The organism is Comamonas testosteroni ATCC 11996, from assembly GCF_000241525.1.
GTDB classification, from domain to species: Bacteria; Pseudomonadota; Gammaproteobacteria; order Burkholderiales; family Burkholderiaceae_C; genus Comamonas; species Comamonas testosteroni.
This window is the reverse complement of record NZ_AHIL01000037.1, coordinates 55,473-110,628: the sequence shown is the minus strand read 5'-3', so window position 1 is coordinate 110,628 and position 55,156 is coordinate 55,473. Positions and strand designations below refer to the sequence as shown.

Sequence of the window (55,156 nt, the reverse complement as noted above, 5' to 3'; positions counted from 1 at the left end):
TGGAACATGAGTATTCCGAAAGCTCCTCGCTGGCGGTCATGTTGCTGGACCTGCCCGCCGCCCACTACCGCGTCTACTCCGGCGTGGCACCGCTGGCGCAAAGCGGCGCAGAAGCCGGATTCGAGGCGCATTCGGCCCTGGTGCACTCCAGCATCGATCAGCCCGATCTCGCTGAGCTGCTGCTGGAGCTGTCCGAGCGCATCAGCACTGGAAATCTGTTCGGTGCGCTCAGCAGCGAGCAGGGCGTGCAGTTTGCCTGCCGCGCCGAAGACCTGCCCCGCTTGCGTGCCCAGGCCAGTGTCGGCATCTTTCATGCCGGCTTTTCGGGGGTGGCCTTCGATGCCGACGTGGCCTGTATCTCCAGGCTGGCCCAGGGCTGTGCGCCCTTGGGCGCGGGACTTGCGATTACCGAGGCCAGGGGGCCGGTGGTGCTGGAGCTGGAAGGCGAGCCCGCCTTGCCCCGACTGCTGCAGATGCTGGATGTGGAAGCCAGCCCCAGCGCCGGCGGCGGCTGGCAGGCTGCGCTGTCCCAGCTGCGCAAGACCCAGGCGGCGATCGCACCGCTGGGCCGGGGTCTGGAGCGCGGCGCGCTGACCGACGAGGCCCAGGTGCTGCATATCGTGGGGCTGGACCCGGTGCGTCAGGGCATTGCGCTGTCATCGCCCGTAGAGGCCGAGCACACGGTGATCTTCTGTCAGCGCCAGAGCAGCGCGGCCCGTCATGAGCTGATGCAGATGGGCGCGGCCCTCAAGGATGCGCTGCAGCCCGACTTTGCCGATGCCGGCCCCGAAACCATGGCAGAAGCTGCCCAGCCCCAGCATATACGCGGTGCCATCTATGTGAGCAGCAAGGGCCGGGGCAGCGAGCTGTTTGGCGGCGCCGATGCCGAGCTCAAGCTGCTGCGCCATGCGCTGGGGCCGGTGCCTCTGATCGGCCTGGTGGCCGAGGCACAGCTGATGGATGCGCATGTGCATCAGCTGGCCGGCGTGTTGACCGTGTTCACCGGCAAATAGCCTGAAATTTGATAGCTGTTAGCGCTTGATTTAAAAGGATTTCAGCATCAATTGATGCTGAAATCATTGGCTGGAAAGCGCATGCAGCTATCAAAAATATGAACGGCCCCGAAACTGGCGCAGCCCAACAAAGACATGGCAAGCAAGCGTCGCCGCGCAGCGAAGTTGTCGTCCCCCTCCCGTAGCGCGCAGCGTGTAGAGAAAGGAGGAGAGGCGGCGGGGCCGCCCCGGCAAAGCCGCTCAGGGGGTGGAATACAGTTCCACGCCCAGATTCAGCATCAGGCGATTGGCCCAGCCAAACAGTGCGGCCGAGTGCAGCATGTCCAGAATTTCCAGATCGGTCAGACCTGCATCACGCAACGGTTGCAACTGCTGCGGGCCAAAGCTGCCCGGCGCACGCGTCAGTGTCAGCGAAGCCTGGATGATGGCGCGCTCGCGGGCATTGGTGCCGGCAGTGTCGGGCTCGTCAAACAGCTGGGCCATCACATCGTTGCGCTTGGCCAGCTGCTCGAAGCGCTGAGCGTGCACCGAAGCGCAGTACACGCAGCCATTGGAGCGAGAGACGGCAGTGGCTGCCACTTCACGCTCGGCGCGGGACAGGCCGCCGGGCGCATACATGATGGCGTTGAAGGCCTGGGAGCGCTCCAGCAGCACCTGGGGCTGGCGGGCCAGCAGCAGGTAGAAGTCCATGCTCTTGGCCTTGGGGTGGCTGACTTCCAGCACATGCTGCTGCTCGGGCGTGGCGGTGTCGGGGTCCAGCACCTGCAGCCAGGCCTTCCAGTCCAGGGTCTCGCTGGTGAAGCCGTTGCGGCGCAGTGGCTCACCGGGCGGCGGCAGGTTGGCGGGGTGGACAAAGGGCGCTGCATCGGCAGGCTGGGTGGCAGGCGCTTCGGTGACGCCGCCCAGCTCGCCCATGGCCTTCACACCCGCCAGCAGGCGGGCCTGGTAGGCCACAAAGCCGATCAGCTGGGCCAGCAGCACGGTGTCGTTGAGTGACAGGCCGGCGGCCGGAATGGCCAGCAGCGCGGCCTGATCGCTCTGGGCCGGGTTCAGGGCCAGCGTGCGCACAAAGTGCAGCATGGCATCGAGGCGCGCATTGCCGGTCTGGGTGCCGGGCTGATCGAGGATGGCGCGCAGCTCGGGCGTGATGGCGTCGCCCAGGGCCTCGGCGCGGCTGCGGTATTCGGCTTGCAGCACGCTCACGCCGCTGACGCGGGTCTGCTCGGTAGCCAGCACCAGGCGCTCGGCCTGGGTCAGATCGCTGTCCAGCTGATTGCCCAGCAGCAGGTCTTCGCAGGCCTGGGTGGCCAGAGCGACCTTTTCGCGCTCGTGGCGGGTGGTGAATGTGGGGCTGCCTTGCTCGAGGCCGGCCAGTCGGTCTATGGTGTCTGTCATGCGAAGTCTCGTGATTTAGGGTTGCAGCTGCCGGATGCGCGCAGCGCTGTCGGCTGCGGTCCATTCCGTGCCGTCCAGTTCGGGTTCGGCATAGGCCTTGAGCTTGTCGAAGTGCTGCTCGATATCGTTCAGATAGAACAGCGAGGCCAGACCTTGCGCCAGTTTGCGCGCTCCGTCGCTGATGGCGGGAATATCGCCCGACACCGTGCCGTGCGAGAGTGCTGCGGGGTAGCAGAAGCAGTGAATCCGATCGAGACCGGGTAGCTCGCCCTGGAACTCGAACAGCGGCCCCAGATCGGGCGATGCCGACAGCTCGGCATCCTCATCGCCGGACTCGGGCGTGAAGCGGCTGTTCCACAGCTTCACATGCGGCGCGATGTCGGCAAACTCGGGACGCAGGCTCCAGTCAATGGCAAAGCCCGTGGAGACGATGAGAAAGTCCAGCACGAACACGCCGGCCGAGGTCTGCACCTGCAGCTTGTCGCCCGCTTTCTCCACAGCCTGCACCGCGCAGCCCAGGTTGAAGAAGGCATTGTCATGGCGCGAGACGCGCAGCGTGCTGCCGTGTGGCGGCGGCACCTGCTGGGCGTTGATGTAGTGGCGGATACGCCATTTCCACGCATCGGGCAGCAGATACTGGCCGTGGGTCAGACCGGGCACGCCCGAGCCCTTGGACTTGTTGATCAGCGGCAGCTGCTGGCGGCGGATCAGCATGTCTACGCTGGCCGCGCCGTTTTCGAGAGCCGTCGCGGCGCTGTCCATGGCCGAGGCGCCGGCGCCGACCACGCCCACATGCTTGCCGGCCAGCGTGGCGTAGTCCATGGCGTCGGAGGAATGGGCCCAGAATTTCCTGTCCACGCCCCGCATGAAGGCGGGAACCGTTGCGCCGCCCAGGCCGTCGCGGCCCGTGGCCAGCACCAGGCGGCGGGTCTGCCAGGTCGCGATCACGCCATTGGCCTTGACGTCGACTTCCACCACGCCATCGGCCTGCGGGCGCACGGCAACGACTTCATGGCCGTTGCGCACATCGGCGTTGGTCACGCGGCGGTACCAGCGCAGATAGTCCATCCACTGCAGGCGCGGGATCTTGTCCAGCGCCGTCCAGGCATCCAGACCGAACTGGGCGATGAACCAGGCGCGAAAGGACAGAGCTGCAACCCCCATGGCAGGGCCGGTCAGCTCCTTGGGCGAGCGCAAGGTTTCCATGCGCGCAGTGGTGGCCCAGGGGCCTTCGAAGTCCAGTGCGGACCTGTCCAGCAGCACGGGCTTGATGCCGACCTGCTGCAGCGCCATGCTGAGCGCGAGACCGGCCTGGCCGGCGCCGATGACGAGCACGTCATGCACCGGCAGCCCCTTGCGCGTGGAGGGGGGAATCCAGGCCTTGGCAGGCCAGCCCAGAGTGACGAAGTCGTCACGCAGGCGTTCTTCCAGCGTTGCCAGCCCCGATGTGGCGGCTGTCGTAGAAGGTGAAATTGACATAGCTAAAACCCAAAAGCGCCTGAGGCTTGAGCCGCAGACGCATCAAACAAACACCGATAACTTAACACTGCTTGAACTCGAAGCAGGACCAAGTGAGAGACATCGAGGAAGGGCCGCCCCGCACCGAGGGTGTCGTTCCTCTCCCTTGGCGCGCAGCGCGTAGAGAGAGGGGGAAGCGGCAGGGCCGCTCAGGGGGTGTTAGTCAATACTTATCTTGGCATCCTTGACCACCTTGGCCCATTTGATGCGATCTTCATGCACGGTCTTCTTGAACTGCTCGGGTGTCTCTTCGCGGATGGTGTTGCCCTGGGAGACAAAGCGCTCGCGCACCTCGGGCTGCTTGAGCACGTCGTTGACCGCCAGGTTGAGCTTCTTGATGATGACCGGGTCCGTGCCCTTGGGCGCGAAGATGCCGAACCAGATGGAGCTGTTGAAGCCCTTGGTGCCCGGCAGGCCGCTGGCGGCAATGGTGGGCACTTCCTTGACGGCTTCCACGGGCTTGGCCGTGGTCACGCCCAGCAGGCGCACCTTGCCGGCCTTGTAGTGGCTCAGCACGGTCTGCACCTGGTTCATGATGCAGCAGGTCTCGCCGCGCAGCACCGAGGTGATGGCTTCGGGGCCGCCCTTGTAGGGCACATGCACCATGTCCAGGCCCAGACGCGAGTTGAACTCGGCGAACGCCATATGGGTGCCTGCGCCATTGCCGGTGGAGGCGTAGTTGTACTTGCCGGGATGGGCCTTGACCTCGTCGACGAACTCCTTGAGGTTCTTGACGTTGATCACATTGGGATTGATGGTCAGCACATTGGCCACGTCCACCAGCGGTGCCACGGGCACAAAGTCGGCCTCCACGTCGAACGGCAGCTTCTTGTACAGCGCGGCATTGCTGCCATGGGTGGCGGCGGTGCCGAAGTAGATGGTGTAGCCATCGGGCTTGGCGCGGGCTACAAACTCGCTGCCGATATTGCCGGCGGCGCCGCTCTTGTAGTCAATGATCACGGGCTGGCCCAGGATCTTGCCCAGCGGCTCCTGCGCCACGCGGCCGATCACATCCACACCCGAGCCGGCGTTGAAGCCCATGATCATGGTGATGGGCTGATGCGGATAGCTGGCGGCACCGGGATCGGCGGCCTGGCTGGCCAGAGGAAACAGGGCGGCGGCCGCCGTTGTGGCAACAAGACCGGAGATGAAACGGGGCAGCAAACGCATGATGGGACTTGTCCAGAAGAACCTTGAATGCTGTGAATTGTGTCCGTAATTTAATGATTTGCTTCTATATGCTTATGCAGCATTAAGCTTGTGGGGTTAATGCAAAAAAGCCCAGATCTCTTGCGAGACATGGGCTGAAATCCGCTGGAAAGTGATGACTCGGAGGGCCAGCGGAGGGAGCGATCAAGGCTTAAAGCGTCAATAGGCGCTTAGCGGCGATAGGGGTTGTGGGGGTTGCGGTCATGGCGGTTGGGCACGCCGTCACCATCCCTGTCCCAGCGGCTGGCGCGGTAGTCCCAGCGGTTGCCGTGCTGCACCCAGGCGGGCTGGCGGTACACATAGCCGGGGCGGTTCTGCACCCAGTGGCCGGCGCGCCAGACATGGCGGTGGCCGCGCGGCTCCCAGTAACCAGGAGCCCAGACATAGCCACGACGCGGAGCGGGCACGGCTTCATAGCGGACGGGGGGCGGTGCGTTGAACTGTACGTTCACATAGGCGCCCTGGCTGGCACCCGCCCAGTAAGCGTTTTGGGCCTGTGCACTACCGACAAAGCCCAGCAGGGCGAGTGCGCCTGCGGCAGCGACGGTTTGGATGGTGTTGCGGATTGTCAGCATATACGCCTCCTTCATGGGTAGCGGGCTGTCTGTGGGTCCAGGCATCCCTTGGGCTCCATGTTGGATGGCCAGCGTCAACCGTGGGTTGCCGCTGTGCGAAGTCTTGCAATCTTGTGTGTCTGTTTGGTGAAGAATGTATGAAACAGGCGGCTGATGCAGATGCAGCAAGCGCATTTAGCTACATATTTGGGAGTGGCCGTCTACCGGCGCAAGGCCGCAAAGGCGGGCAGCTCCCATTTGCGCATGCCCAGCACCAGGGTGTAGCCCTCGATCTTGTTGGGCCCCAGTCGCTGGTCCTGCAGATGCTGCTGCGAAAAGTCCTGACCGATGCGCTGGATGCGCTCCACGAAGCTGGGGGCCAGGCTGGGGGCGATGGAGCCATGCACCAGCAGCATGGTCTCGTCCTCGCCGGCAAAAGTGCCGCCGAAGTAGTCCAGCACGGCGTTCTCGCGGAAGAAGTCCATCACCGGGCCGTTGGTCTGCCAGCGGAAGGTCTTGGCCAGGCGCAGCTTGTAGCGGTTGCCGGGACGCAGCTCGATGATGCCGATGCGGTCCAGCTGTGCCAGATAGCCGATGCCCTCGGGCTCGCTGATGCGGTAGGTGGCGACGATCTGCTCCAGCGTCCACTGGCTGAGCACGCAGATGGCCGTGAGCAGCAGCTTGCGGTCGGCAACCACGGCAATCTCCTGCTCGCGCGTGATCTGCTGCAGCAGCGGCCGGCTATCGGCCACATTGCGCGCCAGATCGGCAAAGTCCAGGTGCAGGGCGCGGCAGATTTCGTCAATGCGCGACAGCGGCATGTCGCCCTTGGCCAGCATGCGCTTGACGCTGGATTCGGCCATGCCTATGGACTGGGCCAGGTCGGCATAGGTCATCTGCGCGGCCTTGAGTTCTTTCTTGATGGCGGTGACGAGATCGGCGGTCGTGCTCATGGTATCGGTTGGTAGTACTGGCAGTGCAGCGATATGGCGCAAGTTTAGAAGATTGATGCCGCTGCTTCGGCGGATTTCCATACTGCGCGGCATTCACACAAGGAAGCGCCATGCAACTGCATACCTCATCGATCACGACCGTGGAAATGACGAGCCCCGAGACCTCGGGCACGCTGGAGCAGCGCTTTGCCTTGTTCGGGGGTATGGCCTTGCTGTTCACGCTGGCGCTGCTGATGCCCGGCATGGCCCAGCCCGAGCACTATCACGCCTTTGCCAACCAGCGCGGCTGGCTGGGTGTGCCGAATGCCGCCGATGTGTTGAGCAATCTGGGGTTTGTGCTGGCGGGATTGGCGGGCTGGGTCGCGCTGGGGCGTGCCGACTATCAAAAGCTCAACGGCACGGCGCGTGCCCTGTGCGCTCTGTTCTTCACGGGCCTGCTGTGCTCGAGCGCGGGGTCTGCGTACTATCACTGGGCACCGCAGGATTCGAGTCTGGTCTGGGACCGGCTGGGCATGAGCCTGGCTTTCGCCGGCTTGCTGGGCCTGGCGGTGCAGACGCGCATTGACGACATCAGCGCCCGCATCACTGCCGGGGTATTGCTGGTGGCGGCGCCCGTCAGCGTGGCGGTCTGGGCGCAGACCAGCAATGTGCTGCCCTGGGTGCTGGTGCAGGGGGGCGGCATGTTGACTCTCCTGTGGCTGGCCTTTGTGGCGCCGCGTCGTCATGCGCTGCCCGTGGAGCTGGGCTGGGTGATCGGTCTGTACTTCGTGGCCAAGCTGCTGGAGCTGTCGGACGGCGATGTGTTCGATGTGACCGCGTACGCAATCTCCGGCCACAGCCTCAAGCACTTGGTGGCCGCCGCAGCCGCGTGGCCTGTGCTGCGTGCCTTGCTGCAGTGGCGCGAGTCGTAATATTCATAGCGGCTGGCGCATGTTCAACAAGCGTCAGCCGCATAAAACCTACAAAAAAATCCGGGCAAGTTGGCACAATGCCAGCAGCGCCACAGGGAGAGATCCATGAATTCCACGCCGACCGTGCATACGGCCGCCGCTGCACAGCAGCATGCCCACCCCAACCAGTTTGCCCTGCTGGGCCAGCGCCGCTTTGCGCCGTTTTTCTGGACGCAGTTTGCCGGTGCAGGCAATGACAATCTCTTCAAGTTCGCCTTCACGGTGATGGTCACCTATCAGCTCAGCGTCTCGTGGCTGCCGCCTTCCATGGCGGGCCTGGTGATCGGTGCGCTGTTCACCCTGCCTTATCTGCTGTTTTCGGCCACTTCGGGCCAACTGACCGACAAATGGGACAAGACTCGCATGTTCCGCCTGGTCAAGAACCTCGAGATCGCCATCATGCTGATCGCGGCCTGGGGTTTCATTCAGGCCAATGTGCCAGTGCTGCTGCTGTGCGTGTTCCTCATGGGGCTGCACTCCACGCTGTTCGGCCCCGTCAAGTTCGCCTATCTGCCACAGGTGCTCAATGACCGCGAACTCACGGGCGGCAACGGCATGGTGGAGATGGGCACTTTTGTCGCCATCCTGCTGGGTCAGGTCGCAGGCGGTCTTTTGATTGCCGTGCCCGAGGTCGGTCATATGCAGGTGGCCATGGCCTGCGTGGCCGTTGCGGTCGTGGGCCGCATCTGCGCACAGTTCATTCCCCATGCGCCGGCGACCGACCCGGGCCTGGTGATCAACTGGAACCCGTTTACCGAAACCTGGCGCAACCTCCAGCTGGCACGCCAGCAGCCCGTGGTGTTCCGCTCGTTGCTGGGCATCAGCTGGATGTGGTTCTTCGGCGCGGTGTTCCTCTCGCAGTTTCCCAGCTTTGCCAAGGAGGTGCTGCATGGCGACGAGCATGTGGCATCGCTGCTGCTGGTGATCTTCTCGGTGGGCATAGGCATTGGCTCGCTGCTGTGTGAAGTGTTCAGCCGTCGCCAGGTGGAGATCGGCCTGGTGCCGCTGGGCGCGATTGGCATGAGCGTGTTTGCGATTGATCTGTTCTTTGCCACGCGCGCGCTGCCGCCCTCAGAGCTGATGGGCGTGAGTGCCTTTTTTGGAGAGGCCAAACACTGGCGCGTGATGCTGGACCTGGGTCTGCTTGCGCTGTCGGCCGGCATCTACAGCGTGCCCATGTATGCGCTGATCCAGATGCGCAGCCAGCCCACGCACCGTGCGCGCATCATCGCGGCCAACAATATCCTGAACGCGCTGTTCATGATCGCCTCGGCCGTGCTGGCCGGCGCCCTGCTGGCCGCAGGTTGCAGCATTCCCCAGGTGTTTCTGATCACCGGCATCGCCAACGCCATCGTGGCGCTCTATGTGTTCCTGCTGGTGCCCGAATATCTGCTGCGGTTTGTCGCCTGGGTCATCACCCACTTTGTCTACCGCTTCAAGGTGCGTGGCGACGAGCATATTCCGCGCGATGGCGCGGCCGTTCTGGTCTGCAACCATGTGAGCTTTGTCGATGCCATCTTGCTCATGGCGGCCAGCCCGCGCCCCATCCACTTCGTGATGGATCACCGCATCTTTCAGACACCGGTGCTGGGCTGGTTGTTCAAGCTGGCCAAGGCGATTCCGATTGCATCCCACAAGGATGACCCAGCCACCTATGAGGCCGCGTTCGCGCGTGCCGCCGAGGTGCTGCGCGAGGGTGATCTGCTGGCCATCTTCCCCGAGGGCGGCATCACCTCTGACGGCCAGCTGCAGCCGTTCAAGGGCGGCATCATGAAGATTCTCGATCACGCGCGAGACGACGGCCTGCAGGTTTCCGTCATTCCCATGGCGCTGACCAATCTCTGGGGCTCCTACTTCAGCCGCATCGAGTTGCGCGGCGGCAGGAATGTGGCCATGGTCAAACCGCTGCGCCGCGGCCTGTTCAACCGTGTGGGGCTGGAAGTGGGCGAGCCCGTGGCGGCTGCCGCGGTCACTCCGGCCCTGCTGCAGCAGAACGTGGCGGAATTGCTCCGGCGTTAAGGCTGGATGATCAGGGCGCGAGCCGGATATCACCCATGTAGGCCAGTCCTTCGCCATGGGTGTTGTCCGAGTCCGCCGAGACAGTGACACCGATGATGGTGGGCATGGCCTGGGACTCGTCGCCAAAGGCGTGCAGATAGTCGGACGTCAGATTGCGCTGTTCCGTTACCCACTGGCCTTTGTGCGTGCTGCCGCTTTGCAGCACGATATAGCGCATGCGATGCGTGAACGCGTTGTGCATGACCGTGCCTGTGGGTTGCTTGTTGTCCCAGACATAGCACAGCGTCTCGGCTGGAATATCCTCTCCGGTGCTGATTCTGCCCAGACGCAGCTTTGCCCGTTCGCCAAAGCTCAGCTGCGATTTGTCAAAGTCGAAGGACATGCAGAGCTTGAGCGCCGCATCGTCACCGGCTCTGGTTTTGATATCGGCCTTGTCGATCAGCTGATCCACGCGCCAGCGCCACTGCAGTTGCAGATCGGGCGTGGCAGCCTGGTGCAGCGTGTGAACCATATTGCCGTAGGCGTCCTGTGTGCTCACGCGCAGCACATGCCCGCCATCCTGGTCCACCACATTGAATGCCGTCGGGTTCTTGTTGGGCAGGGTGGCAAAGTGCCAGGGCCCTCCAAGAGGGCCAGGCGGCATCTGCGAAAAAGCGGGAATGCTGCTGCCCTGCGCCAGTGCAGAGACAGCTAGCGTGGACATGGCCGTGGCGAGCGCTGCAGCAAGCCGGCTTTGTCGGCGTGAAGGTTTGTGCAGGGCGAAGGTCTGAGAGTGAAGCCGCATGGATTGCCTGATGATTTTTGAAAGTTGTGGGCGCGGGAGTGGGGCAAGATGTGCAAGCTGCAATTGGTTTGCGCGCTGGCAACGGGCGGGAAGTATCGCTTTGCGATACTGCGAGACCTGCCGCTTGCTGATTTTGACAAAACACAGGGCCAAAGTTTCGGGCGCATGGATGATTCGTTCGTCGCCGCATGGAAACAGCGGTTCATTTCAACAACCACCGGGAGCCATTTGTGATCAACGCCCTGACCTTTATCCGTCCTCTTCGCAATAGCCTGTGCGCCCTGGGCGCGGCCTTTGCCTTGCTGGGCGGCAGCGCAGTCCACGCCCAGAGCGAAGCCTCTCTGGTGCTGTCGGCCCTGCCTGTGGCATCGGTGGTTGCAGCGGTATCGGGTGGTGCTTCGGAGGAAGTTGTGGCAATACCCCTGTTTCTGTCGGCCGCTGGTGCATCCGTGATCGTTGAGGCTGTGGAGAGCAGTGCCACAGGCGTGACCTATGTGCTCAAGAATGTGGCTGACGGCACTTCGGCCGTGGTCAAGGTCTCTGGCCAGGCTGCGGGTGCCCTGTCGGTCGGTGTGGGCACGGTGGTGCAGACCAGCGCGACGGCGGCCGGTGTGATCCTGTCCACGGCAGGCAAGGTGCTGGCCTTCATCCCCAACGAAATCGGCAAGGCGCTGATGCACAACGAGCGTCTGTAATTCAAGAAGCTGGAGGCTCGCATGATCAAGGAATCGTCAAACGTTGTACAAGCCATGGCGCCCGCTCAACGCACCGGCATGCCCATTCCCGGCCCTGTGGTGCTGGCGCTGGGCGCCGCGCTGATTGCCTGGGCAGGCTCGGCAGAGGCTGGCCGCAGCTGTGAAGACCGTCCGCTGACCGCCGATGTCATGGTCAAGGGGCTGAATCTGGCCGCGCGCACCGCCAAGGCACTGGATGCCGAGTTTCAGAAGAACGGCACCCAGGTCGTGCTGCTGGCTCGGCAAGGACAGGACTTGAGCAAATACGATCTCAAGTACTCGCACTATGGCTGGGCCTACAGAACACCTGCCGGCCCCTGGCGCGTGGCGCACAAGCTCAACGAGTGCGGCACCGCATCCGGCCATATCTACCGCCAGGGCCTGGGCGAGTTCTTTCTTGACGATATGTGGCGCTACGAAGCCGCCATTCAGATCCCGACACCGGCGGTGCAGCAGGCCCTGCTCAAGTTCCTGAGTGCTCCCACGGTGCTGCGCCTGCAAAACGAGCCCTACAGCATGGTCAGCTATGTCTGGAGCAGCAAATACCAGCAGTCGAACCAATGGGCGACCGAGACGCTGGCCGCTGCCATGGAGCCTGCGGCGATTCAGAACCGTGCACAGGCTCAGGCCTGGCTGCAGTCCAGGGGCTATGAACCCAGCGCGCTCATCATTCGGGCGTTCTCGCGACTGGGCGGACGCATGACGGCCGCCAATATCGCGTTTGACGATCATCCGAATGAAAAGCGCTTTGCCAGCCGCATAGAGACGGTGACGGTGGACTCCGTGACCCAGTGGTTGCAGCGCACGCAACTGGCATCGGCCGTGCGTACCGTGCAGTGAGTTTGAGCCCTGTTAGCTTCAAGGCCTTGCTGAGTATGCGCATGGCGCTACGTTTTTGGAGTAATTGAAAATGAGCAAGTCTCTGCGTTTGCCCGAGAAATGGTTTCGCCGTGGCCTCTGGCTGGTGGCGCTGGTGTTTGCCTTCTTCCTGATAGGCCTGGGCGGGCTGGTGGTGGGCAATCTGCCGCAGCCCGATCGCTCGCTGGAGATCGAGTCCTTTATTCCTGAGGCCGATGTACAGCGTGTGCGGGCCGAAATCGACCAGGCCCAGAAGACAGCCGGCGTGACCCAGAAGGCGCTGGACAGGGCACAGCTCAAGTTCGACGCTGAGCGTGCGCGCTACCAGTCGGCGCGCGACACCTTTGACAACTGGGTGGCGACCCGCCGTGCGACGGAGCGCCCTGAGCAGGATGCAGAACTGGTCGCACGCAGCAAGGCGCTGGATGCGCTCAAGCAGGCCGAGGACATGGCCCGCCAGGAGCGCGAGAAGGAAGCACAGACCCATCTGGAGGCCAATCAGGCCGTCTCCAACGCCGAGGCCGAGATGAGCAGTCTGCGCGAGCAGGCCTATCCCCAATATGAAGCCGCCATGCGAGCCAGTGAACTGCGCGTGTTTCTGTTCCGTCTGGCCATTACCCTGCCTTTGCTGGTGGTGGCGGGCTGGCTTTTCGCGAGGAAGCGCAAGAGTACCTGGTGGCCTTTTGTCTGGGGCTTCATCTTTTTTGCGCTGTTTGCCTTCTTTGTCGAGCTGGTGCCTTATCTGCCTGACTACGGCGGCTATGTGCGCTACATCGTGGGCATCGTGGTGACGGTGCTGCTGGGCCGCTATGCCATTCTTGCGCTCAACCGCTATCTGGAAAAACAGAAGCTGCAGGAGTCTCTGCCCGAAGAGCGGCGCCGTGAAGAGCTGAGCTATGACGTGGCGCTGGAGCGGCTGTCCAAGAATGTGTGCCCGGGCTGCGAGCGCCCCGTGGATCTCAAGAACACCGAGATCGACTTCTGTCCCCATTGCGGTATCGGCCTGTTCGACCATTGCGGAAGCTGCGACACCCGCAAGAGCGCGTTCTCACGCTTTTGTCATAGCTGTGGCACTGCGGCCGGCAAGATGCTGCCGCGTCCCGATGCGGCGGTGGCAGCCTCGCCCGCCTCCGGGTCCGGCGAGCCCGGATGACCGTGGGCCGGGCGACCGGCTTGTCGGGGGCGGCAGTGGCGTGTCGCGCTCAGCGAAGCTGCGCTGCGACGCGATCGCGCCCGGCGGCCTTGGCCTCATACAAAGCCTGGTCTGCCTGCTGCAGAAGCAGGTCCAGGCTTTGATGCGCTTGCAGGCTGGCAGTATGAGCCAGACCTATGCTGACGGTGGCGCTCATCGTCTTGTCATTCATGGGCACGCGCAGCTCCCGGATGGAGCGGTTGATGCGCTTGGCGATCTCCTGCGCAGCGGTTGCATCCACCTTGGGTAGAGCCACGGCGAATTCCTCGCCTCCCATGCGACCTACGATGTCCTGAGCGCGCAGCACCTGGCTCAGGGTCTGGCTGAAGCTGCGCAGCAATTGGTCGCCTCCCGCATGGCCGAAGCTGTCGTTGATCTGTTTGAAATGGTCGAGATCCAGCATCAGAATGGCGAAGGGCTGGCCATCCTGGCGGCAACGCTCCAGTATTCTTTGTCCCTGCTTCATGAAGGCGCCGCGTGCCAGCATATCGGTCAGAAAGTCGTGGTTGACGGCATGACTGAGCTTTTGCATCAGCTCGTTGCGCGCCATATGCGATCCTGCCACCGCAAGTGGGCCCAGCACCAGCATGCATAGCCCCACGCGAAATGACAAAGCCTCCAGAAAATGTGCGGGTGTGAATTCAAGCGTGCCCAGCGAAATGAAAATGATGCTGCTCAGGCAAAGTGTTGCCGTGATCAGCGTCAGACTGAAGATGCGATAGCTCAGCGCGCACCATATGAGAGCCGGCAGCGAGAACGCCAGCGAGCCGGGACCTTTGATCCAGTAGCTGATGGCTTCCAGCGCAATGACAGACAGCAAAGGCAGGATGCGGCGCAAGGGGGAGGACTCGCCCAGATGCCCAGCTGGCTGCTTGCGTGTCGGCCAGGCCAGGACAATGGGCAAAAACATCATGTAGTTCAGCCATTCGCTGCTCAGCCACATGGAAAAGGCCTGCCAGTGCGGCGTCCCGAAAACGGCGCTCAGCACCGGCGCTCCCAGCAGCGCTGCCGTCAGTGCGCCCAGGCCGCTGCCCACAAACAGCAGCAGGGCGGAGGACTGGCGTTGCATGAACAAAGTGGCATGGCGCTGTCTGTGCATCAGCGCCCAGGCCGCGCCCACACCGGCCATATTGGCGATGCTCAGCAGGATTGCCACATCGAGCCGGCTGCCTGTGAGCAGATCAGCTGCGATATAGGCGACCGAAACCGCCAGCACCGAGCTCGGGCGAAGCCAGTCAGGGCGGTGCAGCAAAAGGCCCAGCAGCAGTGCGTTTGCAGGCCAGATCGCCGAGAGAAATCCCATGGGGCGCCCCAGTATGCCCAGCAAGGCGGCCAGAAACACCAGGCTCCCAAGCCCGAGCGCCGCTGCCCATGTCCTGGGGGCAGCGGTCTGCAGCATCGGCGTTGGCTTGGGTGCGGAGGCGTCGGTCATGGGGGAGGGGCCGAGAGCGTTTCGTGGAACTTTCTTCAGTGGCTCTTTGCGAATTCGATATCAATCGCCAAAAATGCCTGTTGTTGCCGTCAGATGTTGTGGTTTTAACAAAAACATACAGAAAAATGATTGCCGAAGCGGTTTTGAGGCGGGCAATTGACGATGTTTTTCATTTGACGGACTACAGGCAAGCCGGATATCAACCGCCGAATGAAAAAAGCCAGAGACTCGCTCTGGCTTTTTGGTGGTTCTGCTGCGGCAGACGATGGGTGGCTCAAACCCCGCGTGCGCGGTCGGCCTTGAATTGGGCGCGGAACTGGGCAAAAGTGCCTGCGTCCAGTGCGTTGCGGATTTCCTGCATCAGGTTCAGGTAATAGTGCAGGTTGTGGATGGTGGTCAGCATGGGGCCCAGCATTTCGCCGCAGCGGTCCAGGTGGTGCAGATAGGCTCGGCTGAAGCCTTCTCGGCCGCCATCGTCCCAGCTCACGCCGCTCTTGCCCGCGCAGGCATGGCAGGTGCAGGTGGTGTCTATGGGCTGGTGATCCACCTTGTGGCGGGCGTTGCGGATCTTCAGATCGCCGTAGCGCGTAAAGATGGTGCCGTTGCGAGCATTGCGGGTAGGCATCACGCAGTCAAACATGTCCACGCCGTCGGCCACGCCTTGCACCAGGTCTTCGGGCGTACCCACGCCCATCAGGTAACGCGGCTTGTTGGCGGGCAGCAGATGCGGCGTGTGAGCCATGATCTCCAGCATCTCGTCCTTGGGCTCCCCCACGGAGACGCCGCCTACGGCATAGCCGGGGAAATCGATTTCCAGCAGACCCTGCAGCGATTCCTCGCGCAGATTGGTATACATGCCACCTTGCACGATGCCGAACAAGGCATTGGGGTTGTCCAGGCGCTGGAACTCCTCCTTGGAGCGCTTGGCCCAGCGACGGCTCATCTCCATGGACTTGCGCGCTTCGGCTTCGGTGGTCTTCTTGCCGTTGGTTTCGTAGGGCGTGCACTCGTCGAGCTGCATGACGATGTCCGAATTCAGAATCGTCTGGATCTGCATGCTGACCTCGGGCGACATGAACAGCTTGTCGCCGTTCACGGGGCTCTGGAAATGCACGCCTTCCTCGGTGATCTTGCGCATGGCACCCAGCGACCAGACCTGGAAACCGCCCGAGTCGGTCAGTATGGGCTTGTCCCACTTCTCGAAGTCGTGCAGACCGCCAAAGGACTTCATGATGTCCAGGCCAGGACGCATCCACAGATGGAAGGTGTTGCCCAGGATGATCTGCGCGCCCATTTCTTCGAGGCTACGCGGCATCACGCCCTTGACGGTGCCATAGGTGCCCACGGGCATGAAGATGGGGGTCTGGACCTTGCCGTGGTTAAGCGTCAAGGTGCCACGGCGCGCGTGGCTGTTCGGGTCGGTCTTGAGAAGGTCAAACTGCAGCATAGCCCGCTATTTTCCCAGATGCCCGCAAGCACTGCTGCAATAGCCGGTGCTTGCCCCAGATTCGCAACCCGTCTTTGCAGCCAGGGCCTACACTGGTGCGCAAGACGAACAGGAGGTTGCCATGCTCAAGATCATGATTGCGGTGGATGGATCGGATGTCGCACTTGAGGCCGTACGCCACGGCATCAAGCTTTTGCAGAGCGGACTGGATGCTCACTTTGTGATAGCTCATGTGCAGAAGGAGGCCACGCTGCTGGAGCTTGCAACCACAGATTCAGACCTGATTGCCAACGCCAGCATCGAAGCCGGCATGGATCTGGTTGCGCCTGCACAGGATCTTCTCAAGGAGGCCGGGGCCTCCTATGAAGTGGAGATCAGCCTGGGCGAAGAGGCCAATACCCTGATTGATATTGCCGAGAGCAATGAGTGCGATCAGATCATCATCGGTGCGACGGGCCAGAGCGGCCTGGGCAGCATCCTGATCGGCTCGGTCTCTCGCGAGGTGGCCAGACACAGCCGGCTGCCGGTGACGATTGTGAAAATGCCCGAAGTGGCCGAGGCGGATGACAGTTCCGCTGAAGAGGCTGAATCCTGATTTGATGGCGCTATGCGCTTGATCAATAAGAGCTGGCGGAAATTTGAGTGGAAATCAGGCAGCCTGGCGCTGCTGGCCTGACTCACGTCTTTGCCAGCTGCTGCGGCTGCCTGCACGATGGGCTGCAAATTTGCCATGCGGCATGTTTGCCAGACGCGTCAGCATCCAGCGGCAGTAGCCTTGCACGCTCAGGCATTTGTTGATTTCTTCTTCGGGCAGCGGGCCGGAGACCACGACCAGCCGGTTCGCGCCTTCCCAGTCTCCTGCCATGCGCAGACGGCGCTGCGCGCCCATGGCCCAGGAGTGGATGCGGGTGGGGTGACCATGCTGGTGCACGCGGCCTGTGATTCGATCAAACGCGATGGCGACCAGCTCGGTCTTGAGGCGATAGGGGCGCTCTCCCGTGATGGCGTTGGGTGCATCACGCATGTCGTAGAGATAGTAGAACCCGGACTTGAGCCGATATCGCAGATGCAGTAAATCCATGAACCATGCCCCCCAAGCCTGTGTCACGCAGGACTGCGTGCAGGGCATTCTCCATGAAATTGTCACAAAACGGTGTTTTTTCAGGCTCAGGCACTTTCTGGAGAGCTCAGCACCTGTTTGAGCTTGCCCAGTTGTTCGTACAAATCGCTGGCGTTTTTGCTGCCCAGTGGAGTCAGCAACTGCTCAAGCCATAGCTCATGCGCAGCTGCCATGGCCTTGAACTGCTTTTTGCCCGTACGGGTCAGGCGCACGATCATGGAGCGGCGGTCTTCCTCGTCAGCCACGCGTTCCACCCAGCCTTCGGCCACCAGTTGATCGGTCAGTCCGGTCACATTGCCGCCGGTCACCATCAGATATTCCGACAGGGTCTTCATGCGCAGACCCTTGGGAAAGCGGCTGAGCTGTGCCAGGTAGTCAAAACGAGGCAGGGTCGTGCCGAACTCTGTGCGTAGCTGGCTGCGAATGACCTGCTCGATCTGTGTGCTGCAGGTCAGAAGGCGCAGCCACAGGCGCACGGCCTGATGGTCGGAGTGGGACAGGCCAGCCTCGCGTCCCGGGGCTTCGGGCATGTCGATGGAAAAATCCGGATTGTGTTGGGCCATGGTTGGCATGGTGCGCAAACTAGCGTGCTTTGGGTTCAGGGTTTGGCCGGATTTTAGTGAAAATTTCATGCATTAATAATTTAGATATAAAGTAATTTTTTTGAAAAGCCAGGAACGGATCACAGTCATGAAAATTGTCTGCATAGGCGGTGGCCCCGCCGGCTTGTACTTTGCTTTGCTGATGAAGCAGATGAGCCCTGCACATGAGGTGACGGTGGTGGAGCGCAACAAGCCCTACGACACCTTTGGCTGGGGTGTCGTTTTCTCCGATGCCACTATGGACAATATGCGCGACTGGGACCCGGTGACGGCCGTGCAGATCGAGCAGGCTTTCAACCATTGGGACGATATCGAGTTGCTGTTCAAAGGGCGCAAGATTCGCTCCGGAGGACATGGCTTTGTGGGGATTGGTCGCAAGCATCTGCTCAATATCCTGCAAGCGCGTTGCGAACAGCTGGGTGTGAACCTGGTGTTCGAGACCGATGTGCAAAGCGACGAGGACTATCCGGATGCCGACCTGGTGATTGCCTGCGATGGCGTGAACTCGCGCATTCGCAGCAAATACGCCGACATCTTCAAGCCCGATATCGTCACCCGCCCCAATCGCTATATCTGGCTGGGAACGAACAAGGTCTACGAGGCATTCACCTTTGATTTCGTGCGCACGCCGCATGGCTGGTTTCAGGCGCATATCTACAAGTTCGACGACAAGACCTCAACCTTCATCGTGGAGACCACGGAGGAATGCTGGAAAGCCAGCGGTCTCGACACCGCCGATCAGGAGCAGTCCATTGCCTTCTGTGAAAAGCTGTTCGCGGACAATCTGCAGGGCGAGAAACTGATGACCAATGCCCGCCATCTGCGCGGCTCGGCCTGGATCAACTTTCAGCGCGTGGTCTGCGACCAGTGGTGGTTGAAAAACCGCAAGGGCAGCCATGTGGTGCTGATGGGCGATGCCGTGCATACGGCACATTTCGCCATTGGCTCAGGAACCAAGCTGGCGATCGAGGATGCGATCGAGCTGGCACGCCAGTTCAAGCAGCGGGGTGATGCGGCTGCGCATATTCCCGAGGTGTTGGCGGCCTATCAGGAAGCGCGTCGTGTCGAGACGCTGCGCATTCAGAACGCGGCCTGGAATGCGATGGAGTGGTTCGAGGTCTGCGGCCAGCGCTATTGCGACCAACTGGAGCCCGAGCAGTTCATGTACTCCATGCTCACGCGCAGTCAGCGCATCAGCCATGAGAACCTGCGCATGCGTGATGCGCAGTGGCTTGGCGGCTATGAGAAATGGCTGGCCGAGAGAAACGGCGTCGCGGTCGATGCCAATGCGCCGCCGCCCATGTTCCTGCCCTATACCCTGCGCGGCCTCACGCTGAAGAACCGTATCGTGGTCTCACCCATGGCGCAGTACTCTGCGGTTGATGGCGTGCCTGGTGAGTTTCACCTCGTTCATCTGGGTGCGCGTGCGCTCGGTGGTGCCGGTCTGGTGTTTGCCGAGATGGCCTGTGTCAGCCCCGAGGGGCGCATCACGCCCGGCTGCCCGGGTACTTATAGTGCTGAGCAAAAGCAGGCCTGGAAACGCATCAGCGACTGGATTCACGCCAACACCGATGCCAAGTTCGCCATGCAGATCGGCCATGCGGGTGCAAAGGCCTCGACGCGGCTGGCCTGGGAAGGTACGGATCTGCCGCTGGAGCAGGGCAACTGGCCCATCATGGCAGCGTCTGAGCAGCAATATCTGCAGGGAGTGAGCCAGATCTCCAGGGTCATGACACGCGCCGACATGGATGAGGTGCTGCAGCAGTTTGTGCACGCTGCGCAAATGGCGGCCGACATCGGCGTGGACTGGCTGGAGCTGCACTGTGCGCACGGCTATCTGCTGTCGGGCTTTATCTCGCCGCTGACCAATCAGCGCAGCGATGAATACGGCGGCAGCCTGGAAAACCGTCTGCGCTTCCCGCTGGAAGTGTTCAAGGCCATGCGCGCCGTTTGGCCTCAGGACAAGCCCATGTCCGTGCGCATCTCGGCTCATGACTGGGTGCCGGGTGGCATCACGCCCGAAAATGCGGTACAGATTGCCAAGGCCTTCAAGGCCGCAGGTGCCGATCTGATCGACTGCTCATCGGGGCAGGTCAGCAAGCTCGAAAAGCCGGTGTTTGGTCGCATGTATCAAACCCCGTTTGCAGACCGCATTCGCCAGGAGGCCGATATTGCGACCATGGCCGTGGGCGCGATCAGCGAGGCCGACCATGCCAACAGCATCATTGCTGCAGGACGTGCCGACCTCTGTGCCGTGGCACGCCCGCATCTGGCCAACCCGGCCTGGACGCTGACCGAGGCCGCCAAGATTGGCTACACGCCTATCGTCTGGCCCAAGCAATACTTCCAGGGCAAGCGCCAGATGGAGGCCCTGTTCGAGCGCGAGAAAGCGCAGCAAGCCGGGGCCAAATGAAACACCCCCTGATTCGCGTCGCGTTTTCCCTCTCGGTCAACGCATGCAGACGCAGCCCGCGCTGCGGGGAGCCACGGGCTGGAGTGCACCAGTTCTGTGGGCCAGTGGTCTGGAGAATTCAATGACAGGCGATCTCAACCATCAACATGCGCTGGTGACGGGCGCGGGCCAGGGCATTGGCGAGGCGATTGCGCTCCAACTGCTGGAGCAGGGCGCTCGCGTCACGGTGCTGGGACGTCGCGCCGAGCCGCTGCAGAAACTGGTGGAAGAGCACCCCGGTCAATGCCAGATGGTGCTGGCCGATGTGTCCGATGAAAAACAGGTGGCAACAGCGTTTGCGAAGGCGGCAGCCGTGCAAGGTGACATCAGCATTCTGGTCAATAACGCCGGCCAGGCCAGCAGCGCGCCCTTCATGAAGATGGATGCCGCGCATTGGCAGCAGATGCTGGCGGTCAACCTGACCGGCACCATGCACTGCATTCAGCAAGTGCTGCCGGCCATGTCCGCTTCGGGCTGGGGACGCATCGTCAATGTGGCCAGCACGGCTGGTTTGGTGGGCTACGCCTATGTCGCGGCCTATGTAGCGGCCAAGCATGGCGTGGTGGGCCTGACACGAGCCCTGGCGCTGGAGTACGCCAAGACCGGGATCACCGTCAACGCCGTCTGCCCCGGCTATACCGAAACCGAGATTGTCAAAACCAGCATTGACCGAGTCGTTGCCAAGACCGGCCGCACACCAGAGCAGGCAATGGCTGAGTTCGTCAAATCCAACCCCCAAGGCCGCCTGGTACAGCCGCACGAGGTGGCGGACGCCGTGCTGTGGCTATGTGGGCGAGGTGCATCAAGTATTACCGGGCAAGCCATAGCCGTCGCTGGTGGCGAAGTCATGTGAACCGGATTATTGGAGACAGACATGAGCGAATATGCAATCGATCCAGCGCTGCAAGCTGGCAATCACAAGCTGCTGGCGGGCTATAAGGCCACGCATTTCCAGTGGCAGGTGACAGATGGTGTGGCCACCATCACCCTCAATCGCCCTGAGCGCAAGAATCCGCTGACGTTTGATTCCTATGCCGAGCTGCGTGACCTGTTTCACCAGCTCAAGTGGGCTCAGGATGTGAAGGCAGTGGTGATGGTCGGCGCCGGCGGCAACTTCTGCTCGGGTGGCGATGTGCATGAAATCATCGGGCCGCTGGTCGCGCTCAAGGCCCCGGAGCTTTTGATGTTCACCCGCATGACGGGCGAGCTGGTCAAGACCATGCGTGCCTGCCCTCAGCCGATCATCGCGGCAATCGATGGCGTATGTGCGGGTGCTGGGGCCATCATGGCCATGGCCTCGGACATGCGCCTGGGCACCGCGCGCAGCAAGACTGCGTTCCTGTTCAACCGCGTGGGGCTGGCGGGCTGCGACATGGGGGCCTGCGCCATGCTGCCTCGCATCATCGGTCAGGGGCGTGCGAGCGAGCTGCTCTATACGGGACGCAGCCTGGGCGGTGAGGAGGGCGAACGCTGGGGCTTCTTCAACCGTCTGTGCGAACCTGAGAGCGTGCTGGCCGAGGCGCAGAAGCTGGCTGGCGATCTGGCTGCCGGTCCCAGCTTTGCCAACGGCATTACCAAGACCATGCTGCACCAGGAATGGGCCATGACGATTGAGCAGGCGATTGAGGCCGAAGCGCAGGCCCAGGCACTGTGCATGCTGACCGAGGATTTCTCGCGTGCCTATCACGCGTTTGTCGCCAAGCAAAAACCGGTCTTTCAAGGAAACTGACATGGCAGACACCAGCTATCTGAAGTGGCCTTTTTTCGAGCCCCATCACGCACGCCTTGCGCAGTCGCTGGATGCCTGGGCGAGGCAGAGCATTGCGCATGCGCATGGCCCCGATGTGGATGCCGAATGCCGCAAACTGGTCAAGGCCCTGGGCGAGGCAGGCTGGCTGCGGCATGCGGTTGCTGGGACGGCCTATGGCGGTGCGGGGGAGCAGATCGACACAAGAGCCATCTGCCTGATCCGGGAGACTCTGGCGCGCCACAGCGGACTGGCCGACTTTGCGTTTGCCATGCAGGGTCTGGGCTCGGGGGCGATTTCTCTGGCGGGCAGCGATGAGCAGAAAACACGCTATCTGAGCCTGGTGGCCAGGGGCGAGGCAATCTCAGCTTTTGCGCTGTCCGAGCCCGACGCCGGCTCGGACGTGGCGGCCATGGCCTGCGAGGCCAGACTCGAAGGTGATCACTATGTGATCAACGGCGAGAAGACCTGGATCTCCAACGGCGGCATTGCCGACTTCTATGTCGTTTTTGTGCGCACCGGCGAGGCTCCGGGATCCCGTGGCCTGTCGGCGCTGATTGTGGATGCCGACACACCGGGCTTCGAAGTGGCCGAGCGCATCGACGTCATCGCACCCCACCCGCTGGCGCGTTTGAAGTTCTCGAACTGTCGCGTGCCTGCCGCCCAGCGCGTGGGCGAGGCCGGCGAGGGATTCAAGGTGGCGATGCGCACGCTCGATGTGTTCCGCACCTCGGTGGCCGCCGCATCGCTGGGCTTTGCGCGTCGAGCCATGGATGAGGCCTTGCAGCGCGCGACCAGCCGCAAGATGTTCGGCGGCGTGCTGGCTGATTTTCAGCTCACTCAGGCCAAGCTTGCGCAGATGGCCACGCAGATCGACAGCGCGGCGCTGCTGACCTATCGCGCAGCCTGGTTGCGCGACCAGGGCGAGAACGTTACACGGGAAGCCGCCATGGCCAAGATGACGGCGACCGAAAACGCCCAGCAGGTGATCGATGCCGCCGTGCAGATCTGGGGCGGCCTGGGCGTGGTCAGCGAGCAACCCGTGGAGCGCCTTTACCGGGAGATTCGCGCCTTGCGGATCTACGAAGGCGCGACCGAGGTGCAGCAGCTCATCATCGGGCGTGACCTCATCAAAAACCATGGCTGAAAGCGCTCACCAATAAAGAACATCAGCCTGTTTTGGCCAAAAGGAGTGTGAGTCATGTCGTACACCGCGCATATCGATACCTTTGCTGCCGACAACCTGCCGCCACCCGAGCAGCAGCCCGAGTTCATTTTCGAGCTGCCCGAGCTGCGGTTCCCCGAGCGCCTTAACTGTGCCGTGGAGCTGCTGGATAGACATGTGAGCGAGGGGCGCGGCGACCGTCTGTGCATTCAGGCCGAAGGCCTGCGCTGGAGCTATGCAGATCTGCAGCTCAAGGCCAATCGCATCGCCAATGTGCTGACGCAGGAGCTGGGGCTCAAGCCCGGCAATCGCGTGTTGCTGTGCGCACCCAACAATCCCATGATGGTGGCGTGCTGGTTTGGCGTTATCAAGGCCGGGGGCATTGCCGTGGCCGCCATGCCGCTGCTGCGGGCCAAGGAGCTGTCCACCATCATCGACATAGCGCAAATCAGCCATGCGCTGTGCGATGCTGCGTTGCGCACCGAGGTACAGGGTGCACAGGAAAAAACCAGCACGCTCAAGGCCGTGCGCTATTTCAACAGTGTGGAAGCCGATGCACTGGAGCGCATGATGGAGCATGCGGGTGATGACTTCCAGGCCGTGGCAACCGCAGCCACCGATACCTGTTTGCTGGGCTTCACCTCGGGCACCACGGGCGTGCCCAAGGCCACCATGCATTTTCATCGTGATGTGATGGCGGTCTGCGCCTGCTGGCCCGTGCATACGCTGCGTGCCAATGCCGACGATGTGTTCATAGGCAGCCCGCCGCTGGCATTCACTTTCGGGCTGGGAGGGCAGGTGCTGTTCCCTATGTCCATCGGAGCCAGCATGGCCTTGCTGGAGAAAGCCGGCCCCGTGCAACTGGTTGATGGCATTGAGCGATTTGGTGCCAGTGTGGTGTTCACGGCGCCCACGTCCTACCGTGTGATGGCCCAGCAGGGCGAACGCATCCGCCGCACCCGGTTGCGCAAATGTGTGTCGGCAGGCGAGGCCTTGACCGCCTCCACACGAGCGCTGTGGAAGGACGCGACCGGTATTGAAATCATTGACGGTATCGGTTCTACCGAGATGCTGCACATCTTCATCTCGCACCGCGAAGAGGAGGCTCGTCCCGGTGCCACAGGCAAGGCCGTGCCCGGCTATCGTGCCAAGGTTGTGGATGATGCGGGGCTTGAGGTGCCGCCCGGCACCGTGGGCAGACTGGCCGTGCAGGGCCCCACGGGATGCCGCTATCTCAACGACAGCCGTCAGGCCAAGTATGTGAGCCGGGGCTGGAATCTGACGGGTGATGCCTATCTGATGGATGTCGATGGCTATTTCGTTTATCAGGCACGCACCGACGACATGATCATCTCGGCCGGATACAACATCGCGGCGCCTGAAGTCGAGGAGGCCCTGATGCAGCACGGTTCTGTGGCTGAATGCGCGGTGATTGGCGTGGCCGACAGCGAGCGAGGCCAGATCGTCAAGGCTTTTGTGGTGCTGCGTGCCGGCCATGTGGCCAGCGATGCCATGGTCATGGAGCTGCAGGATTTTGTGAAGAGCCAGGTCGCGCCCTACAAATATCCACGGGCCGTACAGTTCGTCGATCAACTGCCGCGCACGGCCACGGGCAAGCTGCAGCGCTTTCGCCTGCATCAAACCTGATTGCCATGTTTTTAAAGCTGCATGCGCCTGCTTGAAAAGCGCTGCAGGCAGATTTTGCTGAAGGAATTGTTTGGGTATGAATGCAGTGGCAATGGCTTCAAAACGCTTTGTGACGCAGGTGCCGATTCGTTTTGCGCACTGCGATCCGGCAGGCATCATCTTCTTTCCCCAATATCTGGTGCTGTTCAACGGGCTGGTCGAAGACTGGTTCAACAATGCACTGGGCCTGAGCTATGCGGACATGCTGCACAAGGACCGGGTGGGTCTGCCCATCGTGCACCTGGAATGCGACTTTCGCGCCATCACCCGCATGGGTGAGACCGTGAGTCTGGGACTGTCGGTTGCCAAGCTGGGCAATCGTTCGCTGACGCTCGATGTGGATTGCACAGGCCCTGACGGCCAGCTGCGCGTGACGGCGCAGAAAGTGCTGGTCTTCACCAGTCTTCAAACTCATCAGGCGATTACCACGCCACAAGCAATTCGCCGCGCCATCGAACGCTGGCTGAGTTCATCCAATCCAACAGAAAACAGGAGTTGAGCATGCAAGTACTGCTGCCGCCGGGCTGGCCCCGGCCCAAGGGATATGCGAATGGCGTGGCCGTCAGCGGCCGCCAGATCTATGTGGCCGGCATGATTGGCTGGGACGCGGAGGGCCGGTTTCATACCGACGACCTCGCGGCGCAGGCCAGGCAGGCTCTGCACAATATCGTCGAGGTGCTGCAGGCCGGTGGAGCCAAGCCTGAACATATCGTGCGCATGACCTGGTATATCACCGACAAGAAGGAATATCTGGCGAAGCAGGCCGAGATCGGCAAGGCCTATCGAGAGCTGATTGGTTCATTCAACGTGGCCATGACGGCCGTGCAGGTGGCGGCCTTGATCGAGGACCGGGCCAAGGTGGAGATCGAGGTGACGGCAGTCGTGCCAGACTGATTGGCAATCTGCGCACGCACAGCCGCTGGGCCTTGGGCGCAGCGGTTTTTTTACGGCTGCTGCTTTGCAGTTTTACCGTTGTGCTGCGCGGTTTGCATTGGGGCGGCGGAGGCTGAGCTATCCTCGCGCCCAAGGGGCTGCCCTCCAGCCGTTGCAAACCCGCTGTTTTGTGAGATGCCATGAAGCCGATATTTGACCCGTACCGACGCCATGTTCTTCAAGGCATGCGTGCCGCAGCATTGCTGACGGGGGGCGCAATGCTGCTAAGTGCCTGTGGCAAGAAGACACCCAAGGCCGCTGCCGTTCCTGCCGGAGCTACCGTGTTGGCGCTTGGAGACTCCTTGACGCAAGGTGTTGGAGCCAACGCAGATGCCAGCTACCCCAGCCTACTGGCCGAGCGCACGGGCTGGAAGGTGGTGAATGCCGGTGTTTCGGGTGAGACCAGCAAACAGATTGCGGACCGTTTGCCGGGGCTGCTCGATGAGCACAGGCCATCGTTGGCGATTCTGTGCGCCGGTGGTAACGACTGGCTGCAGCGCAGGAGCGAGCAAGTTGTGCAAGGCGAGATCACGCGCATGCTGCAGCTGTGCAAAGCCAGGGTGACCCCCGTGCTGCTGGTGGCCGTGCCGGAGCTGAGCCTGAGTGCAGCGTTGACGGGGCGCATGAAGGATCACTCCATCTACCAAACCTTGGCCAAGGACAACCGGGTGGCATTGCTGCCCGATGCCTGGAGCGAGGTGCTGGGCAATAGCGCCTTGCGCGCCGATCAGGTACATGCCAATGCCGCAGGCTATGCGCGATTCACCGAACTGCTGCTGGCTCATGCCCGGGCTTCTGGTTTTCTGGCGTAAACCACGGCTCGGCCCCGCCGCAGCGGGCCAAGAGGGCTTCAGAAGTCCAGCAGGCTCAGACCCACGCTGAGTACCGTGCGCTTGTTGTTGTAGTCGACCAGGCTGTCGCCATAGCCGCTGAACAGCTGAACATGCAGGCGCAGATTGCTCTTGCCGCCGTTCCAGCCTTCGCCCAGGGTGCGCAGCCACTCGATGCGCCCGGACCCCTTGCCCTGGCCCAGCGAGCCACGTGCGGTCAGGCCCAGGTAGTTCTGCTCGTTGACGTTCCAGCCCAGCTTGACTTCACCGCGTCCGATGTAGTCCTGGATATGGGGGTTGTCGTCCTCAAGCGCGCTCTCCTTCATGCGCTGCCAGGCTTTCAGATGCAGCTGCCAGCGGTTGCCCAGCTCGGCCCCGGTCATCAGATACCAGCGGTTCCAGCTGCGCGACAGCGGGTTGCTCTGACCGTTCGACTGGTGCGCGATGCCTATGCCCGAGTAGCGCCAGCGCCAGCCCAGCGGCAGCTGGGCATCCGTCGGGTAGACGTAGAAGACCTCGGGCTCGTGGTCGGTGGTGCGGAAGGGTCGCGAGATATCGCCGTTGAACAGCTGCCAGTAGGACTGCTGGGTATAGCCGAACCACAGCGAATCCTTGCCCTTAGAGGTGGGGCCGGTCAGCAGGCCGGAGGCAATCTTGGTGCGGGCCGAGAGCTGCAGGCGCATCTCGTGCTTCTGATAGGGCTGCTCGGTCGCCAGGCCGCGGCTGGGCGAATAGGGTTGCTGGTTGACCTCGTCGCCAACGACCACGGAGACCGACATGGGTCGGTAGCCGCGGAAGTTGAAGGTGCCGCAGTCCGTGCCGGGCTCCAGCTCGAAGTAGCGCGACACCTCGGTGTAGCGCGGATCGCGGCAGCCGCCGTTGTTGGGCGAGAGACCCAGGCCGCTGTCGGCGCTGGCGACAGTCGCCGCAGCCGCACTGGCGGGCGCGGCATCGTTCACCGAGACGGTAGCGGCTGTGAGAGCAGGCGCAGCTTGTGCGCTGGCTGCAGGCGCACTCCAACCGGAGGCCTGGGGCGCAACCGCCGGGCCTTGCTTGATTGCCCAGGCGTCAAAACATGCCAGGCGGTCGTTGTTGCTGGTGGTGGCAGCACATTGCTGCCAGCTTTCGGGGGGCGGCAGTTCCGCGCTGTTGGCGGTAACTGGGTTCAAGCCGCCGACCAGCGCCAAGCCGATGCTCAGGGTCAGGGGATGCGGGGTGAAAAAGCGAATACTCATGGGATCAATCAATGCACAGGCCGGTTGCGGTTGGCAACACCCAGCCCTGCTCAGGGTTGGGCCTTGCGCATGATGAACGCACGGGGTGGAACATTTTCTCCCTCCTGGTAACTGCCGTGAATTTCTGTACCGCAGCTGCCGTCGACCACTTCGCCCAGCCAGGTGCCGGTAATGCGTGAGCCGTCAGCGCTTTCTTCGAGAGTGACCGTGCCCTCGTTTACATCACCCACCATGGGGTGGCTGCCGCCCGGGCGGCTGATGCTGCCTTTGACATTTCCTTCCCATTCGGGATGCGGGCCCAGCACCATGCGGACGGTTTCTTCGCTGCCGGCGACGGAGCCTGTCCATTCACCTTGCAGCTGCTTGTCGCTCATCTGCCAGTCTTGCGGGCAAGTGCTGGCAGACTTGGATTCAAACTGGGCACAGGCGCTTATGGAAAAAGCGCTGGCAGCTATGAAAATCAGAGTTCTCAGAGTCATCTCGGGTCTTCAGTTGGCAGCGCCCGGCGCCGTCTGGTTCTTGCGTGCGGCAAATTCTTCGCGCAGCTTGCGCAGCTTCTCGCGCGGGTCTTCCTTTGCCGTGGCCGCATCGAGGCCCATTTCCTTGATGAAGCGGCTGGGCTGGCAGGCCACCATTTCGCGGCCCTTTTTGCGACGCTTGGTCCAGCTCACGGCCAGCGTACGCTGGGCGCGTGTGATGCCCACATACATCAGGCGGCGCTCTTCCTGCAGCCGCGCTGCCGTTTCATCGCTGACCTTTTGCTGCTTGCCGTCGTCGTCGTCGAGCTTGAACGGCAGCATGCCCTCGGTCACTCCGACCTGCATGACATGGGGCCATTCCAGACCCTTGGATGCATGGAGGGTGGAGAGCACGACCATGTCCTGCTCCTTCTCGCGCTCGCTGATGGTGGACAGCAGGGCGATGTTCTGCGAGACCTCCAGCAGGCTCTTGACCTCAGTCTGGGTACCGGCGCCTGCGGCATCCTCGATCTGGCCGCCGGCACGCTGGGCCATCCAGTCGCAGAACTCCAGCACATTGCTCCAGCGCGCGGCGGCGACAGACTCGCTGTCTTCGCTGTCATACAGATACTGTTCGTAGCCAATTTCCTTGAGCCAGTCGATCAGAAAGCTGCGCGAGGCTTCAAAGCCCAGGGTGTGGCGGGCACGGTATTCCAGATCATTGATATAGCGGCCGAATTCCAGCAGGCTTTCGAAGGCCTTGCGCGGCAGTGCCTCTTCCAGCATCGCATTGAACAGCGAGCCGAACATGCTGAGCTTGTGCGCAGCGGAGAATTCTCCGAGCTTGCCCAGCGTGGTGTGACCGATGCCGCGCTTGGGCGTGCCTATGGAGCGCAGAAACGCCGGGTCGTCGTCGTTGTTGATCCAGAGACGGAACCATGCACACAGGTCCTTGATCTCGGCGCGGTCGAAAAAGCTGGTACCGCCCGAGACCTTGTAGGGAATGTTGGCCTTGCGCAGCGCCTTCTCGAAGGGCTTGGCCTGGTGGTTGGCGCGATAGAGGATGGCGAAGTCCTTCCACGCGGGCTGCGGGTTCATATTGGCGCGCAGGCTCTGGATGCGGGCCACGGCACGCTCGGCCTCGTGCTCTTCGGTGTCGCAGTCGACGATGCGCACGGGTTCGCCCTCGCCGAGTTCCGAAAACAGTGTCTTGGGAAACAGCTTGGGGTTGGGGCCGATCACATTGTTGGCGGCGCGCAAGATGGCGCTGGTGGAGCGGTAGTTCTGCTCCAGCTTGATGACCTTGAGCTGCGGAAAGTCCACGGGCAGCTTCCTGAGGTTGTCCAGCGTGGCGCCGCGCCAGCCGTAGATCGACTGGTCGTCGTCTCCCACGGCCGTGAAGTGGGCACGTTCGCCCACCAGGAATTTCAGCAGCTCGTACTGCGTGGCGTTGGTGTCCTGGTACTCGTCCACCAGCACATGGCCCAACAGGCGTTGCCATTTCTCACGCACCTCGGGGTGGCCGCGCAGCAATCGCATGGGCATGCCGATCAGGTCGTCGAAGTCCACGCTCTGGTAGGCGGTCAGGCGCTCTTCATAGCGCTGCATGATGAGAGCGGTGCTGCGTTCGCTGTCGTCCTGGGCCATGGCCAGGGCCTTGCGGCTGTCCCAGCCCTGGTTCTTCCAGCCGCTGATGGTCCACTGCCACTGGCGGGCCGTCGCCACATCGGTGGTGCCGCCCGCGCAGTCCTTGAGGATGCCGGTGACGTCGTCGGTGTCCAGAATGCTGAACTGGGGCTTGAGGCCGAGAATGTGGCCGTCCTCGCGCACCATGCGCACGCCCAGCGAGTGGAAGGTGCAGATCAGCACCTCCTTGGCCTGGCGGCCTATCAGACCTGCGGCGCGCTCGCGCATTTCGGCGGCGGCCTTGTTGGTAAAAGTGATAGCGGCAATGCGGCGTGGCGCCAGACCGGTTTCGATCAGACGGCCTATCTTGTGCGTAATCACACGGGTCTTGCCCGAGCCGGCGCCTGCCAGAACAAGGCATGGACCGTCGGTGTAATGCACGGCCTGGAGCTGAGCGAGGTTGAGACCAGCAGACATGAAGCAGAGTGACCCATCATCAAAAACAAGGACTGGGAGCATACCGCTTCGCTGTGAAGAGCCCTGATGACAGTGCTCACAACTGACAAAAATCAGGGACTCAGCGAGCGTTTCACCTACACATGCACTCTCCTGTTACTTGAATAATTGTTGTAATAAGGTGTTAGTTGTGTAGCGTGAAGATTGCATCGTGTCCGGCCTTGATCCCGACAGTGCCAGCGAATTGGCGGTGGTTGAGGGATTCATCGTCTTTTTCTCAACAGTCAGGGTGCTGTGCATGGCGAGAACCATCGGTGAAGTGAGCTTGGCCGCAGAACTTTGGACGCCTGCCGTGCAGCAGCGCTTTGAAGCGCTGTTCGCCGTCGCAGCGCGCAAGTCGCTTTCCGCCTGGCGTCAGGTTCCGCGTCATGCAGCCGAAGTGCTGGTGATTGAAGGGCTGGAGAGCCTGCTGGCCAGGGCAGAGGCGAGAGCTCCTTGCGTGGTCTATCTCGGCGGCGAGCCAGCCATGCAGCCACTGGGGCGTTCTTCCCAGGGCTGGGTAGTGCATCTTGATGTGGACTTCACGTTGTCCGACCTGATCGACATGCTCGACCGGGCCGCGGTCTTCCTCATGGACTGGAAAGCCCGGCACAGGGCCGGTGCGCCCCTGTCGCTGCAGCGTGCCTTGCAAGAGCTTCAGTTGCAGGGAGTCGACTGTACGCATTGCTTTCAGATCAAATCCTGGGTTGCTTTGCCTGGCAGCGCCAACAGCGCGCAGAACATGCGCGTGCTGGCGCTGCTGTCGCGCGGGCCCATCGATGCCAGATCACTGGCCGAACATGCCGGCATCGAGATGCAGCAGCTCTGGGCCCTGTTGTCCCTGCCCCAGCTTCAGTCCGTGCTGAGCTGCAGCCAGCCTGGTAGCGAGGAGTCCGCCGCCGCTGCAAAGCCGAGCGCCGCCAGGCAGCCGGCCGCTGCCGTGACGCTGCAATGGATCAGCAAGCTGACGGGCTGGATTACCCGTGGAGGACGTACATGACATCTTTCATGCCCATGCAGCCCGGCCAGGGCTTGCTTCGGGTGAGTCTGCTGGGGCCCATGGGCATAGGCAAGACCACGGCGCTGCGCAGCCTGTGTGGGGAGCTCATGGCAGGCAGCGATGTGCGCAACCTGGACAAGGCGGCGCACCACAAGGAGTTCACCACGGTCGGAGCGGAGTTTGGCGAGATTGACCTGGGCTCTGGAGAGCGACTGCAACTGGTAGGCAGCCCTGGTCAGGATCGTTTTGATTTCGTGCGCCGCTGGGTGCTTTCTGCATCGGTGGGAGCGCTGCTGATGGTGGACGTCAACGATGCGGGCGCGGTGGACTATGCCTGCGAGATGCTGACGGGGGTTGCAGAGTTGGATGCGGCACCTTTGATGGTCATTCTCAGTTGCCGCCCCGCCAGCGGAGCAAGGCTGGAGGCATTCAGCTCCGGCCTGGTTGCCAAAGGCCATGACCTCATTCCGCTTGTTGAGGCAGATCCACGTGATCGCCAGCAGATGCTGGATGCCCTGAGCGTGCTGGCATCGCTGCTGTCCTTGCAAAGTCAGACTCTATGAAGACCCATAACTCCCTCATGATTCCGCCACATGCTGTGGAGGCAGGTCAGGAAATTCTGGCGCGCGTGGTCGCCCCGGTGGCGGGCGTCCACATCGCCTTGCTCTGTACCCCTGACGGTTTCGAGATTTCAGCGCTGCGCATTCGCAGCGAACTGCCGACCGAACGACTGTCGGCCATGGCAGGCTCGCTCATGGCCATGGCCAAGGCCGTGGCCAATGAGATCGGACACAGGGATTGCAAGCGCCTGACCTTCGAGACGGAGTCGGGCACGGTGGTCTTCCAGGCGGTGAACGGATCCTTCCCGGCCGTTCTCTGCCTGGTGGTGGATCAGAACGCCTTGCTGGGGCGCGCGCTTTGGGCGGCTGGCGAGGTTGCAACAGGGTACCTGCCCTCTTGATCACAGGTTCACTGGAGTTCTGAGTCTGAGTGGGGTGCGCATCTGGCGCACGAGTTCCTTGTCTTGCTTTTTTCAAAAGGTGGATTTATGGCCTCTATCCAGGATTCTCTGAACGCTCTGATGACCACAGACGGTGCTGTCTGCGGCGCCCTCGTGGACAGCGCCAGCGGCATGCTGATGGGCAGCGTAGGCGGCGGCGTGGACATGGAGCTGGCTGCGGCCGGCAACACCGAGGTCGTGCGTGCCAAGATCAAGACCATGCGCATGCTCAATCTCAACGACCAGATAGACGACATACTGATCACTCTGGGCAAGCAATATCACATCATCCGTCCCGTGGCCGCCAATGACGGCGTGTTCTTCTATCTGGTGCTGGACAAGGCCCGCGCCAACCTGGCTCTGGCGCGCCGCAAGACTGCAGATGTGGAAAAGGAACTCAAGCTCTGACCCACTGTCCTTGTACCTGTCACAGCAGCCTGCCTTGCGCAGGCTTTGTTTTTGGGTAGGTCTGCACTGAAAAATTTTCATCGAAGGTCGTGAAAGGGCTGGAGCCGGGCGCTGTCACAATTTGTGCGTGCTGTCCGTACTCCTCATCACCTTCCCCTTCTTTGCTCTGGTGGCTTGCGGCTTTGCCGCCACATGGCGGGGCATCCTGCCCCAGGCGGCCATTCCTGGCCTCAATGCCTTTGTGCTGTACTTCGCGCTGCCCTGCATGCTGTACCGCTTTGGCGCGCAAACGCCGATTCATCAGCTGCTCGACATCAACGTCACCCTGGTCTATCTGTTCTGTGCAACGCTGATGGTGGGCGCGGCCGTGCTGCTGACACGCAGACGCCTGGGCTGGAACGATGCCGCATTCGGCGCTTTGGTGGCCGCGTTTCCCAACACCGGCTTCATGGGCGTTCCCATGCTGGCGGCGCTGCTGGGCGCGCAGAGCGCTGGGCCGGTGATCGTGACCATGGCCATCGACATGGTCATCACCACCTCGGCCTGCATTGCGCTGTCGCGGCTGGACCTGGCTGGTGGGCAGGGTCGAAATGGTGCCTGGCTGGCGGTGAGCAATTCGCTCAAGGGCATGGCGTCCAATCCCATGCCCTGGGCGATTGTGCTGGGCGGTCTGGCGTCGGCCATGGGCTGGGTGTTGCCCGGCCCGGTGGACAAGACCGTGGCCATGCTGGCCGCAGCGGCTTCGCCTGTAGCCTTGTTCACCATAGGCGCCGTGTTGGCCCGCTCGCAGATGAACAGCCACGAACGCGTCGCCGTGCGCGACTATGTGCCGATCGCACTGGCCAAGCTTGTCGTCCACCCGTTGCTGGTCTGGGCCGTCGGACAGGCCGCGATCGCAATGGGCTTGCCGCTCCAGCACGAAACACTGGTGGTGCTGGTGCTGCTGGCGGCGCTGCCGTCCGCCAGCAATGTATCGCTGCTGACCGAGCGCTACGGTGCCCACAGCGGCCGCGTGGCGCGCATCATCCTGGTATCGACCAGCCTGGCCTTCCTCAGCTTCTCCGCCGCCGTGGCGCTGATGACCTGATCAAAAACAAGAGCGGCTTGCGCAAGACCAGCTTGCGCAAACCGCTTTTCATGCTTTTTAACTCCCTTGCTTATTCAGATCCCTTTCGAAAGAGACAGCGAGCAAGGGCCGCCCCGCAGCGAGGCTGTCGTCCCTTCCGGCGCTTAGCGCCAGAGAGGGGGAAGGCGCGTCAGCGCCTCAGGGGGGCGTGGCTCAATACTCCCAGAACATCCGCTGCAGTTCCTTGGTATTGGCGCCCTTGGTCAGCGCCAGCATGGTCAGCAGGCGTGCCTTTTCGGGGCGCATGTCGTGGGCGACCACCCAGTCATACTTGTCGTCGGGCTGCTCGGCATTGCGCAGCACAAAGCCGTAGGGAACGCGTGACGAGCGCACGACGAGCACGCCCTTGCCGCGGGCATCCTGCAGCGGCTTGACCATGCGGTCGGCCACCGAGCCATTGCCGGTGCCGGCATGGACGATGGCCTTGGCGCCGGCATCGACCAGTGCATTCACGGCCGTGGGCTGGACGCTGCCGTAGGCATAGACGATGTCCACCTGAGGCAGCTTGTCGATGTTGTCGATATTGAACTCGGAGTTCATGGTGTGGCGCTTGACGGGGGCGCGGAACCAGTAGTTCTTGCCCTCGACCACCATGCCCAGCGGGCCCCACTGGCTCTTGAAGGCGCCGGTCTGGATGTTGATGTCCTTGTTCACATCGCGGGCGGTGTTGATCTCGTCATTCATGGTGACGAAGACGCCCTTGCCCCTGGCGTCCTTGGAGCCAGCCACACTGACGGCATTGACCAGGTTCAGTGCGCCATCGGCGGACAGGGCCGTGCCCGGGCGCATGCTGCCGACCACGGCAATGGGCTTGTCGGTGTGCACGGTCAGGCTCAGGAAGTAGGCCGTCTCGGCCAGCGTGTCCGTGCCGTGGGTGATGACGATGCCGTCCACATCGGACTGCTTGGCCAGTTGCGAGACGCGCTTGGCCAGGGTCAGCAGATTGTCGTTGGTGAAGCTCTCGGAAGCGATCTGGAACACCTGCTCGCCGCGCACATTGGCGATCTGGGCCAGCTCGGGCAAGCCGGCCAGCAGCTTGTCCACAGGGACCTTGGCGGCCGTGTAGGTGGCGCTGTTGACGGTCGAGGCACCGGCACCCGCAATCGTGCCGCCCGTGGCCAGCACCACCACATTGGGCTTGGCTGTCTGCGCCTTGGCCGCCTGCGCGGCCGCAGGCGATGCATCCTGGGCCAGGGCTGCGCCGGGGGCGGATAGAACGCCCAGAACGGCAATGGTGGCAGCCAGCAAGGACTGGCGGAAGACTTGTTTTTGCATGAAGTAGTGCTCCGTGATTGAATGAAACGGCCTCTTGTGGAGCCGAGCCTCACACCATGCAATAGCCATGCCGGCTTGCCCATTCGCGCAAATCCCGATGGATTTGCCAAGCGCCTGCGGTTTTTATAAATTGATAGCTGTCAGCGCTTATGGGTAAAGGGCTGAAGAGCTAAAAACCTTAAATTTCAGACGACTTTAGATGCTGAGCGGATCCACATCCACCAGCCAGCGCACCAGCGGCCTGTGCTCGGGCAGAGTGCGCAGCCAGTGCAGATACTGCTGCCAGGCATTGAGAAAGCGCAGCAGGGCACTGCGGTTGCCGGCTTCCAGCAGCATCTGGGCGCGCTCCACATTGGCCACGCGCTGCACCGCCATGGGAATCGGCGGGTAGATGAACACATCATCCAGATAAGGTAGCTTGGCCTCTCTGGCGACCTGGGTGGCGGCATTCAGAAAGGCCTGGGCGGCTTCCTGGGTGCGTGCATCGGCGCGGACTATGGCCTGGAAGGCATAGGGCGGCATGCCGGCATCCAGCCGTTCCTTGAGCTGTTGCCTGGCAAACGCCGGGTAGTCATGCTTGCGCAGTGCGGTGTAGACGGCGTTTTGCGGGTCGTGGCTTTGAATCCACATCTCCGGATGGCTGCCCTGGGCCTTCACATATTGCGCGTCGCGCCCGGCACGCCCGGCGGCCTGCATCAGCAAGCAGAACAGCCGCTCCGGGGCGCGATAGTCGCTGGAGTACAGCGCACTGTCGGGTTGCACCGCCGCCACCAGCGTGATGCGCCGGAAGTCATGCCCCTTGGCCACCATCTGGGTGCCGACCAGCACATCCACATCGCCGGCATGCACCTGGGCCAGTTGCTGCTCCAGGCTGCCCTTGGCCTTGGTGGTGTCGGCGTCGATGCGCGCCACGCGGGCCGGATTGCCGTCGGGACGCTGCACATTGCGCAGCAGCCGCTCCAGCTCTTCCTGTAACTGCTCCGTGCCCTTGCCCAGAGGCAGGATGTCGGGGTTGCCGCAGCTGGGGCAGGCAAACGGCACACGCTGGGTAAAGCCACAGTGGTGGCAGCGCAGCGTGCGATCGCCCTTGTGAAAGACCTGGTGAGCGCTGCAATGGGGGCAGTCGCTCTTCCAGTTGCAGTCGGCGCAGAACAGCACAGGGGCAAAGCCGCGACGGTTGAGCAGAATCAGGCTTTGCTCGCCGCGTTTGACGCGCTCGGTGATGGCTTCGATCAGCGGAGGCGAGAAGACGGCGCGTTTGGGCTGCTGGCCCATGTCCACCATTCTTACCTTGGGAAGGCTGGCCGTGCCTGATCCGGCTGCGCCGATGCGACTGGGCATATGCAGGCGCAGATAGCGGCCGACCTCGGGTTCCGAGGCATGCCAGCTCTCCAGCGACGGAGTGGCGCTGCCCAGAATGACCTTGGCGCCGGTATCGCGCCCGCGCCAGATGGCCAGATCGCGCGCCGAATAGCGCGCGCCTTCTTGCTGCTTGTAGCTGGCGTCATGCTCCTCGTCGACCACGATCAGCGCCAGTTGCGGCACGCTGGCAAAAATAGCCATGCGCGTACCCAGCACAATGCGGGCGCGGCCAGTGTGGGCGGCCAGCCAGCTTTTGAGACGCTGCGGGTTGGTCATGCCGCTGTGCATGCTGACTACGGCGTCCTTGCCGTACTGAGGCACGAAGCGGGCGACAAACCGCTCTTCCAGCTGAGGCGTGAGGTTGATCTCCGGCACCATCACCAGTGCCTGATCCTCTGGGTTGGCATCCAGCATGGCTTGCACTGCACGCAGATAAACCTCGGTCTTGCCGCTGCCCGTGCTGCCGTAGAGCAGGAACGGGCCGGGGTTTTGCTCAATTTGCTCGAAAACCGAGGACTGCTCGGCGCTGAGTGCGAGCAAAGGCGTTGCGTTGCTGGCGTCAGGCGTGTGAGCCATCGTCTCGGTGCTCGCTTGTGCCGCTTCGGCGGCTGGTGCCTGTGCCTTCTTGCGCTTGCCAGCCGGTGTCTTGGTCGTCTTGGGCGGAGCCAGCCGCCGTGCCAGTTGTTCGGGCGACATATCGCGCAACTGAGGCGGCAACGCGGTGACGGCAATCTCGCCCAAGCTGCGCTGGTAATAGTGCGCGGCAAAAGCCACCAGCCGTCGCCAGGCCTGGTCCAGCGGCTCTATGCCTTGCAGCAGGCCGGCAATGCTACGCAGTTCCACCCCGTCTGGAATGGCTTCGGGGGCGGCGGGCGTATCCCAGACCACACCCAGCAACTCTCTTTTTCCCAGAGGAACGCGCGCCAAGGTACCGGGCTCCAGCCATGCGTCGCTTACGTAGCTCAACAGATCACCTACGGCGCTGTGAGCAGGGGTCTGGACGGCAACGTAAACGATATGGGGCATGGAGTTGGATCGGGGGAAGGCGCTGCAGAGGCCGTAGTTCCTCAGAGCTATAGCAGATTTTGAGGCCTGCAAAGGCTTTGCGTTCTGTGGATAACTTTGTGAGAAACAATATGCGCGAAAGGCCTGAGCAAGTCCTGTTCGCGTTTGTAAGCCGGCAGGATGGCTGAGCGGTTGAATAATTAATTTAGTTAAAACAAAGACTTATATGTATTCATGGCGCGGTGGGGAGCTTGCTTTGGCGAAGTGTTGGCAGGGAGTCTGCCTCGCCATATCTGTGCATAAATCAGGCGGCGAGTCACTGTCAACCGAGAAGCTCCCTAAACCTAAATGCGTTCAAACCGCGGTGCAAAGTCCTTAACTTCTCAAAAAATAGCACTAGAGCAAGCCTCCATGAGGGCTGCAGTTATCTCGGAGCATCCATGTGTGGATAACTTCCGTCAATCGACACCGAGGTTGGTGAAAAAATAAAAAAGCGCCAAGCACTGCTGGCGCCGAATTTCTCAGAGTCCGAGATTTAGTGATTTGAAATCAATGATTTGCTGCCGCTTTGCTGCATCTCAGGCCGGCGATTGTCGTTCAATAACCATTTGATTTTATCGGGTGATTGGGGCCCATTGTTCTGCAACAAATGCCTGGGAAGGCACTTGTTGCAGGTGGAGTCAGCCCTTTGTGCGCAGCAGGCGCGAGTGGCTGTGCACAGCTTCGACCAGCGCGGCCACATGTTCGGGCGGGGTGAACTGGCTGATGCCGTGACCCAGATTGAAGATGTGGGTGGGGCCGGTGGTGTTTTTGTCGGTATGGGGCTTGCCAAAGCTGTCCAGCACGGCACGCGCCTGGGCGGCGACCTGCTCGGGTGCGGCAAACAGCACATTGGGGTCGATATTGCCCTGCAGCGCCTTGCCTGGGCCGCCGACCTCGCCGCCCACGATGGCGCGAGCCTTGCCCAGATTGGCCGTCCAGTCCAGACCCAGCACTTCGCAGTCGATGTCCTTCATGTCGGGCAGCCAGATGCCTCCGCCCTTGGTGAAGACGATACGGGGCACATCGCTGCCGTCCACGCCGGTGCGCTTGAGCTGAGCCAGCACGCGCTTGGTATAGGCCAGGCTGAATTCCTGGAAAGCGCCGTCGGCCAGCACGCCGCCCCAGCTGTCAAAAATCATCACGGCCTGGGCGCCGGCATCGATCTGGGCGTTCAGGTAGGCCGCCACGCTGTCGGCGTTGACCTCCAGGATGCGGTGCATCAGGTCGGGGCGCGAGTACATCAGCGACTTGACGGTGCGGTAGTCATCGCTGCCCTTGCCCTCGGTCATGTAGCAGGCCAGAGTCCAGGGGCTGCCCGAGAAGCCGATTAGTGGCACACGGCCATTGAGCACCTTGCGGATATTGGTGACGGCATCAAACACATAACGCAGCTTGTCCATGTCGGGCACGGCCAGCTCCGCCACGGCGGCCTCGTCGCGCACGACCTTGGCAAAGCGCGGCCCCTCGCCTTCGGCGAACGACAGGCCCAGGCCCATGGCGTCGGGCACGGTCAGGATGTCGCTGAACAGAATGGCAGCGTCCAGAGGGAAGCGATCCAGCGGCTGCAGGGTCACCTCGGTGGCGTAGTCCACATTGGTGGCCAGGCCCATGAAGCTGCCGGCCTTGGCGCGGGTGGCCTTGTATTCGGGCAGGTAGCGTCCCGCCTGGCGCATCAGCCACAGGGGCGTGTAGTCAGTAGCCTGGCGACGGCATGCGCGCAGGAAGGTGTCATTGGTCAGGGGGGCGAAACTCATATGCTGATTGTCGCCCACTCCGGCTTTCCCATTCACCACAATCCCGAGCAGCAATTCAGCTCTCTGTGCAGGGATGGCGGCTGCCATGGTTTGTCATGCAACCGTCATCCAAATGTCGCTCGGGCTTCATCTGCGTTTTCCACAATGGCGCCACGCAGACACACCGTGTGGCACAGGCAGGCCGCCAACTGCGTCCAACACCGGAGGAAAGCAGACATGAGGCATCCCGAGATTCTTGATGCGCTGAATGGCCAGAGCATCGCGACGACACCGTCATCGGCCCCCTCGCTTTCCCATCGCCCCGCCAGTCCCGCACACGCTGCAGCGCCCGCTTTGCGCCTGCAGGTGCGCTGGGCCCGTCACCTGGACGAGGTTCGCCAGGCCCAGCGCCTGCGCTATCAGATCTTTGCCGAAGAAATGGGTGCTGTGCTGCAGACGCCCGTGGCGGGCCACGATATCGATGTCTTTGACGATTTCTGCGAGCATCTGATGGTCTGCGATGAAGAGCAGAACAAGGTGATCGGTACCTACCGCCTGTTGACCCCCGCTCAGGCCCAGCGTGCCGGCGGTCTGTACAGCGATCAGGAGTTCGACCTCTCGCCCATCAACGCCTGGCGTGCGCAGATGGTCGAGCTGGGGCGCAGCTGCGTGCATGCGGAGCATCGCCAGGGCGGCGTGATTCTGGCGCTCTGGGGAGCGCTGGCCGAATTCATGCAGCGCAACCGGCTCGAGGCCATGGTGGGCTGCGCCAGCATTCCCATGCAGTACCCGGGCCTGGCCCATGGCGAAGGCCCGGCACGCATCTGGCAGCAACTGCGCCAGAGTCATCTGGCCGAGCCCGAGTTGCAGGTGCGCCCCCGCGTAGCCCTGCCCGAGGAGCTTGCACATATCAGCAATGTCTCGGCAGATGCGTTGAAGGTCGAGCCGCCAGCGCTGATCCAGGGCTATCTGCGTGCCGGTGCCAAGGTGCTGGGGGCGCCGGCCTGGGATAGCGACTTCAACACGGCAGATCTGCCCATCATGATGCGAATGCAGGATCTACCCTCTCGCTACCGCCGACTGTTCGGGCGCATGAAGGCCTGAGGCGAGCGCAAAAGCAAAAAGCCTGTGGCCATGCCACAGGCTTTTTTGATGGCTGGATGGGTCATGCGGCGTGGCTGGGCTCATCTTCCAGGCCTTCGGCAAAAAGGCCCAGTGCCGTAACCATCAGGCCCAGCATGAGGAAGGCATAGGCTGCAATGGACAGCACCAGACTCATGCTGTAGCCCCATTGCAGAACCGAGCAGGCCCAATCCCAGGAAGCATAAAGCGCGCTGCACTGATTGCTGGCCGGCATGTGCACATACCAGGTGACGGCGATCCACATCAGGATCAGCATCACCACCGTGGTGCGAAGCTTGTGTGATGGCGTCTGGTCCATGTTCTTGAGCAAGACCAGCGGTATGGCTCCGCCCCAGACAAACATCATCAGCCAACTGAAAGCAGGAGCCTGCGCCAGAGCCTGCTGCAACCAGTGCATCTTGGGCATGCTGTTGATGCTGGCCAGGACGTCCCAGGCAAAGGGCAGGGCCAGACCGGCTATTGCCAGACTGGCCAGCGCCAGCGCACGCAACAGGCAAAGACGTTTGTGAGACGGCTGGTGGATAAGGTTGGCATGCATGGCTTACCTCCTGTGCAGTTCAGGCAGTCCGCAGTGGTCAACGCGTGCAAGGCTGGCAAAGGCTGGAAACTGCGGTTGCGCCTGGCTTGTGGGCAGTTCCAGTCTAGAGCTTTTGCCTGGTTTGTGCCATAGGCACTGTGCGCCTGCTTGAAGTCGCGCTCCACGCCTGGCCGAAGTCATGCCAGGTATTGCCGGTTTGAGCAGGGCAAGGCCGGTGTGCCCAGTCGTAAAGTTGATTGCGCCACGTTCATTGAGCTTGCCGGGGCTGGCATCTGCGCACCCCTGGGGCTAAGCTTGGTCTGCTCGACTCAGGGCCATGACCCCGCAGCGCCGGGCGAAGGAGTTCTTATGCTGAGCCAATCTGCTGTGACGACGATGCTGCCGGTGATGGATATGGCGCGTGCTCGTGCTTTCTATGAAGAAAGCCTGGGTCTGCAGCCAGGAGAGCTGCGGCCCGATGGAAAGTTTGTCTACCTGGTTGGCGGCAGTGCGCTGGCCCTGTTTCCAAAGCCCGGCGGTACCAAGGCCGAGCACACTGCCATCAGCTTCAGGGTGCCCGACATTGCTGCAAGCATTCGGGAGCTGAAAAGCCGGGGTGTGGTGTTTGAGGACTACGACTTCCCCGATTTCAAGACCGTCAACCATGTCTGCGTGCTGGGGTCCGAGAAGGCCGCCTGGTTCAAGGACACGGAGGGTAACTACCTCTGCCTGCACGAGGAGCTGGAGCAGGCATGAGGGGGCGCGGCGCCCGGCGCGCGAGAGCGGCCTAGATCTGCTGGAGCGCGTCCAGTACTTCGCTCTTGGAGAGCAGCTCGCTCATCACCACAGGCGGCTTGCCGGGCAGGTAGAGTACGTAGACGGGGACGCCGCTTCGCCCCAGCGATTGCAGTGCCCGGGTGATGGCCGGGTCCTGGCGTGTCCAGTCGGCGCGCAGCAACTGCACCTTGTGCTGCTCAAAAGCGGCCAGCACCTCGGCGTTGCTCAGTGTGGTGCGCTTGTTGACCTGGCAGGTCACGCACCAGGCGGCCGTGAAGTCCACAAACACAGGTTGGCCCGAGGTCTGGGCGGACTGGACCTTGTCTGCCGACCAGGGTTGCCAGAGTTCGCCGGCCTGTGCCTGAGCCTGGCCCGCAGGCTCGGCCTTGATCAGCGGCAGGGCGTAATAGGCCACGCCAATAGCCAGCAGCAAGGCGAGGGCTCCGAGGCTCATGCGGCTCTTGCCGCGCAGGCCCAGGGCCCAGATCAGCGCGGCCAGCACCAGCAGCAGCGCCAGCAGGGCTGCTGCGGCATCCATGCCGCCCTGATGACCCAACACCCAGACCAGCCAGACCACGGTGGCAAACATGGGGAAGGCCATTGCGTGGCGGAAGGTCTGCATCCAGGGGCCAGGGCGGGGCAGCCAGCTCACGACTGCGGGCACGAAGCTGGCCAGCAGATAGGGCAGGGCCATGCCTATGCCAAGCGCCGCAAACACCGTCAGCGCCTGCGCCGCTGGCATATCGATGGCAAAGCCCAGCGAGGCACCCATGAAGGGCGCTGTGCAGGGCGATGCGATGGCCACGGCCAGCACGCCTGAGAGAAAGGAGTCGAGCATCGGGTTGCGCGCCTGGGCGCTGGCAATGCTGCTGGGCAGCAGATTGCCGAACTCGAACCAGCCGGCCAGATTCAGCCCCAGCACGGTGAACAGCGCCGCCAGCAGCGACACCACCACGGGCGACTGCAGCTGGAAGCCCCAGCCCAGTTGCTGGCCCGCCGCGCGCAGGCCCAGCAGCAGCGCGCCGAGTGCCACAAAGGACAGCACCACGCCTGCGGTATATGCCAGGCCGCTCAGTTTCTGGGCATGGCGATTCTGGCCATGACCCGAAAATCCCAGTACCTTGATGGCCAGCACAGGAAACACGCAGGGCATGAGGTTGAGGATCAGGCCACCGATCAAACCGCCCAGCAGCGCTGCCAGCAGACCTGTGCTGCTGACGCTGCCCGAGGTCTGGGCAGGAGCTGTTGCATTCTTGTTCGCTTCCAGTGCGGCAGCGAGCGCGGGGGAAACGCCGGTCAGAGTGGCTGGCGTCCATTGCCCCTGCACATCCAGCGTGCTGCGCCAGGCGATAGGCTGACCACTGTCCAGGGCCGCAGCGCGGTCCTGGTCCGCCAGAGCCACAACAATGGCCAGTTGCGGCGGCGTATCGCTGCGCATATCGGACAGCGGCAGACCTTCAGCGACCCAGTCGTTGCCATCCCAGCGTTGCTGCCAGTCCTTGCCAGATTCGGCCGCATGCTTGAAGGTTTCCGCATTTTCGGGGTAGAGCTCCAGCGTTTTGCCCTTGATCGCTGCCGGCAGGCCGGCGACACGCAGATGGATACGGTCGTCAGCGATCTTGGCATTGGTATCGGCGGCTGGCTGCACGCTGGCCTGGCCATTGCCGTTCAAGGCCACGGGTTGCTGCGCCCGGGCCTTGAGGAAATCTTCACTGTTGGCGGCGGTGCTGCCGACCACGGGAATCTGCAGGGTGAACTCGCCGCTTTCTGGGATGCACTCCACGCGGCAGATCAGCCAGTTGGCGGAAAGATGAACCTCCACCATGCCGGAGGCGGGAGCCTTGAAATCGCTGGCGACCTTGACCGGTATGGGCAGCAGCACGGTGTTTTCATAGCCGTAATTGACCAGCGGTCCTACCCGCAGCGCATGGGGTGTGGGCCAGTCAATGCTGCCGGCGCTCAAGCCCGACGGCAGCTGCCATTGCAGCTCGGTCGGCAGGCCCGAGTCGCCCGCGTTCTTCCAGTAGGTATGCCAGTCAGGTTCATGCTCGAGCTTGAGTCCCAGCCAGAAACTCTGGCCGGCAGCAATTCCCTCGGGGGCCTGAGCTACCAGTTCGGCCCGCACACGCGGGGTTTGCACCAGGGCGGTGGAGTTGCTGGATGATGTTTTGAGCTGAATTCCGGCTGTGGCGCTTGTGGATAAAGCGCTTGAAGCTATCAAAAGCAAGGCAAGCAGCCAGAGCGCAAGCAGCGATGGGCGAGGGCGGCGTGAAGAAGTGGCAAAGAGCATGACGTTGGTAAGAGCCTGGGCCGGTATTTTGGTTCCTGAACCGCAGCAGTATGGTCAGCAGTGATTAAGTCGGTATGAGTGCCTCTGCCGTCAAGCGGCTTCAGGACTTGTCCACAGCCTGGGCCTGATTGGCCACGGGGCTGGGCGGCTGACCACCGACTTCGGCCGGCATGACAATGCGCTCGCAGTTGCTGGCGTTGTTCAGCAGTGCAGCGGCATCGACGGATGTGTTCTCGGATGTATCCGAGGGGGCCGTGATTGCCGGCTCGACTTGCCTGGTGGGCAGCATATGGGCCTTGCGCCAGTGGCCCCAGCGGTAATAGGTCAGCATCATCAGCATGGAGCAGACGGAGCTGATGGGAAAGCTCCACCAGATGGCATCCACGCCCATCACGGGTTGCAGCCAGCGTGCCACGGGAACGCGTATGCCCCACATGGCAATCGCCAGAATGAGCACTGGTGCCATGACGGCGCCCGTCGAACGCACCACGCCGGCCAGCACAAAGGTCACGCCAAAAAAGAGGAAGGAGCCTATGGCGATGTGGTTGAGATGGCGTGCCACCTCCAGCGAGGGGCTGCCGCCGGGCAGAAACCAGCCCAGCACATGACGGTCCAGCAGCACGATGAGGGCGATCAGGCTGCCGGTCAGCACAAGGTTGCCCAGCATGCCGGCATTGGCCGTGGCGCTGACGCGCTTCCAGAGGCCCGCGCCTACGTTCTGCGCCGCCATGGACGAACAGGCTGCGCCTATGGCCATGGCCGGCATCTGCACATAGGTCCACAGCTGTAGCGCAGCGCTATAGGCGGATGCGGTCTGCACGCCATGCTCGTTGACCATGGAGATCATGGCGATCATGGCCAGCGAGATCATCACGATCTGCACGCCCATGGGCAGGCCCTTGACCACCAGAGTGCGCACAATCGTCAGATCGGGCTTGAACAGCCCCAGCTGCCGGCGACCTATCCACAAGGGATGGCGGCGCAGACGCAGCCACCCCAGCAGGGCAAAGAAGCTCACGGCATTGGCAACCAGCGTGGCCACTGCCGAGCCCTGGATGCCCATGCGCGGCACGGGCCCCCAGCCAAAGATCAGCAGCGGGTTGAGGGCCATGTCCAGCGCCACGACGACGAGCAGAAACCAGAACGGCGTTCGGGTGTCTCCCGCGCCGCGCAGGGCCGCCGTCACAAAGCTGAACATGAACAGCAGTGGAATGGCCAGAAAGATGACTTTGAGATAAGCCTCGGCCAGTGGCAGCGCTGCCTCCGGTGTGCTCATCCACTGCATGAGATGGCGCGAAAGTGGCCAGCCCAGCAAGGCAATCAGCAGTGAAACAACACCAAAAAATGTAGCGCTGGTGCCAAGTACACGCTTTGCTTGCGCGATGTTTTTTGCGCCAATGCTCTGGGCAATCAGGATATTGGTCGCCATGCTGATGCCGAACACCGCGCCGATCAGCGCAAACATCACATTGTTGGCATTGGCGGTGGCCGTCAGCGCGGCCTCGCCCAGATGACCGCCGACCCAGATGGCATTGACCGAGCCGTTGAGCGACTGCAGCACATTGCCGGCCAGGATCGGCAGGGCAAAGACCAGCAAGGTGCTGGCAATCGGGCCCTGGGTCAGGTCGCGGGTCTGGGGCTTGGAGTTGGCGGTGCGCGCACTCTGGCGCGGGGCGCTTGCGGAGGCTTCAGGCATCGGGCCATTGTGGAGCATGTCGGCCGGTTGCGGTTGACGGGCGGTGGGCCCGGAATCCGGGACAGGAGGTGGTTTCGAGGCGCTGGCGCAGCTACGATGATGGCCATGAGCAATACCCCGACCACTCCCGCAAGCGCGCTTCCCCGCTGGCCGTCACGCTTCTGGGCCCAGGCCTCGGCCCATGACTTTGCCCTGGCCCAGAGCACTGGCCTGGCCGCCGACACCGTGGCCGTGCTGCCCGTGGCTGCGGTGGAGCAGCATGGGCCGCACCTGCCGCTGTCGGTGGATGCCAGCCTGATAGAGGGCGTCATCGATGCCGCTCTGGCGCAGTTGCCAGCCGAGCTGCCGGTGCTTTTTCTGCCGCCGCAGAACATTGGTTTTTCGGTCGAGCATACGAACTATGCAGGAACCTTGAGCTTGCAGCCTGCCACACTGATTGCGCTGTGGACAGAGCTGGGCGCCTGCGTGGCGCGCGCCGGTATCAGGAAGCTGCTGCTGCTCAACGGTCATGGCGGCCAGGTCAGCGTGATGGACATCGTTGCGCGCGAGCTGCGCATCCGGCATGGCCTGCTGGTCTACAGCGCCAGCTGGTTCGGGCTGGTGGACGACGCGGCCAACCAGCAGTTCTGCGCGCATGAGCACCGCTTCGGCATTCACGGCGGCGAAGTGGAGACATCGATGATGCTGCACCTGGTGCCCGAGACCGTGCACATGGAGCGTGCGCAGAATTTTGCCTCCAGCTCGGAGCAGCGGGCCGGAAAATACCACTTCATCGGCAATGGCCGCAGCGCCAAGCTGGGCTGGGCCATCGAGGACTACAACCCGGCAGGAGCCGTGGGCAACTCCGCCGCCGCGACGGCCGAGCGCGGTGCGGCCATGGTGCGTTCATCGGCCGAGGGCCTGGTCAGGCTGCTGGGCGAAATTCATGACCTGCCCCTGAGCACGGTGGGAAACCAGCCGCAGCCGCTTTGAATTCAGGAGCTTATTGCGCAATAGCAGTATGCATTTGCGATGTATTTTTTATTGAAAATCAATGCTGTAAAGCGATGAAAGCTACTTAAAAGATAGCAAAAAAACAGAAAAGCCCTGAAAGGCCACTGCAAAAATCTGTTTCATCGCGAGCCTCGTTCAACGCAAGCCGCCAAAAACTGGCGTGCTCCATGCGCGTGACAGTGAGCAAGACCTGGGCGGCTCCCGCTGCCGCGCCGCGAGGCTGTCGTCCCCTTCCGGTGCGAAGCATCAGAGAGGGGGAAGGCGCGCCAGCGCCATGGATCTGCTCGCAGACACCGTAGGGCAGCGGCCGCAGCCTCTGTCAACGCCCTGAAAAACTGGCGCGGTCCGCAAAGAGACAGCGAGCAAGCGCCGCCGCGCAGCGAGGCTGTCGTCCCCTTCCGGTGCGAAGCACCAGAGAGGGGGAAGGCGCGCCAGCGCCACAGGGGGAGCTTATTGCTTCGGAATCTTGGCCGTGGTGATGACATCGCCCCAGCGCTTGATTTCCGACTGCAGCAGCTTGGCGGTCTGCTCGGGGGTGCTGGCCTGGGCCTGCACATTCAGTTCGCGCAGCTTCTTGGCGACCTCGGGGTTGTTGACGGCGGCGTTGATTTCCTTGTTCAGATGCGCAATCACGGGGGCGGGTGTCTTGGAGGGTGCAGCCAGCGCATTCCAGGAAGAGGCCACAAAGCCCTTGACGCCGGATTCCTGGGCCGTGGGCACATTGGGCAGCAGCGGCGAGCGCTTCTCACCTGTCACCGCGAGCAGGTTCACGGCCTTGGAATTGATCTGGCCCATGATGGGCGTGAGAATTTCCACGGCCGCATCGATCTGCTTGCCGCGCAGCGCGGTCACCACGGCGGGCGTGCCATTGAAGGGCACGATCTGCGCATCGATGCCGGCCGTGGTCTTGAACAGCTCGGCCGCCAGATGCTGGGTGCTGCCCACATTGATGCTGCCCAGGTTCAGCTTGCCGGGATTGGCCTTGGCATAGCTCACGAGTTCGCCCAGATTCTTGAAGGGCGATTTGGCATCGGTGATGACGCCGATGTCAAAGTAGCCCAGCGTGGAGATGGGCGTCAGGTCCTTGACCATGTCGAAGGGCAGATTGTTGAACAGATTCACCGTGACGGCGCTGCCGTTGGACATGAGAAACAGCGTATGTCCGTCGGGCGCAGCCTTGGCCACGGTGTCGGCCGCCACAATACCGCCCGCGCTGGGCTTGTTGTCGATGACCACGGGCTGGCCGAGCTGGGTGGACAGCTGTTGGGCCACCACACGGGCCGTCACATCGGCCACGCCGCCGGCCCCGAAGGGCACGACGATGCGGATGGGGCGGTTGGACAGGCCTTCGGCCTGGGCGGTGACGGCAAATCCGCTCAGCAGGGCAGCCCCCGCTGCGGCACTGATCAGGGATTGGGTAAAACTGCGGCGTTTCATGCTTGTCCTTCTGTCTGAAACTTTTATCCGGAGAGTGTGCCGCCGAAAAATGCCCAGAGGCAGCAGCAAAGCGTTCTGTCTGCTATGCCGCACAGGTATGGCTAGTTACCGCTTGCTTGCAGGGCAGTCAGCCCCCAGTGATGCATGGCTTCGCGCAATATCAGCAGGGCGGCCGCATGTTCAGCGGTCTGCGGCAGTTGCGGGTCGGCGTGGCCGGGCTGCTGGGCCTGGCGCGCCAGCAGCTCGAACAGGTTCTCGATGGCCTCGCGTGACGCCTGTGTGGCCTGCGGGTCGGCCGTGGCGCCATGGATCAGTTGCCGCAGCAGCGGGTCTGTCGTTTGCAGCAGACTGGCGCCTGCAGGCAGCCAGCGCCCGGCCGGCATGACGGCGTCCTCGACATCGGCAATCGCGTTTTCCAGCGTCAGTGCGTCGGGCATGCGCTGGGCAAAGGCCTTGACCAGGGTGGCAATGCCTATGGGTAGCCGATGTTGCTGCGAGCCGATGTCGAGCGTCAGCGCCGTATCGCCAAGGGTGAGAAAGATGGAGTCCATTGCGGCTTTGTAGCACTTTGCGTTGGCCGGCTCCTGGCCTGAAGGGGAGTCAGGCGCTGGTGATCCAGTTTCTGTATTCGGCGCTATCGAGATGGTTGAGCGTGTTGAAGCTTTGCAGCATCAGGCGCTTGGGGCTGATGCTGAATTCGGTCACGGCAATATTGCGCAGCCGCATATTGAGGGCGATGGTCACTTCGGGCGCGGTGCCAAGCACCTGGCCCACGGCAGTGGAGATGGGGCCGCCGCTGCTGACCAGCAGCACGTTGCGGCCGCTGTGCTGATGGCGTATCTCCTCGAGCACCTGGTGCACGCCGTCCGCAAAGCCGTTCCAGTCGGGCATGCCCTGCGGGCTGATGGTGCCTCCCATCCATTGCGCCAGCGCGTCACACAGCAGGCGGAAATGATGGCGGTACAGCTCGGGCGTATCGGGCCTGGGCAGCGGGGCCGGGTGGATGGCGCGCAGCAGGGCTTCGCTGTCGTACTCGTTGAGTCCGGGCCGGCTTTGTGTCTCGGGGCCGGAAGCGCTGCCCAGGCCCTGGACGATGCCGGCCAGCGTCTGCTGATGGCGCTTGAGCGTGCCTGCGTAGACGGCGTCGAACTTCAGACCTCGCTCACGCCAGTACTCACCCAGACGCACGGCCTGATCCTGGCCGCGTGGGCTGAGCTGGTCGTAATCATCCGCGCCAAACGAGGCCTGGCCATGGCGCACAAGGTAGAGGTTTCCCATGGCGCGGATGTTGGGCCTTGGCCGCTTGCCGCGCTGTCATGCCTGCGACCAGGTGGCGCTTGGGTGACAGCGGACTGGTTCGCATTTCCGCATCCCGCATCGGGATTGAGGTGCAGGCATGGCCTGGCGCTCGGTTAAGATAGTTGAGAGCTATTCTCAAAAACATAAAAACACGCTCCGCTTTCGGTACTGGTTCACGGATCTCCTGCGCTTGGCTGGCAGGAGGCTTGTCGGTTTCAAAGCGGAGCGTGTTTTTTTATGCCTGTTCACCTTCTGGAGCCCTCCATGTTTCGACGACCCCTGTTTGCACTGGCCGCCGTTGCCAGCCTGTGCGCCCCTGCGCTGTCCGCCCACGCCGAGGACATCACGCTCTATACCACCCGTGAACCGGCTCTGATCCAGCCCTTGCTGGCTGCCTTCACGGCGCAGACCAAGATCGGCGTGAAGACGGTGTTCGTCAAGGACGGCCTGCTGGAGCGCGTCAAGGCCGAAGGCCAGCGCTCGCCTGCCGACGTGCTGATGACGGTGGATATTGGCAATCTGCTGGATCTGGTGGACGGTGGCGTGACCCAGCCCGTCAAGTCCAGCGTGCTGGAGGCGGCCATTCCGGCCCAGCTTCGCGCAGCAGACAACCAGTGGTTTGCGCTGTCCATGCGGGCTCGCGTGCTGTATGCCGAAAAGGACATGAAGATCGGCGCCTTCCGCTATGAAGACCTGGCCAAGCCGCAGTTCAAGGGCAAGGTCTGCAGCCGTGCCGGCCAGCACCCCTACAACACGGCGCTGATCGCCGCCATGATCGCCCATGACGGCGAAGCCAAGACCGAGCAGTGGCTCAAGGGCGTCAAGGCCAATCTGGCGCGCAAGGCCACGGGCGGCGACCGCGATGTGGCGCGCGACATTCTGGGCGGCATCTGCGATGTGGGCCTGGCCAACACCTATTATGTGGGCCATATGAAGGCGGCCAAGGAAGGTACGGACGCACGCAAGTGGGGCGATGCCATCAAGGTCGTCAAGCCTACTTTCAACGATCCCAAGAGCGGCACGCATATCAATATCAGCGGCGCCTCGGTGGCCAAGCACGCTCCCAACCGCGATCAGGCCGTGAAGCTGCTGGAGTTCCTGGTTTCCGAGCCGGCCCAGAATATGTACGCCCAGGCCAACTACGAGCACCCTGTGCGCAAGGGCGTGGCGCTGGATCCCGTGGTGGCCCAGAGCATCGGCGAGATCAAGATCGATCCGCTGCCGCTGACCGAGATCGCCAAGCATCGCAAGGCTGCCAGCGTGCTGGTCGACAAGGTTGGGTTTGATAAATAAGTAGCACCCCCTGAGGCGCTGATGCGCCTTCCCCCTCTCTCGCTTCGCGGGAGGGGGACAACACCTTCGCTGCGAGGCGGCTCTTGCTCGGTGTTCCTTTGATGGAGCATGCCTGTCCAAGGGCCGTTTCCTTTTTGGTTTTTTGATGTTTTCTTATCTTCGTTCAGGGCTGCGGCCCGTCGGGCCGGTGTGGCAGGGCGCAAGCTGGTTGATTGCGCTGGGGGTGTTTGCGCCCATTGCCTCGCTGGCCTGGCTGGCGCTGGGGGCGGACTGGGCGCACTGGCAGGATCTGCTGCGCTATGTGCTGCCCGATGCCGCCGCCAATACGGCCTGGCTGCTGGGCGGGGTGGGCCTGGTGGTTCTGGTGGTGGGCACGGGCTGCGCCTGGCTGGTGACGGCCTGCGATTTTCCGGGGCGGCGCTGGCTGCACTGGGCGCTGCTGCTGCCGCTGGCCATGCCGGCCTATATCGTGGCCTTTGCCTATCTGGATCTGCTTCACCCCATAGGCCCGGTGCAGGGCGCGCTGCGCGGGTTGCTGGGTTACGAAAGCCCGCGCCAGTGGCGCCTGCCTGATCTACGCTCCATGGGCGGCGCGATCTTTGTGCTGGGGTTCACGCTCTACCCCTATGTGTATATGACGGCACGGGCCATGTTCATGACCCAGCCGGCACATCTGATGGAAGCTGCACGCTCGCTGGGTGAAACCCGCTGGGGGGCTTTTTGGCGCGTGGCCCTGCCCATGGCGCGGCCGGCACTGGTCGTGGGCCTGAGCCTGGCGTTGCTGGAGACGCTCAACGATATCGGTGCGTCCGAGTTTCTGGGCGTGCACACGCTCACGGTGTCGATCTACACCACCTGGGTCACGCGCTCCGATCTGGCCGGTGCCGCGCAGATTGCCTGCTCCATGCTGCTGGCCGTGGTGGCCCTGGTCTGGCTGGAGCGTCAGGGCCGCAGTCGCCAGCGCTTTGGCTCGGCCCAGCGCATGAGGGCCATAGCGCCGCACCGCCTGCCCCCAGGCACTGCCTGGCTGGCCACGCTGGCCTGCAGCCTGCCGGTGCTGATCGGCTTTGCTGCGCCAGCGGCCTATCTGGCCTGGGAAAGCGGCAAGCGTCTGGTGCAGGGCTCGGGCGTGTCCGAGGGCCTGGTCTCCAGCCTGCTCAACACGCTGGGGCTGGCGCTGGGCGTGACCGTGATTGCGGTGGCTGCGGGTCTTGTCGTGGCCTGGGCCACGCGCACCGGCATCAGCACGCGAGCGCCTTCGCGCTGGCCAGCGCAGCTGGCGGCGCTGGGTTACGCCGTGCCGGGCACGGTGCTGGCGATTGGTTTGCTGACTCCCGCGTTGGCGCTGGATGCCGGGCTGGCCAGCCTGTTTGGTGCCAAGGGCTTGCCGCTGATGGGTCTGGGCGTGGTGCTGGTCGCGGCTTGCGTAATTCGCTTTCTGGTCATGCCCGTGGGCGGCATCGAGGCCGGACTGGCCCGTATCCCGCCGACGCTGGAGCAGGCCTCGCGTCTGCTGGGCGAAAGCCGCCTGGGCACGCTGCGCCGGGTACACCTGCCGCTGCTGCGGCCTGCCATGGCCACCAGTGCCATGCTGGTATTTGTCGATGCCATGAAGGAGCTGCCTGCCACCTTGCTGCTGCGCCCGGCCGATTTCGACACCCTGGCCACCTGGCTCTATGCCGAAGCCGCGCGCGGTACCTATGAGGAGGGCGCGATCGCCGCGCTGTGCATTGTGGTCGCGGGGCTGGTTCCCGTCCTGCTGCTGGCGCGCACGCAGCTGTCGGATGGGCTGCGATGAATACGCATGAAAATCGGCTGTGGCGCTTATTTATATTGCGCAAGCAGCCATTGAAAATGAATAGGATGAACAGGACTTGTGCAAACAAGAATGCAGCAACGGCCGGCCTCCCGAGGCAGTCGTACTGCCCGAACCCGTTTTGCCTAAGTCTTGACGAAGTGACTGCATGACCGCCTCTCTACAAATTGCGCAGCTGCAACTGGGCTATGAAACGCCTATGGGTCTGCACACCGTGCTGCAGGGCTTTGATCTGCAGGTGCCTGCAGGTCATATCGCCAGCCTGCTGGGGCCCTCGGGTTGCGGCAAGACCTCCGTGCTGCGTGCGATCGCGGGCTTCGAGCCGGTGCGCGCGGGCAGCATTCATCTGGGCGAGGTATTGCTCTCCGGCCCCGGCACGCACCTGCCTCCCGAGCAGCGCCATGTGGGCATGATGTTTCAGGAGTATGGGCTGTTCCCGCATTTGACGGCATTGCAGAACGTGGGATTCGGCCTGCGTCGCATGGGCAAGCCAGAGCGCGACAAGCGTGTGCAGGAGCTGCTTGCCGTGGTGGGGCTGGCGAATTCAGGTAGCAAATTCCCGCACGAGCTGTCCGGCGGACAGCAGCAGCGTGTGGCGCTGGCGCGAGCCCTGGCGCCGTCCCCGGCCCTGCTGCTGCTCGATGAGCCATTTTCCAATCTCGACGCAGCCACGCGCGAGCGCCTGACGCTGGAGGTGCGCGACATTCTGCGGGCTGCCGGGCAGATGGCTATTCTGGTCACGCACAACGCGCAGGAGGCCGAAACCATGGCCGACCAGATCTGCAGGATGACGCCGGTTCAGCTCTGAGCCGGCCCTGAGGTTTAAAGCAGGACGCGGCCCGAGGTGACGGTCACGGTGTGGCCGCCCACCCAAAGCTTGCCGTTGGCAGCGGTCTGCACATGAACCTGTCCGTCACGGCCCACGCATACGCCTTGCGCGGCGATATAGGGAGTCTGCAGCAGACCTTCGTCCGTCAGCCATTGGGCCAGCGCAGCATTCAGGCTGCCTGTGACAGGGTCTTCGCTCGCGGTCTCGCCTACCAGGGCGCGTACTTCCAGACGCGGCTGGGCTGAAGTCACTTTTTCTTGAGCGGCTTCTTCAGCCTGCTTGGCAAAAGCGCGGGCTTCGCGGCTGGAGCGGCCGATCAGCGGGGCATCCTCTTGCACCTCATAAATGGCTGCCAGACCGGCTTTGGCCCCCAGCTTCTTGAGCGCTCCAAAGTCTGGCTCCACACTCAGAACCGTATCGGGGTGGTCCAGCAGCAGGCCCAGCCAGGGCGAGCCGTTATGGAGGCTGCGCGCCATCAGCAGCTGCTCACGCTGCAGGCCCAGAGCCTGCAGCACAGGTGCCAGTTCCTCTTCGGGAATTTCCTGAGAGTCGAGTGAAGGTGCTTCGAAAAAAAGAGCGCCTTGCGCATCGCAGCCAATGGCTACCAGGCCTTTTTTGCATTCCTGCAGCACCTGCTCGGGGTTGCGCGGCTGGCCGCCCTGGGCCAGCCAGGCATGGCAACTGCCCAGCGTGGGGTGGCCGGCAAAAGCCAGCTCGCCCGCGGGCGTGAAGATACGCAGTTGGTAGTCGGCTCCAGCGGCCAGCGCTGCGGCGCTGGGCTGCAGCACAAAGGTGGTTTCCGATAGATTGGTCCAGCGCGCGAAGGCCTGCATCTGGGCCTCGCTCAAGCCATCGGCACCCAGCACCACGGCCACGGGGTTGCCGAGCAGCGCGGTGTGCGTGAACACGTCCACGGTCATATAGGGACGGGATAGCGCGATATGGGGGGCTGGAGCAGACATGGGCAGCGATTGTCGGCAAAAAGAAAAACCGGCGCTGCACGGAGGTTCGTGTCAGGCCGGTTGATGAGGCGCAACATATGCCAAACGGTGCCAGGGACACCGAGGAAGCGCTGCCGCGCACCGATGGTGTCGTCCCCCTCCCGCGAAGCGAGAGAGGGGGAAGGCGGGGAGCGCCTCAGGGGGAGCTTTCAGGTCAGAGGCTGGCCTTGATGGCCTCGGCCAGGGACTTGATGCCGATGTTGATCTGCTCGGCAGACACCGTCACATACGACAGACGCAGCGTGTTGTTCTGCGCATCGCCGGCGTAGAAGGGGGCGCCGGGCACAAAAGCCATATTGCGCTCCACGGCCTTGGCCAGCAAGGCCTGGGCGTCCATGCCTGCAGGCAGCCTGACCCAGAGGAACATGCCGCCCACGGGACGTGTCCATTGCACGTCGAGGCCGGCCATCTCGCGCTCCAGGGCCATCAGCATCACATCGCGCTGAGCCTTGTACATGGCCCGGATGGTGGGCACATGGCGGTCCAGGAAGCCGTCCTTGATGACTTCAGCCACCACACGCTGGTTGAAACTGGGGGTGTGCAGGTCGGCAGCCTGCTTGGCCTGGGTCAGCTTGCCGTACACGGACTTGGGCGCGACGATGAAGCCGATGCGCAGGCCGGGGGCCAGCACCTTGGAGAACGAGCCCATGTAGATCACGCCCTCGGGGTTGCGTGCAGCCAGGGGCAGGGGCGGCTCCTGCTCGTAC

Annotated in this window: 51 protein-coding genes (2 of these 51 only partly in view); 27 read left to right on the top strand and 24 right to left on the bottom strand. The window is 62.7% G+C overall.

The features are described from left to right. A protein-coding gene (locus CTATCC11996_RS16160; protein WP_003078085.1) for an FIST signal transduction protein crosses the window boundary here: on the top strand, window positions 1-1,013 show its 3' portion. Its footprint begins 238 nt before the window's first position; only the last 1,013 of its 1,251 coding nucleotides appear in the window; its start codon lies beyond the left edge, outside the window; its stop codon occupies window positions 1,011-1,013. Window positions 1,014-1,253: 240 nt separating this feature from the next. Here CTATCC11996_RS16160 and CTATCC11996_RS25120 read toward each other — a convergent pair whose 3' ends face one another. From CTATCC11996_RS25120 to CTATCC11996_RS16135, 5 genes are all read right to left on the bottom strand, one after another. Then, entirely contained in the window at window positions 1,254-2,408 is a 1,155-nt protein-coding gene (locus tag CTATCC11996_RS25120; RefSeq protein ID WP_003078082.1) for a CMD domain-containing protein, read from the bottom strand. A gap of 15 nt (window positions 2,409-2,423) precedes the next feature. Continuing rightward, window positions 2,424-3,887: an NAD(P)-binding domain-containing protein gene (locus tag CTATCC11996_RS16150; RefSeq protein ID WP_003078080.1), complete on the bottom strand. Its 1,464-nt coding sequence runs from the start codon at window positions 3,885-3,887 to the stop codon at window positions 2,424-2,426. A gap of 198 nt (window positions 3,888-4,085) precedes the next feature. Continuing rightward, window positions 4,086-5,096, bottom strand: a complete 1,011-nt coding sequence (locus tag CTATCC11996_RS16145; protein WP_003078079.1) for a Bug family tripartite tricarboxylate transporter substrate binding protein — start codon at window positions 5,094-5,096, stop codon at window positions 4,086-4,088. 209 nt (window positions 5,097-5,305) lie between these two features. Next, window positions 5,306-5,710: a YXWGXW repeat-containing protein gene (locus CTATCC11996_RS16140; RefSeq protein WP_003078076.1), complete on the bottom strand. Its 405-nt coding sequence runs from the start codon at window positions 5,708-5,710 to the stop codon at window positions 5,306-5,308. 200 nt (window positions 5,711-5,910) lie between these two features. Next, a complete protein-coding gene (locus tag CTATCC11996_RS16135) occupies window positions 5,911-6,642 on the bottom strand; it encodes a helix-turn-helix domain-containing protein (RefSeq protein WP_003078074.1) in 732 nt (243 codons plus the stop codon). A gap of 110 nt (window positions 6,643-6,752) precedes the next feature. On the opposite strand from CTATCC11996_RS16135, the gene CTATCC11996_RS16130 reads away from it, so the two are divergent. Together CTATCC11996_RS16130 and CTATCC11996_RS16125 are read left to right on the top strand one after the other, a co-directional pair. After that, the gene (locus CTATCC11996_RS16130) at window positions 6,753-7,553 is read left to right on the top strand and encodes a hypothetical protein (RefSeq protein ID WP_003078072.1); all 801 of its coding nucleotides are present in this window, start codon (window positions 6,753-6,755) and stop codon (window positions 7,551-7,553) included. A gap of 105 nt (window positions 7,554-7,658) precedes the next feature. After that, window positions 7,659-9,611 (top strand): MFS transporter, encoded by a 1,953-nt coding sequence (locus tag CTATCC11996_RS16125; protein ID WP_003078070.1) that lies wholly within the window; start codon window positions 7,659-7,661, stop codon window positions 9,609-9,611. A 10-nt stretch (window positions 9,612-9,621) separates the two neighbouring features. On the opposite strand, the gene CTATCC11996_RS16120 is transcribed toward CTATCC11996_RS16125, so the two are convergent. Further along, a complete protein-coding gene (locus CTATCC11996_RS16120) occupies window positions 9,622-10,314 on the bottom strand; it encodes a DUF3047 domain-containing protein (RefSeq protein WP_003078068.1) in 693 nt (230 codons plus the stop codon). 129 nt (window positions 10,315-10,443) lie between these two features. Between CTATCC11996_RS16120 and CTATCC11996_RS25830 the strand changes: the two genes are divergently transcribed. The 4 genes from CTATCC11996_RS25830 to CTATCC11996_RS16100 all read left to right on the top strand — a co-directional run bounded on the left by CTATCC11996_RS25830 (window position 10,444) and on the right by CTATCC11996_RS16100 (window position 13,140). Further along, window positions 10,444-10,629: a hypothetical protein gene (locus CTATCC11996_RS25830; protein ID WP_034349423.1), complete on the top strand. Its 186-nt coding sequence runs from the start codon at window positions 10,444-10,446 to the stop codon at window positions 10,627-10,629. Continuing rightward, entirely contained in the window at window positions 10,584-11,090 is a 507-nt protein-coding gene (locus tag CTATCC11996_RS16110) for a hypothetical protein (protein WP_003078067.1), read from the top strand. The genes CTATCC11996_RS25830 and CTATCC11996_RS16110 overlap by 46 nt, the downstream gene beginning before the upstream one ends. 21 nt (window positions 11,091-11,111) lie before the next feature. Beyond that, on the top strand, window positions 11,112-11,969 hold the full coding sequence (locus tag CTATCC11996_RS16105; RefSeq protein WP_003078065.1) for a DUF2145 domain-containing protein: 858 nt from the start codon (window positions 11,112-11,114) through the stop codon (window positions 11,967-11,969). Window positions 11,970-12,039: 70 nt separating this feature from the next. After that, a complete protein-coding gene (locus CTATCC11996_RS16100) occupies window positions 12,040-13,140 on the top strand; it encodes a hypothetical protein (protein ID WP_003078062.1) in 1,101 nt (366 codons plus the stop codon). 49 nt (window positions 13,141-13,189) lie between these two features. Here CTATCC11996_RS16100 and CTATCC11996_RS16095 read toward each other — a convergent pair whose 3' ends face one another. Together CTATCC11996_RS16095 and tgt are read right to left on the bottom strand one after the other, a co-directional pair. Then, on the bottom strand, window positions 13,190-14,611 hold the full coding sequence (locus CTATCC11996_RS16095) for a GGDEF domain-containing protein (protein ID WP_034349418.1): 1,422 nt from the start codon (window positions 14,609-14,611) through the stop codon (window positions 13,190-13,192). A gap of 274 nt (window positions 14,612-14,885) precedes the next feature. Continuing rightward, complete coding sequence (tgt, locus tag CTATCC11996_RS16090) at window positions 14,886-16,058, bottom strand: tRNA guanosine(34) transglycosylase Tgt (RefSeq protein ID WP_003078058.1); 1,173 nt, start codon at window positions 16,056-16,058, stop codon at window positions 14,886-14,888. Between the two features lie 121 nt (window positions 16,059-16,179). On the opposite strand from tgt, the gene CTATCC11996_RS16085 reads away from it, so the two are divergent. Beyond that, window positions 16,180-16,653 (top strand): universal stress protein, encoded by a 474-nt coding sequence (locus tag CTATCC11996_RS16085; protein ID WP_003078056.1) that lies wholly within the window; start codon window positions 16,180-16,182, stop codon window positions 16,651-16,653. 54 nt (window positions 16,654-16,707) lie between these two features. Here CTATCC11996_RS16085 and CTATCC11996_RS16080 read toward each other — a convergent pair whose 3' ends face one another. Then, a complete protein-coding gene (locus CTATCC11996_RS16080) occupies window positions 16,708-17,187 on the bottom strand; it encodes a hypothetical protein (RefSeq protein WP_003078055.1) in 480 nt (159 codons plus the stop codon). A 38-nt stretch (window positions 17,188-17,225) separates the two neighbouring features. Continuing rightward, window positions 17,226-17,750, bottom strand: coding sequence for a MarR family winged helix-turn-helix transcriptional regulator (locus CTATCC11996_RS16075; RefSeq protein ID WP_370511085.1), 525 nt, complete (start codon window positions 17,748-17,750; stop codon window positions 17,226-17,228). A 118-nt stretch (window positions 17,751-17,868) separates the two neighbouring features. On the opposite strand from CTATCC11996_RS16075, the gene CTATCC11996_RS16070 reads away from it, so the two are divergent. The 8 genes from CTATCC11996_RS16070 (at window position 17,869) to CTATCC11996_RS16035 (ending at window position 26,575) form a co-directional block, all read left to right on the top strand. After that, the gene (locus tag CTATCC11996_RS16070) at window positions 17,869-20,193 is read left to right on the top strand and encodes a bifunctional salicylyl-CoA 5-hydroxylase/oxidoreductase (protein WP_003078051.1); all 2,325 of its coding nucleotides are present in this window, start codon (window positions 17,869-17,871) and stop codon (window positions 20,191-20,193) included. A 121-nt stretch (window positions 20,194-20,314) separates the two neighbouring features. Next, entirely contained in the window at window positions 20,315-21,085 is a 771-nt protein-coding gene (locus CTATCC11996_RS16065; RefSeq protein WP_003078050.1) for an SDR family NAD(P)-dependent oxidoreductase, read from the top strand. A 21-nt stretch (window positions 21,086-21,106) separates the two neighbouring features. Further along, window positions 21,107-21,961, top strand: a complete 855-nt coding sequence (locus CTATCC11996_RS16060; RefSeq protein WP_003078048.1) for an enoyl-CoA hydratase family protein — start codon at window positions 21,107-21,109, stop codon at window positions 21,959-21,961. 1 nt (window position 21,962) lies between these two features. Continuing rightward, window positions 21,963-23,126, top strand: coding sequence for an acyl-CoA dehydrogenase family protein (locus CTATCC11996_RS16055; RefSeq protein ID WP_003078047.1), 1,164 nt, complete (start codon window positions 21,963-21,965; stop codon window positions 23,124-23,126). 54 nt (window positions 23,127-23,180) lie between these two features. After that, window positions 23,181-24,791, top strand: a complete 1,611-nt coding sequence (locus CTATCC11996_RS16050) for a benzoate-CoA ligase family protein (RefSeq protein ID WP_003078045.1) — start codon at window positions 23,181-23,183, stop codon at window positions 24,789-24,791. A gap of 76 nt (window positions 24,792-24,867) precedes the next feature. After that, entirely contained in the window at window positions 24,868-25,329 is a 462-nt protein-coding gene (locus tag CTATCC11996_RS16045) for an acyl-CoA thioesterase (RefSeq protein ID WP_003078043.1), read from the top strand. A 2-nt stretch (window positions 25,330-25,331) separates the two neighbouring features. Further along, window positions 25,332-25,724 carry a RidA family protein gene (locus tag CTATCC11996_RS16040; RefSeq protein ID WP_003078041.1) on the top strand — a complete coding sequence of 131 codons (393 nt, stop codon included), beginning with the start codon at window positions 25,332-25,334 and terminating at the stop codon, window positions 25,722-25,724. 179 nt (window positions 25,725-25,903) lie between these two features. After that, entirely contained in the window at window positions 25,904-26,575 is a 672-nt protein-coding gene (locus CTATCC11996_RS16035) for a GDSL-type esterase/lipase family protein (RefSeq protein ID WP_042438234.1), read from the top strand. 38 nt (window positions 26,576-26,613) lie between these two features. On the opposite strand, the gene CTATCC11996_RS16030 is transcribed toward CTATCC11996_RS16035, so the two are convergent. The 3 genes from CTATCC11996_RS16030 to CTATCC11996_RS16020 form a co-directional block, all read right to left on the bottom strand. Then, complete coding sequence (locus CTATCC11996_RS16030) at window positions 26,614-27,828, bottom strand: phospholipase A (RefSeq protein WP_003078037.1); 1,215 nt, start codon at window positions 27,826-27,828, stop codon at window positions 26,614-26,616. Between the two features lie 50 nt (window positions 27,829-27,878). Beyond that, entirely contained in the window at window positions 27,879-28,202 is a 324-nt protein-coding gene (locus CTATCC11996_RS16025) for a hypothetical protein (protein ID WP_233506484.1), read from the bottom strand. A 114-nt stretch (window positions 28,203-28,316) separates the two neighbouring features. Next, window positions 28,317-30,389: an ATP-dependent helicase gene (locus CTATCC11996_RS16020; RefSeq protein WP_003078033.1), complete on the bottom strand. Its 2,073-nt coding sequence runs from the start codon at window positions 30,387-30,389 to the stop codon at window positions 28,317-28,319. Window positions 30,390-30,579: 190 nt separating this feature from the next. Between CTATCC11996_RS16020 and CTATCC11996_RS16015 the strand changes: the two genes are divergently transcribed. The 5 genes from CTATCC11996_RS16015 to CTATCC11996_RS15995 all read left to right on the top strand — a co-directional run bounded on the left by CTATCC11996_RS16015 (window position 30,580) and on the right by CTATCC11996_RS15995 (window position 33,902). Beyond that, window positions 30,580-31,407, top strand: a complete 828-nt coding sequence (locus CTATCC11996_RS16015) for a hypothetical protein (protein ID WP_003078031.1) — start codon at window positions 30,580-30,582, stop codon at window positions 31,405-31,407. Next, window positions 31,404-31,970, top strand: a complete 567-nt coding sequence (locus CTATCC11996_RS16010) for a GTP-binding protein (protein ID WP_003078029.1) — start codon at window positions 31,404-31,406, stop codon at window positions 31,968-31,970. The genes CTATCC11996_RS16015 and CTATCC11996_RS16010 overlap by 4 nt, the downstream gene beginning before the upstream one ends. Then, window positions 31,967-32,368 (top strand): roadblock/LC7 domain-containing protein, encoded by a 402-nt coding sequence (locus CTATCC11996_RS16005; RefSeq protein ID WP_034349412.1) that lies wholly within the window; start codon window positions 31,967-31,969, stop codon window positions 32,366-32,368. Before CTATCC11996_RS16010 ends, CTATCC11996_RS16005 begins: the two co-directional genes overlap by 4 nt. A gap of 87 nt (window positions 32,369-32,455) precedes the next feature. Further along, complete coding sequence (locus CTATCC11996_RS16000; RefSeq protein WP_003078024.1) at window positions 32,456-32,815, top strand: hypothetical protein; 360 nt, start codon at window positions 32,456-32,458, stop codon at window positions 32,813-32,815. A 127-nt stretch (window positions 32,816-32,942) separates the two neighbouring features. Continuing rightward, entirely contained in the window at window positions 32,943-33,902 is a 960-nt protein-coding gene (locus CTATCC11996_RS15995; RefSeq protein ID WP_034349410.1) for an AEC family transporter, read from the top strand. A gap of 192 nt (window positions 33,903-34,094) precedes the next feature. Here CTATCC11996_RS15995 and CTATCC11996_RS15990 read toward each other — a convergent pair whose 3' ends face one another. From CTATCC11996_RS15990 to hemE, 3 genes are all read right to left on the bottom strand, one after another. Further along, window positions 34,095-35,216 carry an asparaginase gene (locus CTATCC11996_RS15990; protein ID WP_003078020.1) on the bottom strand — a complete coding sequence of 374 codons (1,122 nt, stop codon included), beginning with the start codon at window positions 35,214-35,216 and terminating at the stop codon, window positions 34,095-34,097. 195 nt (window positions 35,217-35,411) lie between these two features. Beyond that, window positions 35,412-37,604 (bottom strand): replication restart helicase PriA, encoded by a 2,193-nt coding sequence (gene priA / locus CTATCC11996_RS15985; RefSeq protein ID WP_034349409.1) that lies wholly within the window; start codon window positions 37,602-37,604, stop codon window positions 35,412-35,414. Between the two features lie 659 nt (window positions 37,605-38,263). After that, entirely contained in the window at window positions 38,264-39,379 is a 1,116-nt protein-coding gene (gene hemE, locus CTATCC11996_RS15980; RefSeq protein WP_003078016.1) for a uroporphyrinogen decarboxylase, read from the bottom strand. A gap of 216 nt (window positions 39,380-39,595) precedes the next feature. Here hemE and CTATCC11996_RS15975 point away from each other — a divergent pair, with 216 nt between their 5' ends. Beyond that, a complete protein-coding gene (locus CTATCC11996_RS15975) occupies window positions 39,596-40,462 on the top strand; it encodes a GNAT family N-acetyltransferase (protein ID WP_042438237.1) in 867 nt (288 codons plus the stop codon). Between the two features lie 61 nt (window positions 40,463-40,523). Here the strand turns inward: CTATCC11996_RS15975 and CTATCC11996_RS15970 are convergent, their stop codons facing one another. Beyond that, window positions 40,524-41,039, bottom strand: coding sequence for a hypothetical protein (locus CTATCC11996_RS15970; protein ID WP_003078012.1), 516 nt, complete (start codon window positions 41,037-41,039; stop codon window positions 40,524-40,526). A gap of 348 nt (window positions 41,040-41,387) precedes the next feature. Here CTATCC11996_RS15970 and CTATCC11996_RS15965 point away from each other — a divergent pair, with 348 nt between their 5' ends. Beyond that, window positions 41,388-41,774, top strand: a complete 387-nt coding sequence (locus CTATCC11996_RS15965) for a VOC family protein (RefSeq protein ID WP_003078010.1) — start codon at window positions 41,388-41,390, stop codon at window positions 41,772-41,774. Between the two features lie 31 nt (window positions 41,775-41,805). Here the strand turns inward: CTATCC11996_RS15965 and CTATCC11996_RS15960 are convergent, their stop codons facing one another. Both CTATCC11996_RS15960 and CTATCC11996_RS15955 read right to left on the bottom strand, forming a co-directional pair. Then, window positions 41,806-44,085, bottom strand: a complete 2,280-nt coding sequence (locus CTATCC11996_RS15960; protein ID WP_034349407.1) for a protein-disulfide reductase DsbD family protein — start codon at window positions 44,083-44,085, stop codon at window positions 41,806-41,808. A gap of 100 nt (window positions 44,086-44,185) precedes the next feature. Continuing rightward, window positions 44,186-45,781 (bottom strand): MATE family efflux transporter, encoded by a 1,596-nt coding sequence (locus CTATCC11996_RS15955; RefSeq protein ID WP_042438249.1) that lies wholly within the window; start codon window positions 45,779-45,781, stop codon window positions 44,186-44,188. Between the two features lie 96 nt (window positions 45,782-45,877). Here CTATCC11996_RS15955 and CTATCC11996_RS15950 point away from each other — a divergent pair, with 96 nt between their 5' ends. After that, window positions 45,878-46,753, top strand: coding sequence for a creatininase family protein (locus CTATCC11996_RS15950; RefSeq protein ID WP_003078004.1), 876 nt, complete (start codon window positions 45,878-45,880; stop codon window positions 46,751-46,753). Between the two features lie 471 nt (window positions 46,754-47,224). On the opposite strand, the gene CTATCC11996_RS15945 is transcribed toward CTATCC11996_RS15950, so the two are convergent. The 3 genes from CTATCC11996_RS15945 to CTATCC11996_RS15935 all read right to left on the bottom strand — a co-directional run bounded on the left by CTATCC11996_RS15945 (window position 47,225) and on the right by CTATCC11996_RS15935 (window position 49,489). Further along, complete coding sequence (locus CTATCC11996_RS15945; RefSeq protein WP_003078003.1) at window positions 47,225-48,211, bottom strand: Bug family tripartite tricarboxylate transporter substrate binding protein; 987 nt, start codon at window positions 48,209-48,211, stop codon at window positions 47,225-47,227. A gap of 101 nt (window positions 48,212-48,312) precedes the next feature. Continuing rightward, the gene (locus CTATCC11996_RS15940; protein WP_003078001.1) at window positions 48,313-48,762 is read right to left on the bottom strand and encodes a hypothetical protein; all 450 of its coding nucleotides are present in this window, start codon (window positions 48,760-48,762) and stop codon (window positions 48,313-48,315) included. Between the two features lie 49 nt (window positions 48,763-48,811). Continuing rightward, window positions 48,812-49,489 carry a histidine phosphatase family protein gene (locus tag CTATCC11996_RS15935; RefSeq protein WP_003077999.1) on the bottom strand — a complete coding sequence of 226 codons (678 nt, stop codon included), beginning with the start codon at window positions 49,487-49,489 and terminating at the stop codon, window positions 48,812-48,814. A 285-nt stretch (window positions 49,490-49,774) separates the two neighbouring features. On the opposite strand from CTATCC11996_RS15935, the gene CTATCC11996_RS15930 reads away from it, so the two are divergent. From CTATCC11996_RS15930 to CTATCC11996_RS15920, 3 genes are all read left to right on the top strand, one after another. Beyond that, window positions 49,775-50,803: an extracellular solute-binding protein gene (locus tag CTATCC11996_RS15930; protein ID WP_003077997.1), complete on the top strand. Its 1,029-nt coding sequence runs from the start codon at window positions 49,775-49,777 to the stop codon at window positions 50,801-50,803. 145 nt (window positions 50,804-50,948) lie between these two features. Beyond that, entirely contained in the window at window positions 50,949-52,601 is a 1,653-nt protein-coding gene (locus CTATCC11996_RS15925; protein WP_034349403.1) for an ABC transporter permease, read from the top strand. 166 nt (window positions 52,602-52,767) lie between these two features. Further along, window positions 52,768-53,427: an ABC transporter ATP-binding protein gene (locus CTATCC11996_RS15920; RefSeq protein ID WP_003077993.1), complete on the top strand. Its 660-nt coding sequence runs from the start codon at window positions 52,768-52,770 to the stop codon at window positions 53,425-53,427. Window positions 53,428-53,441: 14 nt separating this feature from the next. Here the strand turns inward: CTATCC11996_RS15920 and CTATCC11996_RS15915 are convergent, their stop codons facing one another. Both CTATCC11996_RS15915 and CTATCC11996_RS15910 read right to left on the bottom strand, forming a co-directional pair. Next, window positions 53,442-54,368 carry a PhzF family phenazine biosynthesis protein gene (locus CTATCC11996_RS15915; protein ID WP_003077992.1) on the bottom strand — a complete coding sequence of 309 codons (927 nt, stop codon included), beginning with the start codon at window positions 54,366-54,368 and terminating at the stop codon, window positions 53,442-53,444. Window positions 54,369-54,603: 235 nt separating this feature from the next. Beyond that, window positions 54,604-55,156: the end of an aminotransferase-like domain-containing protein gene (locus CTATCC11996_RS15910; protein ID WP_003077991.1), read on the bottom strand. The gene runs 626 nt beyond the window's last position; 553 of the gene's 1,179 nt are visible here — the last part of the coding sequence; its start codon lies beyond the right edge, outside the window; it ends in the stop codon at window positions 54,604-54,606.

Bases quoted from the DNA above. Each gene is read 5' to 3' on its own strand.
- CTATCC11996_RS25120 (WP_003078082.1), bottom strand. From the start codon at position 2,408: ATGACAGACACCATAGACCGACTGGCCGGCCTCGAGCAAGGCAGCCCC.
- CTATCC11996_RS16150 (WP_003078080.1), bottom strand. From the start codon at position 3,887: ATGTCAATTTCACCTTCTACGACAGCCGCCACATCGGGGCTGGCAACG.
- CTATCC11996_RS16145 (WP_003078079.1), bottom strand. From the start codon at position 5,096: ATGCGTTTGCTGCCCCGTTTCATCTCCGGTCTTGTTGCCACAACGGCG.
- CTATCC11996_RS16140 (WP_003078076.1), bottom strand. From the start codon at position 5,710: ATGCTGACAATCCGCAACACCATCCAAACCGTCGCTGCCGCAGGCGCA.
- CTATCC11996_RS16135 (WP_003078074.1), bottom strand. From the start codon at position 6,642: ATGAGCACGACCGCCGATCTCGTCACCGCCATCAAGAAAGAACTCAAG.
- CTATCC11996_RS16130 (WP_003078072.1), top strand. From the start codon at position 6,753: ATGCAACTGCATACCTCATCGATCACGACCGTGGAAATGACGAGCCCC.
- CTATCC11996_RS16125 (WP_003078070.1), top strand. From the start codon at position 7,659: ATGAATTCCACGCCGACCGTGCATACGGCCGCCGCTGCACAGCAGCAT.
- CTATCC11996_RS16120 (WP_003078068.1), bottom strand. From the start codon at position 10,314: ATGTCCACGCTAGCTGTCTCTGCACTGGCGCAGGGCAGCAGCATTCCC.
- CTATCC11996_RS25830 (WP_034349423.1), top strand. From the start codon at position 10,444: ATGTGCAAGCTGCAATTGGTTTGCGCGCTGGCAACGGGCGGGAAGTAT.
- CTATCC11996_RS16110 (WP_003078067.1), top strand. From the start codon at position 10,584: ATGGAAACAGCGGTTCATTTCAACAACCACCGGGAGCCATTTGTGATC.
- CTATCC11996_RS16105 (WP_003078065.1), top strand. From the start codon at position 11,112: ATGATCAAGGAATCGTCAAACGTTGTACAAGCCATGGCGCCCGCTCAA.
- CTATCC11996_RS16100 (WP_003078062.1), top strand. From the start codon at position 12,040: ATGAGCAAGTCTCTGCGTTTGCCCGAGAAATGGTTTCGCCGTGGCCTC.
- CTATCC11996_RS16095 (WP_034349418.1), bottom strand. From the start codon at position 14,611: ATGACCGACGCCTCCGCACCCAAGCCAACGCCGATGCTGCAGACCGCT.
- tgt (WP_003078058.1), bottom strand. From the start codon at position 16,058: ATGCTGCAGTTTGACCTTCTCAAGACCGACCCGAACAGCCACGCGCGC.
- CTATCC11996_RS16085 (WP_003078056.1), top strand. From the start codon at position 16,180: ATGCTCAAGATCATGATTGCGGTGGATGGATCGGATGTCGCACTTGAG.
- CTATCC11996_RS16080 (WP_003078055.1), bottom strand. From the start codon at position 17,187: ATGCCCTGCACGCAGTCCTGCGTGACACAGGCTTGGGGGGCATGGTTC.
- CTATCC11996_RS16075 (WP_370511085.1), bottom strand. From the start codon at position 17,750: ATGCCAACCATGGCCCAACACAATCCGGATTTTTCCATCGACATGCCC.
- CTATCC11996_RS16070 (WP_003078051.1), top strand. From the start codon at position 17,869: ATGAAAATTGTCTGCATAGGCGGTGGCCCCGCCGGCTTGTACTTTGCT.
- CTATCC11996_RS16065 (WP_003078050.1), top strand. From the start codon at position 20,315: ATGACAGGCGATCTCAACCATCAACATGCGCTGGTGACGGGCGCGGGC.
- CTATCC11996_RS16060 (WP_003078048.1), top strand. From the start codon at position 21,107: ATGAGCGAATATGCAATCGATCCAGCGCTGCAAGCTGGCAATCACAAG.
- CTATCC11996_RS16055 (WP_003078047.1), top strand. From the start codon at position 21,963: ATGGCAGACACCAGCTATCTGAAGTGGCCTTTTTTCGAGCCCCATCAC.
- CTATCC11996_RS16050 (WP_003078045.1), top strand. From the start codon at position 23,181: ATGTCGTACACCGCGCATATCGATACCTTTGCTGCCGACAACCTGCCG.
- CTATCC11996_RS16045 (WP_003078043.1), top strand. From the start codon at position 24,868: ATGAATGCAGTGGCAATGGCTTCAAAACGCTTTGTGACGCAGGTGCCG.
- CTATCC11996_RS16040 (WP_003078041.1), top strand. From the start codon at position 25,332: ATGCAAGTACTGCTGCCGCCGGGCTGGCCCCGGCCCAAGGGATATGCG.
- CTATCC11996_RS16035 (WP_042438234.1), top strand. From the start codon at position 25,904: ATGAAGCCGATATTTGACCCGTACCGACGCCATGTTCTTCAAGGCATG.
- CTATCC11996_RS16030 (WP_003078037.1), bottom strand. From the start codon at position 27,828: ATGAGTATTCGCTTTTTCACCCCGCATCCCCTGACCCTGAGCATCGGC.
- CTATCC11996_RS16025 (WP_233506484.1), bottom strand. From the start codon at position 28,202: ATGAGCGACAAGCAGCTGCAAGGTGAATGGACAGGCTCCGTCGCCGGC.
- CTATCC11996_RS16020 (WP_003078033.1), bottom strand. From the start codon at position 30,389: ATGTCTGCTGGTCTCAACCTCGCTCAGCTCCAGGCCGTGCATTACACC.
- CTATCC11996_RS16010 (WP_003078029.1), top strand. From the start codon at position 31,404: ATGACATCTTTCATGCCCATGCAGCCCGGCCAGGGCTTGCTTCGGGTG.
- CTATCC11996_RS16005 (WP_034349412.1), top strand. From the start codon at position 31,967: ATGAAGACCCATAACTCCCTCATGATTCCGCCACATGCTGTGGAGGCA.
- CTATCC11996_RS16000 (WP_003078024.1), top strand. From the start codon at position 32,456: ATGGCCTCTATCCAGGATTCTCTGAACGCTCTGATGACCACAGACGGT.
- CTATCC11996_RS15990 (WP_003078020.1), bottom strand. From the start codon at position 35,216: ATGCAAAAACAAGTCTTCCGCCAGTCCTTGCTGGCTGCCACCATTGCC.
- priA (WP_034349409.1), bottom strand. From the start codon at position 37,604: ATGCCCCATATCGTTTACGTTGCCGTCCAGACCCCTGCTCACAGCGCC.
- hemE (WP_003078016.1), bottom strand. From the start codon at position 39,379: ATGAGTTTCGCCCCCCTGACCAATGACACCTTCCTGCGCGCATGCCGT.
- CTATCC11996_RS15975 (WP_042438237.1), top strand. From the start codon at position 39,596: ATGAGGCATCCCGAGATTCTTGATGCGCTGAATGGCCAGAGCATCGCG.
- CTATCC11996_RS15970 (WP_003078012.1), bottom strand. From the start codon at position 41,039: ATGCATGCCAACCTTATCCACCAGCCGTCTCACAAACGTCTTTGCCTG.
- CTATCC11996_RS15965 (WP_003078010.1), top strand. From the start codon at position 41,388: ATGCTGAGCCAATCTGCTGTGACGACGATGCTGCCGGTGATGGATATG.
- CTATCC11996_RS15960 (WP_034349407.1), bottom strand. From the start codon at position 44,085: ATGCTCTTTGCCACTTCTTCACGCCGCCCTCGCCCATCGCTGCTTGCG.
- CTATCC11996_RS15955 (WP_042438249.1), bottom strand. From the start codon at position 45,781: ATGCCTGAAGCCTCCGCAAGCGCCCCGCGCCAGAGTGCGCGCACCGCC.
- CTATCC11996_RS15950 (WP_003078004.1), top strand. From the start codon at position 45,878: ATGATGGCCATGAGCAATACCCCGACCACTCCCGCAAGCGCGCTTCCC.
- CTATCC11996_RS15945 (WP_003078003.1), bottom strand. From the start codon at position 48,211: ATGAAACGCCGCAGTTTTACCCAATCCCTGATCAGTGCCGCAGCGGGG.
- CTATCC11996_RS15940 (WP_003078001.1), bottom strand. From the start codon at position 48,762: ATGGACTCCATCTTTCTCACCCTTGGCGATACGGCGCTGACGCTCGAC.
- CTATCC11996_RS15935 (WP_003077999.1), bottom strand. From the start codon at position 49,489: ATGGGAAACCTCTACCTTGTGCGCCATGGCCAGGCCTCGTTTGGCGCG.
- CTATCC11996_RS15930 (WP_003077997.1), top strand. From the start codon at position 49,775: ATGTTTCGACGACCCCTGTTTGCACTGGCCGCCGTTGCCAGCCTGTGC.
- CTATCC11996_RS15925 (WP_034349403.1), top strand. From the start codon at position 50,949: ATGTTTTCTTATCTTCGTTCAGGGCTGCGGCCCGTCGGGCCGGTGTGG.
- CTATCC11996_RS15920 (WP_003077993.1), top strand. From the start codon at position 52,768: ATGACCGCCTCTCTACAAATTGCGCAGCTGCAACTGGGCTATGAAACG.
- CTATCC11996_RS15915 (WP_003077992.1), bottom strand. From the start codon at position 54,368: ATGACCGTGGACGTGTTCACGCACACCGCGCTGCTCGGCAACCCCGTG.